The organism is Streptomyces mesophilus (assembly GCF_011044995.1).
GTDB lineage: Bacteria > Actinomycetota > Actinomycetes > Streptomycetales > Streptomycetaceae > Streptomyces > Streptomyces mesophilus.
Map to the genome: position 1 here is coordinate 115,344 of NZ_JAAKZW010000003.1, position 57,671 is coordinate 173,014.

At 71.2% G+C, this 57,671-nt stretch carries 30 protein-coding genes and 1 pseudogene (2 of these 31 cut by a window edge); 16 read left to right on the forward strand and 15 right to left on the reverse strand.

The features are described 5' to 3' along the window. A protein-coding gene (locus tag G6045_RS02100; protein WP_165329998.1) for a phytanoyl-CoA dioxygenase family protein crosses the window boundary here: on the forward strand, positions 1–154 show its end. Its footprint begins 776 nt before the window's first position; the window shows 154 of its 930 coding nt (coding positions 777–930); its start codon lies off the left edge, out of view; its stop codon occupies positions 152–154. A 72-nt stretch (positions 155–226) separates the two neighbouring features. Here G6045_RS02100 and G6045_RS02105 read toward each other — a convergent pair whose 3' ends face one another. Continuing rightward, positions 227–1,063: a putative nonproteinogenic amino acid hydroxylase gene (locus G6045_RS02105; protein WP_165329999.1), complete on the reverse strand. Its 837-nt coding sequence runs from the start codon at positions 1,061–1,063 to the stop codon at positions 227–229. 304 nt (positions 1,064–1,367) lie between these two features. On the opposite strand from G6045_RS02105, the gene G6045_RS02110 reads away from it, so the two are divergent. The 8 genes and pseudogenes from G6045_RS02110 (at position 1,368) to G6045_RS02145 (ending at position 25,619) form a co-directional block, all read left to right on the forward strand. Next, positions 1,368–1,631 carry an acyl carrier protein gene (locus tag G6045_RS02110; RefSeq protein WP_165330000.1) on the forward strand — a complete coding sequence of 88 codons (264 nt, stop codon included), beginning with the start codon at positions 1,368–1,370 and terminating at the stop codon, positions 1,629–1,631. Further along, the gene (locus tag G6045_RS02115) at positions 1,628–2,878 is read left to right on the forward strand and encodes a cytochrome P450 (RefSeq protein ID WP_165330001.1); all 1,251 of its coding nucleotides are present in this window, start codon (positions 1,628–1,630) and stop codon (positions 2,876–2,878) included. Before G6045_RS02110 ends, G6045_RS02115 begins: the two co-directional genes overlap by 4 nt. Then, positions 2,875–3,609 carry a thioesterase II family protein gene (locus G6045_RS02120; protein WP_165330002.1) on the forward strand — a complete coding sequence of 245 codons (735 nt, stop codon included), beginning with the start codon at positions 2,875–2,877 and terminating at the stop codon, positions 3,607–3,609. Before G6045_RS02115 ends, G6045_RS02120 begins: the two co-directional genes overlap by 4 nt. Positions 3,610–3,728: 119 nt before the next feature. Beyond that, positions 3,729–6,866, forward strand: coding sequence for a type I polyketide synthase (locus G6045_RS02125; protein ID WP_165330003.1), 3,138 nt, complete (start codon positions 3,729–3,731; stop codon positions 6,864–6,866). Between the two features lie 54 nt (positions 6,867–6,920). After that, a pseudogene (locus G6045_RS02130) lies at positions 6,921–12,464 on the forward strand (type I polyketide synthase); the annotation flags it as partial. 68 nt (positions 12,465–12,532) lie between these two features. Then, positions 12,533–19,087 (forward strand): type I polyketide synthase, encoded by a 6,555-nt coding sequence (locus G6045_RS02135; protein ID WP_456243466.1) that lies wholly within the window; start codon positions 12,533–12,535, stop codon positions 19,085–19,087. Between the two features lie 8 nt (positions 19,088–19,095). Next, complete coding sequence (locus G6045_RS02140; RefSeq protein ID WP_408056289.1) at positions 19,096–22,224, forward strand: type I polyketide synthase; 3,129 nt, start codon at positions 19,096–19,098, stop codon at positions 22,222–22,224. Positions 22,225–22,352: 128 nt separating this feature from the next. Next, positions 22,353–25,619 carry a non-ribosomal peptide synthetase gene (locus tag G6045_RS02145; protein WP_165330039.1) on the forward strand — a complete coding sequence of 1,089 codons (3,267 nt, stop codon included), beginning with the start codon at positions 22,353–22,355 and terminating at the stop codon, positions 25,617–25,619. A 134-nt stretch (positions 25,620–25,753) separates the two neighbouring features. On the opposite strand, the gene G6045_RS02150 is transcribed toward G6045_RS02145, so the two are convergent. The 3 genes from G6045_RS02150 to G6045_RS02160 all read right to left on the reverse strand — a co-directional run bounded on the left by G6045_RS02150 (position 25,754) and on the right by G6045_RS02160 (position 28,666). Next, complete coding sequence (locus G6045_RS02150; RefSeq protein ID WP_165330006.1) at positions 25,754–26,515, reverse strand: thioesterase II family protein; 762 nt, start codon at positions 26,513–26,515, stop codon at positions 25,754–25,756. Positions 26,516–26,583: 68 nt separating this feature from the next. Next, entirely contained in the window at positions 26,584–28,086 is a 1,503-nt protein-coding gene (locus G6045_RS02155) for an FAD-dependent monooxygenase (protein ID WP_165330007.1), read from the reverse strand. A gap of 172 nt (positions 28,087–28,258) precedes the next feature. Then, complete coding sequence (locus tag G6045_RS02160) at positions 28,259–28,666, reverse strand: hypothetical protein (protein WP_165330008.1); 408 nt, start codon at positions 28,664–28,666, stop codon at positions 28,259–28,261. A 313-nt stretch (positions 28,667–28,979) separates the two neighbouring features. On the opposite strand from G6045_RS02160, the gene G6045_RS02165 reads away from it, so the two are divergent. The 4 genes from G6045_RS02165 (at position 28,980) to G6045_RS02180 (ending at position 34,052) form a co-directional block, all read left to right on the forward strand. Beyond that, positions 28,980–30,557, forward strand: a complete 1,578-nt coding sequence (locus G6045_RS02165; protein WP_165330009.1) for an acyl-CoA carboxylase subunit beta — start codon at positions 28,980–28,982, stop codon at positions 30,555–30,557. Between the two features lie 20 nt (positions 30,558–30,577). Further along, positions 30,578–32,521 (forward strand): 2-oxoacid:acceptor oxidoreductase subunit alpha, encoded by a 1,944-nt coding sequence (locus G6045_RS02170; RefSeq protein WP_235967434.1) that lies wholly within the window; start codon positions 30,578–30,580, stop codon positions 32,519–32,521. Beyond that, positions 32,511–33,563 carry a 2-oxoacid:ferredoxin oxidoreductase subunit beta gene (locus tag G6045_RS02175; protein ID WP_165330010.1) on the forward strand — a complete coding sequence of 351 codons (1,053 nt, stop codon included), beginning with the start codon at positions 32,511–32,513 and terminating at the stop codon, positions 33,561–33,563. Before G6045_RS02170 ends, G6045_RS02175 begins: the two co-directional genes overlap by 11 nt. 303 nt (positions 33,564–33,866) lie before the next feature. Continuing rightward, a complete protein-coding gene (locus G6045_RS02180; protein ID WP_165330011.1) occupies positions 33,867–34,052 on the forward strand; it encodes a hypothetical protein in 186 nt (61 codons plus the stop codon). A 62-nt stretch (positions 34,053–34,114) separates the two neighbouring features. On the opposite strand, the gene G6045_RS02185 is transcribed toward G6045_RS02180, so the two are convergent. Then, positions 34,115–35,383: an aminotransferase-like domain-containing protein gene (locus G6045_RS02185; RefSeq protein ID WP_328707626.1), complete on the reverse strand. Its 1,269-nt coding sequence runs from the start codon at positions 35,381–35,383 to the stop codon at positions 34,115–34,117. A gap of 497 nt (positions 35,384–35,880) precedes the next feature. Between G6045_RS02185 and G6045_RS02190 the strand changes: the two genes are divergently transcribed. After that, positions 35,881–36,645, forward strand: coding sequence for a MarR family transcriptional regulator (locus G6045_RS02190; protein ID WP_165330012.1), 765 nt, complete (start codon positions 35,881–35,883; stop codon positions 36,643–36,645). Positions 36,646–36,674: 29 nt separating this feature from the next. Here the strand turns inward: G6045_RS02190 and G6045_RS02195 are convergent, their stop codons facing one another. From G6045_RS02195 to G6045_RS02240, 10 genes are all read right to left on the reverse strand, one after another. Continuing rightward, positions 36,675–37,754: a class I SAM-dependent methyltransferase gene (locus G6045_RS02195; protein ID WP_165330013.1), complete on the reverse strand. Its 1,080-nt coding sequence runs from the start codon at positions 37,752–37,754 to the stop codon at positions 36,675–36,677. Positions 37,755–37,780: 26 nt separating this feature from the next. Further along, on the reverse strand, positions 37,781–38,527 hold the full coding sequence (locus G6045_RS02200) for a hypothetical protein (RefSeq protein WP_165330014.1): 747 nt from the start codon (positions 38,525–38,527) through the stop codon (positions 37,781–37,783). Further along, entirely contained in the window at positions 38,524–39,819 is a 1,296-nt protein-coding gene (locus tag G6045_RS02205) for an MFS transporter (RefSeq protein ID WP_165330015.1), read from the reverse strand. The genes G6045_RS02200 and G6045_RS02205 overlap by 4 nt, the downstream gene beginning before the upstream one ends. Continuing rightward, positions 39,816–41,087, reverse strand: coding sequence for a cupin domain-containing protein (locus G6045_RS02210; protein ID WP_165330016.1), 1,272 nt, complete (start codon positions 41,085–41,087; stop codon positions 39,816–39,818). Before G6045_RS02210 ends, G6045_RS02205 begins: the two co-directional genes overlap by 4 nt. Before the next feature lie 15 nt (positions 41,088–41,102). Further along, positions 41,103–43,433 (reverse strand): B12-binding domain-containing radical SAM protein, encoded by a 2,331-nt coding sequence (locus G6045_RS02215; RefSeq protein ID WP_165330017.1) that lies wholly within the window; start codon positions 43,431–43,433, stop codon positions 41,103–41,105. 102 nt (positions 43,434–43,535) lie between these two features. After that, on the reverse strand, positions 43,536–43,688 hold the full coding sequence (locus G6045_RS02220) for a hypothetical protein (RefSeq protein WP_165330018.1): 153 nt from the start codon (positions 43,686–43,688) through the stop codon (positions 43,536–43,538). Positions 43,689–43,926: 238 nt separating this feature from the next. Further along, positions 43,927–44,865 (reverse strand): EamA family transporter, encoded by a 939-nt coding sequence (locus G6045_RS02225; RefSeq protein ID WP_206343174.1) that lies wholly within the window; start codon positions 44,863–44,865, stop codon positions 43,927–43,929. Positions 44,866–44,877: 12 nt separating this feature from the next. Further along, positions 44,878–46,209 (reverse strand): hypothetical protein, encoded by a 1,332-nt coding sequence (locus tag G6045_RS02230; RefSeq protein WP_165330020.1) that lies wholly within the window; start codon positions 46,207–46,209, stop codon positions 44,878–44,880. A gap of 4 nt (positions 46,210–46,213) precedes the next feature. Beyond that, positions 46,214–47,188 carry a hypothetical protein gene (locus tag G6045_RS02235; RefSeq protein ID WP_165330021.1) on the reverse strand — a complete coding sequence of 325 codons (975 nt, stop codon included), beginning with the start codon at positions 47,186–47,188 and terminating at the stop codon, positions 46,214–46,216. A gap of 120 nt (positions 47,189–47,308) precedes the next feature. Next, complete coding sequence (locus tag G6045_RS02240; protein ID WP_165330022.1) at positions 47,309–48,358, reverse strand: zinc-dependent alcohol dehydrogenase; 1,050 nt, start codon at positions 48,356–48,358, stop codon at positions 47,309–47,311. Between the two features lie 771 nt (positions 48,359–49,129). Here G6045_RS02240 and G6045_RS02245 point away from each other — a divergent pair. Continuing rightward, complete coding sequence (locus G6045_RS02245) at positions 49,130–56,842, forward strand: non-ribosomal peptide synthetase (protein ID WP_206343175.1); 7,713 nt, start codon at positions 49,130–49,132, stop codon at positions 56,840–56,842. 3 nt (positions 56,843–56,845) lie between these two features. After that, positions 56,846–57,671: the 5' portion of a non-ribosomal peptide synthetase gene (locus tag G6045_RS02250; protein WP_165330023.1), read on the forward strand. Its footprint extends 3,038 nt past the window's final position; the window shows 826 of its 3,864 coding nt (coding positions 1–826); its start codon is at positions 56,846–56,848; its stop codon lies beyond the right edge, outside the window.

A 57,671-nucleotide genomic window follows, 5' to 3' on the forward strand; every position in this document is an offset into this window, starting at 1 on the left:
GATCCCGTTCGCCGGCCAGGACGAGTGGGACGACCGTGTCACCCAGCTGAACGCGGCCCTGCCGTCGAGCGCTACGGCAGCGCCCGCCGAGAGCCCGATCGAGAGCACCCGGCACATGATGGACCGGCTGCGCGAAGGCACCACGACCCGCTGACACCACGCACACCGCCGAGGGGCGGCGCACCTCAGGTGCGCCGCCCCTCGGCGGTCTTCGCGGCAGACGGTGCTACCAGACGAAGGCCTCGTCCTCGGCCCGCTTCTCGATGCAGTACGTACGGAACGCCTGCGCCTTGGCGACCAGGTCCTCGTCCCCGGAGCGCCGCGCGGCCTGGATGTACCAGTCGAACGCCGCGGTGGCGTGCGCCTTGCGCTCGAAGTGAAGCTCGGCGAAGGGGCGGAAGCGCGCGTGCAGATTCTGCGCCGTGAACGTCTCACCGGAGGCGATGAGCTCCTCCAGCTCCGCGTCGCTGGGCGCCGGCGGCTCCACGACGCGCACCTGACGGGTCGCGGGAATCGTGCCGCTGATCTCCAGCGGCACGTCCTCGTCGGTGAAGTCGAGGCACAGGGACAGGCGCGCCTGTGTGCTGGTGCTGCGCGCCGAGTGCGGATCGGTCGAGTGGATCTTCCACACCTCGCCGCGGCGGATGTGGTACAGCGTGTCGTTCTCCGAGTGCAGGGACTCCTCGCTGGTGCGCAGCGGCACCTGCACCCGCAGACCGGGCTTCGCCCACTCCAGGAAGTCCACGTGCGGGGCGATGATCCCTTCGCGCAGCGCGAAGATACGCACCCACTGCAGCCGCTCCAGGGGGAAGTGCGTGGTCACCAGGGTCATGATGTTCGGCAGCTGCTCGCCCAGTTCGGTGAGCGCCAGCGTGCCCTCGTGCGGGCGGAACGTGACGTCGGACTCGGCGCCGCTGGCGTTGGCCAGCACGTGCGACGACCATGAGCCGAAGGTGAAGACGTCGTACTGGCCGCCGTATTCGTGGCGGTCCACGAGGGCCAGCTCCTCGTCCAGGTCGTACGAGTCGATGGGCAGTACCGCAAGTCGCTGAGACTTGAGCATGGAATTCCCCTCCACCACAGGATCTTCTGACACACCGAAAACCGCTGGGAGTTACTCCCGGCCGGCCGCCCCGACCGTACCGTCGCAGGCGCCAAAGGCTGTCCCGTCGGCGGGACAAAGGCTGTCCGGCAGGGGGTGCGTGACGTCTTTGCTTGCCCGGCCTTTTCCGTGGCATCTACGTTGGCGTCGCGACGGCCCCGAGCCTCGATTCCATCAGTACCCCGGGTCAATTCACGGATATGTCCCGCCGACGGGACGGCATGTGCGGAATTTCCCGTCAGGCAGAGGAAGGGAAAGGCTGAAAATGGAACGACAGGTCACGGCATCGAGTGCGCAGGCATCGCTCGTCGACGAAGTGGCCCAGCTGTGGGCCGAGTTCTTCACCGGCCGCGAAGTGGGCCCCGAAGACGACTTCTTCGCGCTGGGCGGCAACTCAATGACCGGAATCAAGATCATCGACCGGGTGGCCGAGGACTACGGAGTCCAGCTGTCCGTGCGCGACTTCTACCTGGCCCAGACCCCGAGCCGGGTCGCCGAACTGATCGAGCAGGGGCGGTCGGCGACGTGAGGCTGACGCCGGGGCCCGCGGGCGATGTCGACCTCGACACGGTCAACCTCTTCGATCTGGACCTGTACACGTCGGGTGATCCGCACCGGATCTGGGACGTCATGCGGGACAAGGCGCCCGTGCACCACCAAGTGCTCCCCGACGGACGGGAGTTCTGGTCGGTGACCCGCTACGAGGACGTGTGCCGGGTGCTCGGCGACCACCGCGAGTTCACGTCGGAGCGCGGCACGGTCCCCACCCACCTCGGGACCGACGACGAGGCGGCCGGCGTGCTGATGACGTCCACCGACCCGCCGCGGCACACCGAGGTTCGCCGGCCGCTCGGCTCCAAGCTCACCGCTCGCGCGGTGCGGTCGTGGGAGGACTCGATCCGCGCGACGATCGTGCGCTTCCTCGAGCCGGCCCTCGACGGGGAGCCCTACGACCTCGCGGAGCGGGCCCTGCTGCTGCCCGCGATGGTCACCGGGCCGTTGCTCGGCATCCCGGCCAAGGACTGGGAGGAGCTCGTCCAGCTCACCGCGATGGTGACGGCCCCCACGGACCGGCACTTCCTGGTCGGCCACGAGGCGGCGACGCTGGCCATCTCCCACCACGAACTGGTCAACTACGTACGGGACTGGGCGAGATCGCGCCGGGCCACGGGCGGCGAGGACGACAGCCTGCTGCACCACCTCATGAGCGTGCGGCCAGGCGGCGAGCCGCTGACCGACGAGGAGATCGCCCTCGACGGCTACAGCATCCTGCTCGGCGCCAACGTGACGACCCCGCATACCGTTTCGGGCACCGTACAGGCGCTGATCGAGCGGCCCGAGCAGTTCGAAAAGGCCCAGGCCGACCACTCGCTGATACCGAACCTGGTCGAGGAAGGGCTGCGCTGGACGTCGGCCGCCTGCAATTTCATGCGGTACGCGGTGGACGACGTCGAGCTCGACGGGGGAGTGATCCCGGCCCGCGGCGCCGTCGTCGCATGGATCGGATCGGCCAACCGCGACGCCGCCCAGTTCGCCGATCCGCACACGTTCGACATCACCCGGCCCAACGCCAAACGCCAGGTGGCGTTCGGCTACGGACCGCACTTCTGCATCGGCGCGCCCCTGGCCCGGATGACCCTGCGGATCTTCTTCGAGGAACTGCTCCAGCGGTTCGGCTCGCTCGAACTGGCCGGTGATCCCGAGCACTTGCGCTCGTACTTCATCGCCGGGATGACCCATCTGCCCATCGTCGCCCAGGAACGGCGGACGCCATGACCACCGGTACCACCACCACGTCACCGTGGTTCGTGCGCCCACCGGGCACCGACCACCCGGCCCGCATGTTCTGCTTCCCCTTCTCCGGCGCGGGCGCCTCGGCGTTCAGCGCCTGGCCGGCCGACCTCGACGGGATCGAGATCTGCCCGGTGCAGTTCCCCGGCCGGGAGAACCGGCTCGGCCACCCGCATTACGGCACGTACGAGCATCTCGCCGACGCGCTCGTCGAACCGCTCACTCCGTGGCTGGACCGCCCCTACGCGTTCTTCGCGCACTGCGCGGGCGCGGTGCCCGCGTACGAGACCGTGCTCCGTCTCGCCGCACGGGGACTGCCGACGCCCGAGGTCCTGTTCGTGTCCGGGCAGCCCGCCCCGCACGACGCGGCCCGCGACCGGATGCTCTCCATGAGCGAGCCCGAACTGCGCGCCGAGGTCCGCTCCTTCGTGCGCAGCCGGGGCGTCGAACCGCGCCCCGACATGCTCGACCTGGGTGTCATGGTGCTGCTGCGCGACACCGCGGCCGCGAGCGCCTACCGGCGGACCGAACCCGCCACGGTGGACTGTCCCGTCGTCGTCCTGCACTGGCGCGAGGACACGGACGTGGACCTCGAGGACCTGTACGGGTGGCGCAGCTATGCGGACTCGGTCGAGTTCCGGGTCCTGAACGGCGGCCATTACGACTTCATGGACGCGCCCGGAGAGCTACGGGAGCTGATCACCGGCTGGCGTTGAGCTCGGCGCGGATCGCACCTCGAACCTTGCCTGTCACACCTGCTGCACCTGCCGCGTGGCGCGCCCGTCGCCCTTCGCCTGTACGAGCCGTGGACCGAAGAAGACCGGAAGGAAGAGCCATGAGTGGCGCAGCCGCCGATATTGCCGTGGTCGGGATGTCGTGCCGCTTTCCCGGTGTGCACGACCCGGACGGCTTCTGGCGTCTGCTGCGCGACGGGAAGTCGACCATCGGCACTTTCCCCGGGCAGCGGGCCGACGACGCCGACTCCCGGTACGCCGCGCATCCGGACGCGGCCACGCTCGGCTCGGGCTCGTTCTTCGACTCCGTCGACCTCTTCGACGAGGGGTTCTTCGGCATCGGTGCCGCGGAAGCGGCCGCCATGGACCCGGTGCAGCGGTTAGGACTCGAACTCGCCTGGGAGGCCGTCGAGAACGCACGCATCGCGGCGGGCGTCCTCGCGGGCCGCGAGGTCGACGTGGTGGTCGGCGCGGCCGCCTCCGGCTACGACCTGTTGCGCAAGCTGTCCGGCAGCGACCAGGACGACCACTACGCCGCGCTCGGCTCCAGCGGCGCGCTGATCGCGAACCGCATCTCGCACTTCCTCGACGTGCGCGGAATGAGCTTCAGCGCGGACTCGGGCCAGTCGTCCTCCCTCGTCTCATTGGCGCTGACCTGCGAGCGGATCCGGTCCGGCGCCGTCGACCTGGCGCTCGCCGGCGGTGTGCAACTGGTCGTCGACCCGGAGGCCGGGGCGGGTCTGGCGAATCTGGGCGCGCTGTCGCCCGACGGCCGCTGCTACCCGTTCGACGCACGGGCCAACGGCTTCACCCGGGGCGAGGGCGGGGCGTTCGTCCTGCTGAAGCGGGCCGATCTCGCGCTCGCCGACGGCGACCACATCCACGCGCTGATCCGCGGCTGGGGCGTGGCAAGCGCCGGCGCGAGCGCACGGATGCCGGACCCCAGCCCCACCGGACAGGCCGCCGCCGTACGGTCCGCCCTGCGCAGCGCCGGCATCGACTTCGACGAGGTCGACTACGTGGAGGCCCACGGCACCGGCACCCGGCTCGGCGACCCGGCCGAACTGTCGGGCCTGCGCCGGGTGTTCGGCCCCTCGGGCCGCACCCGCCCGCTGGCCGTCGGCTCGGTGAAGGCGAACGTCGGACATCTGGAGCCGGCCGCGGGCCTCGTCGGCTTCCTCAAGACCGTGCTCTGCGTGGAGCATGGCGAGCTCGTCCCCACCCCTGGCTTCACCACCGCCAACCCCGCCGTCGAGGACTTCCCGCGCGACTTCGAGGTCCTGCGCGCCACGCGCCCCTGGCCGGGCACCGCGCAGCGGCCGCGCCGGGCCGGGGTGTCGTCCATCGGCATGGGCGGCACCAATGCGCACGTCATCCTGGAACAGGCACCGACGCCGTACGAGACCCCGCACGACGCGGCTGATGACGCCACCGCCAGGCCGGACGCCCCCGTCGCATGGGTCCTGTCCGCGCGCTCGGAAGGCGCCCTGCGCGCACAGGCGTCGCGCCTGCGCGACCGGGTGGCCGCAGACGGATCCCTCTCGCAGGCCGACGTGGCGCATTCGCTGGTCACTACACGAACGGCCTTCGAGCACCGCGCCGTTGTCGTCGCCGACGACCGCGAAGAAGCCCTCGCGGGCCTGACGGACCTGGCCGCCGGCGACACCGGGACCCGCGTGCTCCGCGGCACGGCCACCGCACCCGCGGGCCCGGTCGTCCTCGTCTTCCCCGGCCAGGGCTCGCAGTGGGCCGGCATGGGCCGGCAGCTGTACGCGCAGTCGGAGGTCTTCGCCCGCTCGATCGACGCGTGCTCGCGCGCTCTCGAACCCTGGCAGGACTGGTCGCTCGTGGACCTGGTGACCGGCGCCGCATCGGCCCCGACGCTGGAGGACGGCGACAACGTCGTCCAGCCCGCGCTGTTCTCGATGATGGTGTCCCTGGCGCACCTGTGGCGCTCGCTCGGTGTGGTGCCCGACGCGGTGGTGGGCCACTCGCAGGGCGAGATCGCCGCGGCCTGCGTGGCCGGTGCGCTGAGCCTCGAGGACGCCGCACGTGTCGTCGCACTGCGCAGTCAGGCCCTGGCGCCGCTGGTCGGCGAGGGTGGGATGAGCGCCGTGGGCGCGTCGCAGCAGTGGGTCGAGGAGCGCCTGGTGCGCTGGGCGGGCCGGCTCTCGGTGGCGGTGGCCAACGGACCCGCCTCCGTGGTGATCTCCGGAGACCCGGGGGCCCTCGACGAGTTCGAGGCCGCGGCGCACGGCGAGGGGATCCGCGCGCGCCGCCTGAAGGTCGACTACGCGTCCCACTCCCACCACGTGGAACGCGTCCGCGACCAGGTGCTGCGGGCCGCCGAAGGGATCGCGCCCCGGTCGGCCGAGGTGGAGTTCCACTCCACGGTCACCGCAGCCCTGTTGGACACCCGCGCTCTCGACGCCTCCTACTGGTACTCCAATCTGCGCTCGACCGTTCGCTTCGGCGAGGTCATCGAACACCTCATGCGCGAACGCGGCGGCGTGTACGTCGAGGTGAGCCCGCACCCCATCCTCCAGATCGGCATGGAGGAGGCCGCCGACGCGCTGACCACCCCGCCCGCCGTCGTCTCCACCCTCAACCGGCAGGACGGGGGACTGGGGACGGTCCTGAGGTCGCTCGGCTCACTGCACGTACACGGGGTGCCGGTGGACTGGCACGCAGCGAACACCGCGACGGCCCCGAACACCGCGACGGCCCCGAACACCGAGCGGCGGCGCCGGATCGCCCTGCCGACCTACCCGTTCCAGCGCCGGCGCCACTGGCTCAAGGCGTCCGCGAGCTCCGGCGCCGCGCACGACGCGGCCGGGCAGCCCGGCACGGCCGGTGTCCGCGCCGCGGACCTCGACTCGGCGCAGGCGGTGCGCGCGCTGGTCTGCGCCGAGACGGCGGCACTCCTCGCGACCAGGGGCGCCGCGCTGAGCGGTGCGCAGATCCAGGCCCGGGCCGCGGAGACCTTCAAGTCCCTCGGCTTCGACTCCTCGATGGCCATCGACCTGCGCAACCGGCTGGGCGAGGCGGCCGCCCAACGCCTGCCCGCCACCGTCGCGTTCACCTACCCCACGCCGCAGCAGCTCGCCGACCACCTGTGGTCGCGGCTCGAGCCGGACCGGCCCGAGGCCGTCCCGGCCTTCGCGGACCCGGCCGGCCCGGTGCCGGCGGACAGCAGTGACGACGACCTGTACGCCCTGATCGACGGCGGATACGTATAGCCGCTCTTTCTTCCAAGCAACTGTTGAGGGAGGCCCCTGGTGGAGGAAGTGGACAAGCTCCGGTCCTACTTGCGGCGTGCGGTCGGCGACGCGCGGGAACTGCGCGAGCGGGTACGCGAGCTGGAGGAAGGTGCGCGCGAGCCGATCGCCGTCGTGGGCGTGGGGTGCCGCTTTCCCGGCGGGGTCTCCTCTCCCGAGGAGCTGTGGTCGCTCGTGTCCGGGGAGGTGGACGCGATGGGCGACTTCCCCACCGACCGCGGCTGGGACCTCGACGCCCTGTACGACCCGGACCCGGGGGCCCGCGGAAAGACGTACACGCGCACCGGTGGCTTCCTGCACGAACTGCCGGACTTCGACGCGGAGTTCTTCGGCATCAGCCCGCGCGAGGCGCTCGCCATGGATCCGCAGCAGCGGCTGATGCTCGAGACCACCTGGGAGGCGCTGGAGCGCGCGGGCATCGACCCGGCCACGCTGCGCGGCTCGCAGACGGGGGTGTTCACCGGCCTGTACGGCGTCGACTACGGGCCCCGGATGGGCGGCGGAGCAGCCGGTGAGACCGAGGGCTTCGGCATGACCGGCACCTACCTCAGCGTGGCCTCGGGCCGCGTGGCCTACTCCCTGGGTCTGCACGGACCGGCCGTCTCCACCGACACCGCGTGCTCGTCCTCGCTCGTCGCCATCCACCAGGCCGTACGGTCCCTGCGCTCGGGGGAGTCCACGCTGGCGCTCGCCGGCGGCGTGGCCACACTGCCCACCCCGGGGATGCTCGTCGAGATGTCCCGCCAGCGGGGCCTGTCCGAGGACGGCCGGTGCAAGGCGTTCGCGAACGCGGCCGACGGCACCGGGTTCTCCGAGGGCGCGGGCGTCCTGGTCCTGGAACGGCTCTCCGATGCGCGGCGCAACGGCCACCGGATCTGGGCGGTCATCCGCGGCTCGGCGATCAACCAGGACGGCGCCTCCAACGGCCTGTCCGCGCCGAACGAGCTGGCACAGCAGCGCGTCATCCGCGCGGCCCTTGCCGACGCCGGCCTCGCGGTCACCGACGTGGACGCCGTCGAGGCGCACGGGACCGGCACCCGGCTCGGCGACCCGCTGGAGGCGGAGGCGCTGCTCGCCACCTACGGGCAGGGCCGCGAAGGCCGGAGCCCGCTGTATCTGGGCTCGCTGAAGTCCAACATCGGTCACGCCCAGGCGGCCGCGGGCGTGGCCGGCACCATCAAAATGATCATGGCGATACGGAACGGCGTACTGCCGAGGACCCTGCACGTCGATCGGCCCTCCGAGCATGTCGACTGGTCGACCGGAGCGGTGGAGTTGCTCACCGCGGCCCGTCCGTGGGCCACACCCGAGGACCGGCCCCGGCGCGCGGGCATCTCCGCCTTCGGCATCAGCGGCACCAACGCGCACCTGATCCTGGAGGAGGCCCCCCAGGAGCCCGAGCCCGAGCCCGGCGACGCGCTTGACGACGGCCAACTCCCGTCCCGTACCAGCGCGGTGGTGCCCTGGGTCCTGTCCGCGCGCTCGAAAGGCGCGCTGCGGGCCCAGGCGCAGAAGCTGTACGACACCCTCGCGCACCACGGCGCGGCGGAGCTCGACCCCGCGGCCGTGGGCCGGGCGCTGGTGACCCGGCGGTCCCTGTTCGAGCACCGTCAGGTGGTCATCGGCGCCGACCGCGCCGCACTCCTGGAGCGGCTCGCCGCCGTCGCGGCCGGCGACGAACAGGCCACGGGCGGAGTCGTCCGCGGCCAGGCGGCACCGGTCGGCAAGACGGTGTTCGTCTTCCCCGGCCAGGGCGCCCAGTGGGTCGCGATGGGCCGCGAACTGTGGGAGACCTCCCCGGTCTTCGCCGAGCAGCTGCGAGCCTGCGAGGCCGCGCTCGCACCTCATGTCAGCTGGTCGCTGATCGACACCGTGTGCGGCGGGCCCGAAGCCGCCGACCTGGGGGACGTGGACGTCGTCCAGCCCGTCCTGTGGGCCGTGATGGTGTCCCTGGCACAGGTGTGGCGCTCCCTGGGCGTCACCCCGGACGCGGTCATCGGCCACTCCCAGGGCGAGATAGCCGCCGCCTACGTGGCCGGCGCTCTCACCTTGGAGGACGCCGCGAAGATCGTGGCCCTGCGCTCCCGTATTGCGATCGAGGTCGCCGGCAAGGGCACCATGGCGGGCATCCTGCTGCCCGAGGACCGCGTCCGCGAACGGCTCGCCCAGTGGCAGGGCCGGATCGGCATCGCCGCCCTGAACGGCCCCAACTCCACGACCGTCTCCGGGGAGACCGAGGCCGTCGAGGAGCTCGTCGAGATCCTCCAGGCCGAAGGCGTCCGGGCCCGTCTGATCAAGGTCAGCGTGCCCGCGCACTCCCCGCTGATGGACCGCTTCGACGGCCGCCTCCAGGCCGAGCTCGGCACCATCACACCGAAGCCCTCACCGGTGACGATCGTCTCCACGGTGACCGGCACCACGATCGACCCGCTGACGCTCGACACCGCGTACTGGTACCGCAATCTGCGTGAGCCCGTGCAGTTCGCGACCGCCATGCAGGGCCTGATCGAACAGCAGCCCGACAGCGCCGTGATCGAGATCAGCCCGCACCCGCTGCTCGTGATGACCATCCAGGAGATGTTCGACGCCACCGAGGGCGCCACCGGCTTCGCGGTCGGCTCGCTGCGCCGCGACGAGGGCGGCTTCGCGCGGCTGTACGAGTCGGCGGCCGAAGCCTTCACGGCAGGCGCCGACGTCGCCTGGCAGAAGGCGTTCGAGGGCGTGGACGACGCAGGCGTCGACCTGCCGACGTACGCCTTCCAACGCCGCCGGTACTGGCTGAACACCCCTGACGAGACCACCGCCGCGACCACCTCCGACCACCCGCTGCTGGACAGCGTCATCGACCTGCCCGACGACGCCGGGCGCACCAGCGTCGTGGGCAGCGCACGCCTGAGCCCGGAGCGTCACCCGTGGCTCGCCCAGCAGGTGGTGCACGGTGCCGTCCTGGTTCCGGCCGCGGTCCTCGCCGAGCTCGCGGCGTGGGCGGCGCACAAGACCGGCCGCGCCGCCGTCGGCGAACTCACCCTGCTCACGCCCCTCGTGCTCAGCCGCAGCGGCGAGCGCGAACTGCGCGTCGTGGCCGACGGTGAGGGCACGCTCGGTGTGTACTCGCGCGGCGACGGCGAGAGCGGGTGGACGCGCAACGCCGCCGGCGTCCTCACCGACGAGGCACCGGCACCGGGCGGCCTCGCCGTCTGGCCGCCCACGGACGCGACGGAAGTACCCGTGGCGGACGAATACGCCCGGCTCGCGCGCCTCGGCTTCGACCACGGCCCGCTCCTGCGCGGCCTCAAGGCCGCCTGGCGACAAGGCGACACCGTGTACGCCGAGGTGGAGCTCCCCGAGGACGGCGCGGCCCAGGGCGCCTTCGCCCTGCACCCGGCGCTGCTGCACGCCACGGTGCTTGCGGCGGGCCTCGGCACGTCCACCGGCGATGACGTGTCCCAGGGGCTGCTGCCCCAGCAGTACGAGGGCCTCACCCTGAACGTCGAACGGCCCCTGACCGCACTGCGCGTCCGGCTCGCCCCGGCGGGCGAGGAGGCGCTGTCCGTGACACTCGCGGACTCCGACGGCGCCGTCGTCGGCGCCGTCGACCGCCTCGTACTGCGGCCCGCGGACATCGCGCAGCTGACCGAGCTGAGCTTCGAGAGCCGGGACTCGCTGTTCCAGCTGGACTGGGAGCCCGTCACGACGGGCGCCGACGACAACACGTACGCGGTCGTGGGAGGAACCGATCCGGTCACCTCCGTCCTGGGCGCCGACCGGGCCGTCTACCCCGACCTCGGTGAACTCGCCGTCCTGAACGGGGACATACCCCGCTCCGTCCTCATCGCCGTCGCCCCCACCGACCCCGCCGACCTCACCGCCGCCACCGAACAGGCGGTACGCCAGGTGCTGCACTGGACGCAGACCTGGGTCGCGGACGAGCGCTTCGCCGACTCCCGTCTCGTCGTGGTGACCCGCAACGCCTTCCCCGACGAGCAGGGGGCGGGGCCCGACCCGGCGGCCGCCGCGGTGTGGGGCTTCGTGCGCAGCGCACAGACCGAGAACCCCGGCCGGTTCGTCCTCGTCGACATCGACGACGAGGACGCCTCCCTCGCCCAGGTCACGGCCGCGGCCACCACCGGCGAGGCCCAGCTCAAGATCCGGGCCGGCCGGCTCAGCACACCCCGACTGGCCTCGGTGGGAACCGACCCCGGCCTGCCGGTACCCGCCGAAGGCGCACCACTCGGCACGGGCACCGTCCTGATCACCGGCGGCACCGGAGGTCTGGGCGCATTGCTTGCCCACCACCTTGTCGCCCAGCACGGCGTACGCCGCCTGCTGCTGACCGGTAGGCGCGGCGGGAACGCCCCGGGCGTGGACGCCCTGCGTGCGGAACTGACCGAGGCCGGCGCCCATGTCGACTTCGCTGCCTGCGATGTGACGAGCCGTGAGTCGGTGGCCGCGCTGCTCGCCGCGGTGAGCACGGAGCATCCGCTGAGCGCGGTCGTGCACTGTGCGGGCATCCTGGACGACGGCGTCCTCGCGGCGCTGACCGAGGAGCGCGTGGACGCGGTGCTCGCACCCAAGGTCCGCGGCGCCTGGTATCTGCACGAGCTGACCCGGGACTTGGACCTGTCCGCGTTCGTCCTGTTCTCGTCGGTCGCGAGCGTGCTCGGCCTCGCGGGGCAGGCCAACTACGCGGCCGCCAATGCCTTCCTCAACGGCCTCGCCCAGGCCCGCCGGGCCGAAGGCCTGGCCGGACAGGCGCTGTGCTGGGGCTTTTGGGCCGAGCGCAGTGAGATGAGCGCCGGCCTCGGCGACAAGGACCTCGAGCGCATGCTGCGCCAGGGCGTGTCGCCGATGGCCTCGCAGGAGGGCCTCGCCCTGTTCGACGCGGCGCTCGCCTGCGGTGAGCCGGAGCTCGTTCCCGTACGCCTGAACCTGTCCTCGCTCGGCGAGTTGAGCTCGCCGCTGCTTCGCACCCTGTCCGGTGCCGGCGCGGACACCGGCGACGCGGCCCGGGAGCAAGGCGCTGACGCGGGACTGGCCGAACAGCTGAAGGAGCTGGACCGCGGTGAGGCCGAGGCAGCGCTCCTTCAGGCCGTACGGACGCAGACCGCGCTCGTGCTCGGGCACGCCGACGCCGCGCGGATCTCGCCCGGCGAGTCCTTCAAGAAACTCGGCATCGACTCGCTCACGGCGCTGGAACTGCGCAACAAACTCACGGCGGTCACCGGCCTGAAACTGCCCGCGACCCTCGTGTTCGACCACCCCACCCCGGCCGCCATCGCCCAGTTCCTGAGTGCGGCGATCGGCCCGCAGGAGGCGCCGCAGCCGGTGTCACCGCTCGCCCACCTGGCCAAGGAGATCGAGGGACTCGGTGGCCGCCTCGAGGAGGCCTTCCGCTCGCTCGACCAGGACGAGCAGGCAACCGTCTCCACGCTGCTGGGCGAACTGCAGGGCCGGGTGCGTTCGTTGACGGGCGCCGGGGCGCCGCAAGGGGTCGCCGACCAGATCAGTTCGGCCTCAGCGGGAGACCTGCTCGCGCTGCTCGACAAAGAGCTCGGCTAGGGGAGACCGGAAGAGCCATGACCAACGACAACAACGCCGAAGTTCTCGACTACCTCAAGCGGACCTCGATCGAGCTGCTCGAGACGCGCAAGCGTCTGCAGGAACTGACCGACGCCGCCGCCGAGCCGATCGCGGTCGTGGGCGTCGCCTGCCGCTTCCCGGGCGGTGTCACCTCGCCCGAGGAGCTGTGGGAGCTGGTGCACCAGGGCGCGGACGTCATGTCGGACTTCCCCGACGACCGCGGCTGGGACCTCGAGGCCCTGTTCGACCCGAACCGACCCGGTTCCTGTTCCACGCGCAAGGGCGGATTCCTGTACGACGCCGGGGAGTTCGACGCCGAGTTCTTCGGGATCAGCCCGCGTGAGGCCGCCGCCGCGGACCCTCAGCAGCGCCTGCTCCTGGAGACGTCGTGGGAGTCCCTTGAGCGTGCCGGCATCGACCCCGACTCCCTGCGCGGCAGTGACACCGGGGTGTTCGCGGGCCTGGCCTACTTCGGCTACGGCAACCACTTCGAGACCCCCGAGTCCATCGCGGGCTACGCGCAGATCGGCTCGCTCCTGAGCGTGGCCTCCGGCCGGGTCTCGTACGCCCTCGGCCTGGAGGGTCCCTCGCTGTCCACGGACACCGCGTGCTCGTCCTCACTGGTGGCGGTGCACCAGGCGGTGCAGTCGCTGCGCCAGAACGAGTGCTCCCTCGCGCTCGCCGGCGGCGTCACCGTCGTCGGCATGCCGCAGGTGTTCCGGGAGATGTCCAAGCTGCGCGGCCTGTCCGACGACGGCCGGTGCAAGGCGTTCGCGGACGCGGCCGACGGCACCGGATTCTCCGAGGGCGTCGGCGTGCTCGTGCTCGAGCGGCTCTCCGAGGCGCGCCGCAACGGCCGCCGCATCTGGGCGGTCATCCGCGGCTCGGCCATCAACCAGGACGGCGCCTCCAACGGACTGACCGCGCCGAGCGGTCCCGCGCAGCAGCGCGTCATCAAGGCCGCCCTGGCCAACGCCCGGCTGCAGCCGGGCGATGTGGACGCGGTGGAGGCGCATGGCACCGGTACGAAGCTGGGCGACCCCATCGAGGCAGGTGCGCTCCTGGCCACCTACGGGCAGGGGCGCGAGGACAGCAGCCCGCTGTGGCTGGGCTCGCTCAAGTCGAACATCGGCCACACCCAGGCCGCGGCGGGCGTCGCCGGCCTGATCAAGATGATCATGGCGATGGAGCACGGCGTCCTGCCGAAGACGCTGCACGTGGACCGCCCCTCCAGCCACGTGGACTGGTCGGCCGGCGCGGTCGAACTGCTCACCGAGGCCCGCGAGTGGGGCACGCAGGACGGCCGGCCGCGCCGGGCCGGAGTGTCGGCCTTCGGCGTCAGCGGCACCAACGCGCACGTCGTCCTGGAGCAGGCACCCGAGCCGGAACCCGAGCCCGAGGAAGAGCTCGAACCCCCGTACTGCGGAACCGATGTGGCGCCCTGGACGCCGTGGGTGCTGTCCGCGCGGTCGGTGCCCGCCCTGCGCGCCCAGGCGGCCAAGCTCCACGATTTCGCCACCACCGCCGCCGACCAGGACCTGGACCTCGCCGACGTCGGCTGGTCGCTGGCGGCGGGCCGCAGCGCCCTCGAACACCGCGCGGCGGTCCTCGGCCGTGACCGCGAGGAACTCCTCAGCGGGCTGAGCGCTCTCGCGGACGGTACGAACACCCCCGTCGTGGTCACCGCCACGGCCGCGGAAACGGCTGGCACGGTCTTCCTGTTCCCCGGCCAGGGCTCGCCCTGGGCCGGTGCGGCCCGCGAGCTGTACGACACCTACCCGGTGTTCGCCCGCAGCGTCGACGAGATCTGCGCCCGCTTCGACTCCCATGTGCCCTTCGCGCTGCGCGACCTCCTGCTCACCGACGAGCCGGACGGACGCGAGCGCACCGACATCGCGCAGGCGGCCCTGTTCACCCTGCAGGTCAGCCTGTACCGGCTGCTCACAGCCGTCTGCCCGCCGCCCGCCCGGCTCGTGGGCCACTCGGTCGGCGAGATCGCCGCCGCCCACGTCTCCGGCATCCTGGACCTGGACACCGCGACCCGGCTCGTGGCCGCCCGCGGACGCACCATGCAGAGCGTCACGGAACCCGGCGCGATGCTCGCCGTACGCACCGGTGAGGCCGGCATCGCCCCGCTGCTCGCCGAGTTCGACCGGGTCGGGCTCGCGGCGGTCAACGGCCCCGAGTCCGTTGTGGTCTCGGGCCTGCGCGAGCAGGTCCATGCGATCCGTGACCGGCTCGTCGACGCGGGCACCTCCGCGAAGCTGCTCCCGGTCGAGCACGCCTTCCACTCCCCGCTCATGGACCCGATCCTGGACGAGTTCGCGGCGGCGCTCGGCACCCTGCCCCCGGGCGAGATGGCCGTGCCCATCGTCTCGACCAGGCTGGGCCGCGAGGTCACGGCGCAGGAGCTGTCCTTTGCCGCGTACTGGATCGGCCATGTCCGCGAACCGGTGCGCTACCACGACGCGGTGGAGTGCGCCCGCGCCCTGGGAGCGAACATCTTCGTCGAGGTGGGCCCGGGCGCCACCCTCACCGGCCTCACCAAGGACGCCTTCGCCGCACAGGACGTCACCGACGCCGTGGTCCTGCCCGCGGCCCGGCGCGACCGCCCGGCCGCGCAGGCCCTGCTCGGCGCCCTGGCCGAACTCCACGTACGGGGCGCCTCGGTGGACTTCGCCGCCGTGTTCGGCAAGCGGCGCCGAGTCGACCTGCCCACCTACGCCTTCCAGCACCAGCACTACTGGCTGGACTTCCTGGCCGAACAGGAGTCGGCGGACGTCGCCTCCGCGGGCCTCGCCGACCCCGCACACCCGATGCTCGGAGCGCTGGTCGAGCACCCCGGCACCGGCGAAGCCGTCCTCACCGGCCTGTGGTCGCTGCGCACCCACGGCTGGCTCGCCGACCACACCGTGTTCGGTGAGACCGTCGTCCCCGCCACCGCCCTGATGGACCTGGCGCTGTCAGCCGGCGCGCACGTCGCATGCACCGCCCTGGAGGAACTCACCCTCGAAGTCCCCTTGATCCTGCCCGAGTCGGGCGACGTCCAGGTCCGTGTCGTCGTCGGCGCCGCCGACGACCGGGCCCGCCGCAGCCTCGACGTCTATGCCCGCCCGGTCGGCACGGACGACGAACCGGGCAACTGGCTGCGTCACGCCATGGGCACCCTCGCCCCGGGCGACTCCGAGACCCGGGACGACTCCACGGCCTCGGCCGCGTGGCCGCCCGCCGGGGCCGAGCGGCTCGCCTTCGACACCCTCTACGACCACTTCGCCGACGCCGGCTTCGACTACGGCCCGGCCTTCCGCGGGCTGCGCGAGGTCTGGCGCCACGGTGACGACCTCTTCGCCCTCGCCACGCTTCCGCAGGACGCCGAGGCCCCGGCCGACGGGTTCGTGCTGCACCCGGCGCTCATGGACACCGTCCTGCACGCCTCGATCGTCGGCGGCTTCATCGAAGTGACCGGAGACCAGGGCCGGATGCCCTTCGCCTGGTCCGGAGTCGAACCTTCCGGGCGCGCGGCGGGCACCACCGTACGGGTGCGCCTGCGCCGCACCGGCGAGGACCGCATCTCCCTGGCCGTCGCCGACGAGCACGGCGCGCACCTAGCCACGGTCGCGGCCCTCACCTTCCGGCCGGCCGTCGCCGCACAGGTCCGCTCGGCCCGCGGCGGCCAGGCACTTCCGCTGTACGAGGTGCGGTGGCGGCCGTACGAGAGCGACGCGGCCTTCGACGGGAGCCTCGCCGTCCTCGGCACCGCTGCGGGCTCGGCCGCCCGGGTGCTCGCCGCAGGCGGCGACCGCGCCGCACTGCACGCCTCGCTGGACGCGGTGCCCACGACGAACGCGCCCAGTCACCTCGTTCTGTGCCTGGACGACTTGGTGCCCGCCGACGCCGACGTGCTCACCGCGGTCGCCGCAGCGGACACGTACGTGCTCGAACGTGTCCAGGAGTTCCTCACCGAACCCGCCTTCGACGCCACCACCTTGGTGGTCGTGACCCGCCTCGCCCAGGACACCGGCGGGGGCGAGCGCCTCGCCTCCCTGCCCGGCGCGTCCGTGTGGGGCCTGATCCGCAGCGCCCAGATCGAGCACCCTGGCCGCTTCCGGCTCGTCGACCTCGACGACGCCGAGAGCTCCTGGGCCCGGCTGCCCGACGCCCTCGCCGCCGACGAGCCCCAACTGGCCCTGCGCGAGGGCGAGGTGAGCGTGCCGCGCCTGGCCGTGGCCGCCCCCGACGAGCAGCGCATCGAGCCCCCCGCGTCCGGCGCCCACCGGCTCGGCATCCCCACCAGGGGCACCCTGGAGAACCTGACCTGGGTGGAGTGCCCCGAGGTCGAGGCGCCCCTGAGCGCCGGGCAGGTGCGGATCGCCGTACAGGCCGCGGGTCTCAACTTCCGCGATGTGACGATCGCGTTGGGCCTCATCGACGAGACCGCCATCGACGCCGGGCTCGGCAGCGAAGGCGCCGGCATCGTGCTCGATGTGGCCGACGACGTGACGGACCTGGCCCCGGGCGACCGGGTCACCGGCATCTTCTCCGGCGCGTTCGGCCGTACCGCGATCGCGGACCACCGCATGCTCGTGCCGGTACCCGACGGGTGGAGCTTCGCGCAGGCCGCGTCCATGCCGTGCACCTTCCTCACCGCGTACCACGGACTGCTGCGTGTGGCCGGTCTTGCGAAGGGCCAACGCGTCCTCATCCACGCGGCCGCCGGCGGCGTCGGCATGGCCGCCGTGCGGATCGCCCAGCACCTCGGAGCCGAGGTGTACGCCACCGCGAGCCCCGCCAAGTGGCCCGCGCTCAAGGCGCTCGGCATCGACGAGAGCCACCTCGCGTCCTCGCGCGACCTCGACTTCGCGGAGAAGTTCCGCGCCGCGACCGGCGGGCGCGGCATGGACGTCGTCCTCAACTCCCTTGCCCACAAGTTCGTCGACGCCTCCCTGACACTGCTGCCCGGCGGCGGGCACTTCGTCGAGATGGGCAAGACCGACATCCGCGACCCCGAGCAGGTGGCCGCGGACCACCCTGGCGTCCACTACGAGGCCTTCGACCTGTACGCGACCGGCCCGGACGCCCTCCAGGACATGTTCCGGGCCGTCATGGAGCTGTTCGCCGACGGCCACATCGAGCTCAACCCGCTCACGGTGTCCGACATCCGCGACGCCCGCCGCACCTTCCGCGAGATGAGCCAGGGCCGGCACGTCGGCAAGCTGGTCCTGGAGATCGGCGGCGGCTTCGGTGGCGGCACCGTACTGGTGACCGGCGCCACCGGGGGAGTGGGCTCGATCGTCGCCCGGCACCTGGTCGCCGAACATGGCGTACGCAGCCTGTTGCTGGCCAGTCGTTCCGGTCCCGACGCCGAGGGCGCGGACCGGCTCGCCGCCGATCTGCGGGCCGCGGGAGCACAGGTGCGGGTTGTGGCCTGCGACGTCGCCGACCGCGACGCCGTGGCCCGGCTGCTCGCCTGTGTGCCCGGCGACCATCCGCTCACCGCGGTGGTGCACGCGGCCGGCGTCCTGGCCGACGGCACACTCGAGACGCTGACCTCGCACAGCATCGGCCAAGCGCTCGCGGCCAAGGCGGGCGGCGCCCTGCACCTGCACGAACTGACGCGCGGGCACGCCCTGTCGGCGTTCATCCAGTTCTCCGCATACGCGGGCCAGATCGGCAATGGCGGCCAGGCCGCCTACACCGCCGCCAACACCTTCCTGGACGCCCTGGCCGTCCAGCGCCGCGCCGACGGGCTGCCCGCCCGCTCGCTGGCCTGGGGATGGTGGTCCGAGAGCGGAGGCATGGCCGACGAGCTCGCGGCGGCCGACCTGTCGCGGCTGCGCCGCCTCGGCATCGCCCCGATGACGAACGCCGACGCACTGGCGCTGTTCGACGCGGCGTACGCGCACGGCAGTCCCGCGCTGGTCCCGGCCCGCGTCGACCTCACGCCCCTGCGGAACAGGCCCGCGGAGGAACTGCCGTCACTGCTACGGGACTTGGCCGCATCGGCCCGCCCCCGGCGCGCCAAGGCGACCACGTCCAAGGACTCCGCGCCGGCGGGCCTCGCCGAACGGCTGGCGGCCCTGCCGGCCGACGAGGCGGGCCAGGTGCTCCTGGAGTGGATGAGCGAGCAGGTCGCCGTCGTACTCGGCCACGCATCCGGTGCGGGCATCGACGTCGACCAGCAGTTCACCCAGCTCGGCTTCGACTCGCTGACCGCCGTCGAACTCTGCAACCTGCTGGCCGCGTCGACCGGCCTGCGCCTGGCCTCCACCCTCGTCTTCAGCTATCCGACACCGCGCGAACTCGCCGAGCACCTGTCGGGTCTGCTGCGCCCGGCGACCGAACCGGCCGCCGCGGACGAGGCGGCGGGCGAGGCCGACGAGGCGCACCTGCGCGAGCTGCTGAGCACGGTGTCGGTCGAAAGCCTGCGCGGCGCGGGCCTGTTGGAGCAGGTCCTCGCACTGGCAGGACCGGACGGAACCGGCGACCGGGCCGCACCGCACGGATCCGCCGCCCTGACCGCACCGGCCGAGGCGGCCCTCGCGGACGAACTGTCGGACCTGGACCTGGATTCCCTGGTCGAGCTGGCTCTGGAGGACAACTGATGGGCGATGTGACCGGCCCGGCCGGACGTACGGCGGGCGGGAGCGACGACCGGATCCAGCGGGCCCTGCGCACCCTGCTCGAGGAGCGTGACCGTCTGCGGCAGGAGAACGAGCAGCTGACGGCCCGCCGCCACGAGCCGATCGCCGTGGTCTCCATGGCCTGCCGCTACCCCGGCGGCGTGAGCTCGCCCGAGGACCTGTGGAAGCTGGTGCGCGAAGGCCGCGACGTCATGGGCGACTTCCCGACGGACCGCGGCTGGCGCGACGTGTACGACGCCGACCCGGACACCCGGGGCACCGCGTACACCCGCCAGGGCGGCTTCCTGGACGATGTCGCGGGCTTCGACGCGGAGTTCTTCCACCTCAGCCCGCGCGAGGCGCTGGCTGTCGACCCGCACCACCGGCTGCTCCTCGAGACGTCCTGGGAGGTCTTCGAGCGCGCCGGCATCGTCCCGGCGAAGGTGCGCGGCGAGGAGATCGGCGTCTTCACCGGGGTGAGCTCGACCGAGTACGGCTGGCGCTTCCTGGAGGGCGGCGACAAGGACCTCGAGGGCTACCTCCTGTACGGCAGCTCCCTGAGCGTGGCCTCCGGCCGGGTCGCGTACGAACTCGGCCTGACCGGGCCCGCGGTGTCGGTGGACACGGCGTGCTCCTCCTCGCTCGTGGCCCTGCACCAAGCCGTACAGGCGCTGCGCTCGGGGGAGTGCTCGATGGCGCTGGCCGGCGGTGCGCTGGTGATGGCGACGCCCGCGATGTTCGTGGAGTTCTCCCGCCAGCGCGCCCTGTCGCCCGACGGGCGCTGCAAGGCGTTCGCGGACGGGGCCGACGGGACCGGCTGGGCGGAGGGAGTGGGCGTCCTGCTCCTGGAGCGGCTCTCGGACGCGCGGCGCAACGGCCACCCGGTCCTCGCCGTCGTCCGCGGATCGGCCGTCAACCAGGACGGCGCCAGCAACGGACTGACCGCACCCAACGGCCGCGCCCAGGAGAAGGTGATCCGCAAGGCGCTCGCCGACGCAGGGCTCACGCCGGCCGACGTGGACCTGGTCGAGGCGCACGGGACCGGCACCAAGCTGGGCGACCCCATCGAGGCGACCGCGCTCCTTGCGACGTACGGGCAGGGCCGCGCCGAGGACAGCCCCGTATGGCTGGGATCCTTGAAGTCCAACCTCGGCCACACCATGGCCGCGGCCGGCGTCGGCGGCGTCATCAAGACCGTCATGGCGATGCGCCACGGCCATCTGCCGAAAACGCTGCACGTGGGCGAGGTCTCGCGGCACGTCGACTGGTCCTCGGGCGCCGTCGAGGTCCTCGCCGAAGGCCGCGAGTGGCCCCGCGGACAGGGCCCGCGCAGGGCCGCTGTCTCCTCGTTCGGCGTCAGCGGCACCAATGCGCACGTCGTCCTCGAGGAAGCCCCGCGAGAGGAAGCCCCGCACCAGGGGCGGCCCGACACCGAACCCACCGCCGCCGCGGGCGGGGTGGTGCCCTGGGTGCTGTCCGCCAAGAGCGCCAAGGCCGTCCAGGAACAGGCGGCGAGGCTGGCGGAGTTCGTCGCCGCCGACCCCGGCCTGGACGTCGCCGACGTGGGCCACTCGCTGGTGACGAGCCGCTCCACGTTCGAGCACCGCGCGGTGGTCCTCGGCCGCGGGCGCGAGGAGTTGACCGCCGGGCTCCAAGCGCTCGGCCTCGGTACGGAGTCCGCCTCGGTGGTGCGGGGCGCGGCCGGCAAGCTCGGCCCCGTGGCCTTCGTATTCCCGGGCCAGGGCTCGCAGTGGGCCGGAATGGGGCGTGAACTGTACGACGCCTTCCCGGTGTTCGCGCAGAGCCTCGACGCGTGCGCGGCCGCCCTGTCCGAGTGGGTGGACTGGTCCCTGCTCGACGTGATCCGTGGGGTACCGGGCGCACCGGGCCTCGACCGGGTCGACGTCGTACAGCCCGCGCTGTTCTCGGTGATGGTGGCCACGGCCGCCCTGTGGCGTTCCTTCGGTGTCGAACCGTCCGCGGTGGTGGGCCACAGTCAGGGCGAGATCGCGGCCGCCCACGTCTGCGGCGCGCTGTCGCTGCGGGAGGCCGCCAAGGTCGTGGCGCGGCGCAGCCAGGCCCTGACGGGACTCATCGGCCACGGCTCGATGGCGTCGGTGGCCGAGCCACTGGACGTGGTCGAGGCGAAGCTGGCCCCGTTCGGCGACCGCATCAGTGTCGCCGTCGTCAACGGCCCCCGCTCCGTGGTGGTGTCCGGTGAGCCGGACGCCCTGGACGAGTTCGTGGCCGCGCTGAAGGCCGACGGCTCCCAGGCCTCGCGGATCAAGGTCGAGTACGCCTCGCACTCGCAGCACGTCGACCGGGTACGCGACGACGTGCTCGCCGCGGTGGGCGACCTCGCCCCGGTCACCTCGCGCCTGCCGTTCTACTCGACCCTGCACGGCGCGCTCTTCGACACCGCGGGCCTGGACGGCGCCTACTGGTACACGAACCTGCGCGAGAGGGTCCGGTTCGAATCCTCAGTACGGCACATGGCCGAGGACGGCTACCGGGTGTTCATCGAGATGAGCCCGCACCCCGTGCTCACCATGCCGGTGCAGGACACCGTCGAGAGTGTCGTGGGGGACGCCGGGGGTTCGCTGGTGCTGTCCTCGACGCGGCGCGGCCGCGCCGAGACGGAAGCCCTGCTCGGTTCGCTGTCGGCGCTCCATGCCGCGGGCGGCTCCGTGGACTTCACGGCGCTGCTCGGCGAGCGACGGCGTGTGGACCTTCCCACGTACGCGTTCCAACGGCGCCGCTACTGGCTCAGCTCCGCGCAGGCGCCCGTACCGGAGGCGGAAGCAGCCGTTCCGCAGGTGCCCGTGCAGGAGGACGTCCCTCTGTCGCGGCGGATCGCCACGCTGACCGGCCAGGACGCGCGGGCCCTGGCGCTCGATCACGTCCTCACAAAGGTCGCCGTCGTCCTGGGCCACTCCAGCAGTGAATCGGTCGGCGCCGACCAGGAGTTCAAGGACCTCGGCTTCGACTCCTTGCTGTCCGTGGAGCTCAGCAAGCGCCTGGCCGCGTCGACCGGAATCAAGCTGAAGCCGAACGTGGTGCTGCGTCACCCGTCACCGCGGCTGATCGCCGAGCACATCGTGACCTGCTCGGCCACCTAGCTCCACGCCGCTCGCCGTCTCGCCGGCGGGACATCCCAAGGTCTCGCCGGCGGGACACCGCAAGCCCGCCGGCGCAGTGTCCCGCCGGACCTCAAGGTGTGTTGAACGGCCCCTCACCGCCCATGACCATGGGCGTGGGGCTCTGCTCATTTCGCCCGCAACCAGGCTTTCTTGTCGAGGGGTTGATTCGTGTGCGTTCGTTCGGCGCGTCGTCTGCGCATAAGGGCATGTGGCGGGCGCAGGAGATGGCTCCTGACACCCCGAACCACGCGCTGACCATGTGGGACGTGGACGGTGAGCTGAACATGGAGCTCATCCGGTCCGCGCTCCTGCGCGTGATGGGCGAGGCGGAGGTGCTGCGCGTCAACTTCGTCGAACGGGACGGCGCCTTGCGCCTGGTCCCTCGCGAACTCGGCGACTGGGGGCCCTTCTTCCTCGACCTCGGCTCCGAGCCCGACCCCGAGCAGGCGGCCCGCGACGCCATGGCCGACCTGGTCCGGGAGCCCTTCGACCTGACGAAGGACCTGCTGTTCCGCCTCGGCGTGGTCCGCCTGGGCGAGAGCCGCTCCCTGCTCGTCATCGCCTACCACCACCTGATCTCCGACGGCTTCGGCGCGGGCGGTCTGCTCTCCAAGCGACTCGCCGAGGTGTACACGGCGCTCGTCCGCGGCGAGGCCGTGCCCGAACTCGCGCACCCCTGGGACGCCGAGTCGTTCGCGAACGAAGCCACGCAGTACCTGGCCTCGGCGAAGTTCGCCGAGGACTCGGAGTTCTGGCGCGGCTATCTCAAGGACGCGCCGCCGCCCGCCCAGATCCCGCGGGTCGCCCTGTCCGACGCCCAGCGCGCCGAACTGTCCGAACCGCTCTCCAGCGCCGACCAGTGGTCGGAAGTGGCCGAGACGATCGGCATGGTGAGCCGCACGCTGACCGTGCCGCGCGCCGAGGCCGACACCTGGACGCAGACCGCCCAGTCCCTGGGCCTGTGGATGTCGCAGCTCCTGACCGCGGCCACCGCGGCCTACCTGCGCCACCGCTGCGAGCGCCCGGAGTTCCTGCTTTCGCTCGCCGTCGGCAACCGCGTCGGCGTGGCGAGCAGGACCCCCGGCCTCGCGGTGAACGTGGTGCCGGTGCGTGCCCGGATCGGCCTGGACGCGACGTTCGCCGACACCGCCGAGGCGCTGGTGGACGAGACGTACGAGATCTTCGACCACACCGCCTGCCACTACTCCGACATCCAGCGGGCGGCCGGCACCACGCTGAGCGGCCGCGGCAGTTACGGTGCCGTCGTCAACGTCGTGGAGTTCGTCGACCAGCTGCACTTCGGCGACAGCCCGGCGCGCTACGCGGGCGCCACGACCGGCACCTTCGAGGAACTGTCCATCGGCGTCTACACCGACGGCAGTCCCGACAGCGACCTGTTCATCCGGCTCGACGCCCCCTCCCGCCTCTACCACCGGGCCGAACTCCGTTTCATCGGGGAGGAGTTGATCGCCTGCATCCGCGCCGCGGTCGCCGAGCCCGGCCGGACGGTCGGCGCCTTCGACCTCTTGGGCGGCGCCGAGCGCGAGAAGGTTCTCGCGGTCTCGCGTGGCATTGAGGTACCGCCGGCGGGCCTGACCGCTCCGCAGTTGTTCGCCCGGCAGGTTGAGCAGCACCCCGATGCCGTCGCCCTGGTCGACGGGGACACCACCCTGACCTACCGCGAACTGGACGAGAAGGCCGGCCGGATAGCCGGGGCGCTGAGCGGCCGGGGCATCGGCCCCGACCGTGTCGTGGCGCTCGCCCTGCCCCGCTCGGCGGACCTCGCCGTCGCACTGCTCGGCGTCGTGAAGGCAGGCGCGGCGTATCTCCCCGTCGACGCGTCGGCCCCCGCGGAACGCATCGGCGCACAGCTCGGCGAGACCGCCGTGTCCGCCCTGCTCACCGACACGGCCACGGCGGCACGGCTGGGCGACGGCCTGGGGGACTCGGCGCTGCTCCTCACCGATCTCCTCGCACAGGACGCCGCGCCCAGCACCTCCCTCGCACCCCACCCGGACAGCCTGCTGGCCGTCCTGAACGACGCGACCGCCGCCACGGCGCAGCCCTTCGGCGTCACCCACCGCAACCTCGAACGCTTCCTCGCGGACGCCAACTGGCGCGAGGCCGCCGCCGGCACGGTGCTGTGGCACACCCCGCACACCTCCGACGCCCTCGCCTTCGAGTTCTGGGCGCCGCTGCTCAGCGGCGGCCGCGTGGTCCTGGCCCCCGCCGGCGAACTCGGCGGCGACGGCCTGGACCGAGCCCGCCAGGAGCACGGCATCACCGCGCTGTGGCTGCCCGCCGCCCAGTTCTCCACGATCGCCGCCGAGCGGCCCGCGTCCTTCGCCGGGCTGCGCGAGGTGTGGACCGGCGGCGACCGGGTGTCCGCGGCCGCGCTGCGCAGGGTCCGGGAAGCCTGCCCCGAACTGACCATCGTCCACGGCCACGGGCTGACCGCCGCCACCGTGTTCGCCGCCTGCCACCGGCTCGCGGCGGACGAACCGGTGCGGCACGCGGGCACGGTCGGCCGCCCGATGGACAACACGGCCCTGTACGTCCTCGGCCCCGGCCTGTCCCCGGTCCCCGTCGGGGTGACCGGCGAGCTGTACGTGGCCGGCCTCGGCGTGGTGCGCGGCCACCCCGGACGGCCCGGCGCCACCGCGCAGCGCTTCGTGGCCTGCCCGTTCGGCCCGGCCGGTTCGGTCATGTACCGCACCGGCGACCGGGTGCGCTGGGGCAGTGACGGACGCCTCGAGTACGTCGCGCGGGCCGACGCGCACGCCGATGTCCGTGGCGTACGCGTCGAACTCGGCGAGGTCGAGGAAGTGCTGAGCGAGCACAGCGGCATCGCCCAGTGCGCCGTCGTGGTCAAGGAGGACGGCCAGGGACAGCAGCGCCTGGTGGCGTACGTGGTGGCATCGGCCGGTACGTCGCTGTCGGCCGACGAACTGCGCAGGTTCGCCGCCGGCTGGCTGCCGGAGTCCATGGTGCCGTCGGTGTTCACGGTGCTCGACCGGCTGCCGGTGACCGCGGCGGGCCGCCTCGACCGGGCGGCGCTGCCGGCCCCGGCGCTCGACGACGACGCCTACCGTGCGCCGCGCAACGACCGGGAACGCAAGCTGGCCGAAGCCTTCGCCGACGTACTGGAGCTGGACCGGGTCGGTATCGACGACGACTTCTTCGACCTCGGCGGCAACTCGCTGCGCGCCATCCGGCTGGTCGGCCTGATCCGGTCGGAGCTGGGTCAGGAGGTCTCCATCCGGCGCCTGTTCGCGGCGCGCACCATCACCGGCCTGTCGGACATGTGGAAGGACCTCGGCCAGTCAAGCAGGCCGAGCCTGCGCCGCCGTACGAAGGAGGGCGCGGTCCTCTGACCGCGCCGGACGTGGGGTCACGGGCTTCGCGGAACCTGTGACCCCACGCAAGGTCGAAGCGCCCCTGCACAGCACAGAGCCCGGCGACAACTTCGGTCGCCGGGCTCACGTATGCCGGAGTACGTCGGGTGCTGTCAGCCCGCGGCCGCCCCCGCGAGCAGCCCGTCGGTGACCGCCGCGGCGACCTTCTCCAGGTGGTCGAAGAGGTAGAAGTGGCCGCCGGGAAAGACGCCGAGGGCGAAGTCGCCAGTCGTGTACCGCTGCCAGGTCCGGGCGTCCTCGACCGTCGTCATCGGGTCGCTGTCCCCGGTCAGGGCGGTCACCGGCACGCCGATCGGCTCGCCCCCGCCCCATTCGTACGCGCCGAGCAGCCGGTAGTCGGCCCGCAGCGCCGGCATCACCAGCTCCAGGAGATCGGGGTCCTCCAGCATGGCCTGGTCGGTTCCGCCGAGGCGGAGCACGTCATCGAGGACCGCCTTGTCGTCGAACTTCTCGTACGCGGCGTCACGGTGCTCTGGCCCGCCCCGGCCCGAGAGGAACAGCCGTTCAGGGGCGGGCAGCCGGCGTTCGGCGGTCAGGATCCGTGCGGTCTCGAACGCGACGAGCGCGCCCATGCTGTGACCGAAGAAGGCGTAGGGCCGGCCGGGGTCGGCCGCCAGTTCACGGGTCAACTCCGCGGCCAGGGCGGTCACGAGCGGGTCGAGAGCGGCGAACGGCTCCTCGCGGAAGCGGTCCTGGCGCCCCGGGTACTGCACCGCCAGCACGTCGAAGGCGCTCGGCAGGTGGTGCGCCAGTTCCTTGAACGCCGTGGCCGAGCCACCGGCATGCGGGAAGCACACGAGCCGCGGCCCGCCGCCCGTGGACTTGGTGAAGCGTCGAAACCACGTGCTGTTCACGTGCGATGTCCCTTCGTCGGTGGCCGTCGTCGCGCGCCTCGTACGCGCCCCTCGTCGCCTGATGCCGCTCAGCCCTGCAGGGCCGGCCCGCACCACGTCGTGAGCGCGCTGCGCAGTGCCGGCAGGTCGGGCGCGGCGTCCTCGGCGGTCGCCCAGGCGACATGGCCGTCGGGCCGTACGAGCAGCGCGGCCGGAGGGGGGATGTCGCCGACGGCCGGCACGTTCCACAAGTCCTGTCCGCTGCTCGCCTCGACGAAGTCGACGCGGTCGGACCAGCCCTTGGCGACCAGCGCCAGATCGGTGTCGTCCCGCAACGCGAGCAGCACGGGCCGCCCCGAGTGCAGCAGTTCGTAGACGCGCTCGGCGTCCTCGGTGTCGTCGAGCCAGGCGTCCGGGACGCGGCGGCCCACGAGCGGATGGTCACCGTCGATCGGGTACCGGATGTCGAGCGCCGTCAGAAGATGGCGCAGATACCGGTTGACGTCGTCGAACACGATCAGAGAGCCGAACACCTCACGCAGCGCGTCGGTCTGCGGCCCCGGCCGCACCAGCGCCGACTGCGCCCGGGTGTTGGCAAGGACGCGTTCCGCGACGGGATGGCGTTCCGCGTGGTAGCTGTCGAGGAGCGCCGGTGGTGCCTGGCCGCGCACCACCGCGGCCAGTTTCCAGCCGAGGTTGACCGCGTCCTGCACGCCCATGTTCAGGCCCTGCCCGCCGGCGGGGAAGTGGATGTGGGCCGCGTCGCCCGCGAGCAGCACCCGGCCGGCCACGTAACGGTCGGCCTGCCGTGCCGCGTCGTTGAAGCGGGAGACCCAACGGGGGTTGCGCATACCGAAGTCGGTGCCGGCGACCCGGATCATCGACTCCCGCAACTGCTCGAAGGTGACCTCCTCGTCGCGGTCCACGACCCGGTCGAACTCGGAGGTGATCACCCGGTGCCAGCCGGGCTGGAAGGCGATCGCCGAGTAGTCGCCGCCGGGCGTGCGGCGCACCCACACGTAGTCCTCGGGCAGCTCGGGCAGTTCGACGTCACCGATCAGCGCCGTCATCGTCGCCTCGGTGCCGGGGAAGCCGATACCGGCCAGCTTGCGCACGGCGCTCCGGCCGCCGTCGCAGCCCACCAGGTAGCGGGCCGTGAGCGTCGGACCCGTGGCTGCGGGACTGCGTGTCTCGACGGTCACGCTGTCCTCGTCCTGCGCGAGACCGCATATCTCGCTCGAGCGCAGCACTCGTACGCCGAGCTCGCCGGCCCACTCCTCCAGGATCCGCTCGATGTCGGACTGCAGGATCATCAGCGGGTACGGGTGGCGGGACTCCGACTCGTCGAAGTCGAGGTAGAGGCCCGCGAAGTGACCGACCGGCTGCAGATCGCCCTCGGCGAGGAACCGGTCCACGATGCCGCGCTGGTCGAGGATCTCCAGGGTGCGGGAGTGGATCCCGCCGGCCCGCGATTCGCCCGAGCGCTGCGGCAGCCGCTCCAGCACCACCACGTCGACGCCCGCGAGCCGCAGCTCGCAGGCGAGCATCAGGCCCGTGGGCCCGGCGCCCGCGACGATCACATCGGTGTCCATACCGGTGTCTCCCACGTCGTTGCCCTTCAGTCGCCTCGCCCTGTCACGTCGTCAGCTCACGTTCACGCACGGGTATCGGTCGTTCAAGGCACTCAGGTGCCCGGACAGCCCGGCGCACGCCGGGCTGTCCGCAGCCGCCGACGGACGTCATGTCCCGCCGGCGGGACGGCTGTCAGGCAGCGTCGAGCGCCTGGGTGATCTTCTGGCTCATCGCGGTGAGCGTGGGCTGCGGTTCGCCCTTGCCGGTACGGGCGGAGGCTTCGACCGCGACCAGGACGGTGCCGCGGAAGTTCTCGGCCTCCTCGGGGACCTGCTCCTTGAGCAGTTCCATCGACCGCGTCAGCGCGGGCAGGACGCGGTCGGCGATCTCGGCGGCCGACTTGCCGCTCAGGTCACCGACCTGGCTCTTCTCCGCCAGGACATGACCGACCAGACCGGTCGCGGACGTCAGGGCGATGCTGCCCTGCGTAGCCACTTTGTGGGGCGAGTCGGCGCCGGCGGCGGCCGCCATCAGCGTGACCGCTCCGTACGCGGCATTGCGCAGCACGAGCTTGTCCTGGTCGTCGAGCGTGGGCGACATGAGGGCTCCTTGTCTTGCCGGGCGCACAGGTGGGCGAGGAAGCCCAGCGGACGCCCGTGGGGGATGGCATGCGGCCGGCGGGCGGTCGAGGACTCGGTGAGGCTCATCACCGATCCCGCCGGAGCTCACGCGGGCGAGCCTGCCAGGGGCGTCTCGACGCACACTCGCGTACGGCTCGAGCGGCGGTCGAGGCATGAGCCGTTGTCGTCCAAAGCTCGAACCGCCTTCTAGCCGCATGGCAGAAGCTGGCCGCCGGATCATCACGAGACCCATGCGCCATGCGGTCTTCACGACGACCGGAAGGGACCCTCCCATGACCGCCCTGGACGACGCTCCGGTCGGGCAGCAGCGCGGCACGGTCGATGAACTCGAGGCTGTCCGTGCCGCCATGCGGCGCGGTCCGAGTGACCGGGCCACCCGGACGCAGCACGCCAAAGGCAAGCTCACCGCCCGCGAACGACTCCAACTCCTCTTCGACGACGGAAAGTTCACCGAGGTCGAGGGCCTGCGCAGACACCGGGCGAGCGGCTTCGGCCTGGAGGACCGGCGCCCGTACACCGACGGTGTGGTGACCGGCTGGGGCGAGGTGTTCGGCCGCCCCGTCTTCGCCTACGCCCATGACTTCAGGATCTTCGGCGGCTCCCTCGGCGAGGCGCACGCCGAGAAGATCCACAAGATCATGGACATGGCCTCCCGGGCCGGCGCACCGCTCGTGGGGCTGTGCGACGGCGCCGGCGCCCGCATCCAGGAAGGCGTGACCGCGCTGGCCGGCTACGGCGGGATCTTCCAGCGCAACGTCCGCAGCTCCGGGGTCATCCCGCAGATCAGCGTCATGCTGGGCCCCTGCGCGGGCGGCGCCGCCTACTCGCCCGCACTGACCGACTTCGTGTTCATGGTGCGGGGCACCGCCCAGATGTTCATCACCGGCCCCGATGTGGTGGAGGCCGTCACGGGTGAGCAGATCAGCCATGACGAACTGGGCGGAGCCCACGCCCACACCACGCTCTCCGGGGTCGCCGCGTTCGCCTACGACGACGAGGCGAGCTGCCTCGCGGACGTGCGCTATCTGCTCTCCTTCCTGCCCTCCAACAACCGCGAGCAGCCGCCCGCGGAGCCTTGCGCCGACCGGCCGGGCCGTCTCACCCCGGCGCTGCGCGAGCTGGTGCCGTCGGAACAGAAGCGTGCGTACGACATGCGCGCGGTCATCGCGGAGTGCGTCGACTCCGGTGCGTTCTTCGAGGTGCACGAGGCCTGGGCCCCGAACGTGGTGTGCGCCCTGGCCCGCCTCGACGGCCATGTCGTCGGCATCGTCGCCAACCAGCCCGTGGCCCTGGCCGGTGTCCTCGACATCAAGGGCAGCGAGAAGGCGGCCCGGTTCGTGCAGTTCTGCGACGCGTTCAACATCCCCCTGGTGACCCTGGTGGACGTACCGGGATTCCTGCCCGGCGTCGACCAGGAGCACGGAGGCATCATCCGGCACGGCGCGAAACTGCTCTACGCGTACTGCAACGCCACCGTTCCCCGCGTCTCGGTGATCCTGCGCAAGGCCTACGGCGGTGCGTACATCGTCATGGACTCGCGCTCCATAGGCTCGGACATCTCGCTGGCCTGGCCCGGCAACGAGATCGCGGTGATGGGCGCGGAGGGCGCCGCGGGTGTGGTCTTCCGGCGCGAGATCGCGGCCGCGGACGACCCCGAAGCCGCTCGCCGCCAGCACATCAAGGAGTACCGCGACCGGCTCATGCACCCCTACTACGCAGCCGAACGCGGCCTGGTGGACGACGTGATCGACCCTGCGGAGACCCGCGTCCGGCTCATCGACGCGCTCGCCGTGCTGCGCACCAAGTACGTGACGCAGCCTTCCCGCAAGCACGGGAACCAGCCCCAGTGACGACAGGAGCCGACACGCGCATGTCCGTGGAAACCCTTGCCTCCGCACCGACAGCGACAGAGCTGTCCGCCAAGACAGAGCAGCCCGTCAAGACAGAGCAGCCCGTCAAGGAAGTCCGTCGTCTGGACCGGGTGATCATCCGGTTCGCGGGCGACTCCGGCGACGGTATGCAGCTGACGGGTGACCGCTTCACCTCGGAGACGGCATCGTTCGGCAACGACCTTTCGACGCTGCCGAACTTCCCGGCCGAGATTCGTGCCCCTGCCGGCACGCTGCCGGGTGTGTCCAGCTTCCAGCTGCACTTCGCCGATCACGACATCCTCACCCCCGGTGATGCGCCGAGCGTGTTGGTGGCGATGAACCCGGCCGCGTTGAAGGCGAATATCGGTGATGTTCCGCGTGGTGCGGAGGTCATCGTGAACACCGATGAATTCACCAAGCGGGCGATGCAGAAGGTCGGTTACGACACCAACCCGCTGGACGACGGTTCGCTGGACGGCTATAGCGTGCATCCGGTGCCGCTGACGACGCTGACGGTCGAGGCGCTCAAGGAGTTCGACCTTTCGCGTAAGGACGCGGGCCGCAGTAAGAACATGTTCGCGCTCGGGCTGCTGTCGTGGATGTATCACCGTCCGACCGACGGCACCGAGACGTTTTTGAAGCAGAAGTTCGCCAAGAAGCCCGAGATCATGAAGGCGAATCTGGCGGCGTTCCGGGCGGGCTGGAACTTCGGTGAGACCACCGAGGACTTCGCGGTCTCCTATGAGGTGTTGCCGGCGGCGAAGGCGTTCCCGACGGGCACCTACCGCAATATTTCCGGGAACCTGGCGCTGTCCTACGGTCTGGTGGCGGCGGGCAAGCAGGCGGATCTGCCGCTGTACCTGGGCTCGTACCCGATCACGCCGGCCTCGGACATCCTGCACGAGCTGTCCAAGCACAAGAACTTCGGTGTGCGCACGTTCCAGGCCGAGGATGAGATCGCGGGTATCGGTGCGGCTTTGGGTGCGGCTTTCGGCGGCTCGCTGGCGGTGACCACCACGTCCGGTCCGGGTGTGGCGCTCAAGTCCGAGACCATCGGCCTGGCCGTCAGTCTCGAACTGCCGTTGTTGATCGTGGACATCCAGCGTGGTGGGCCGTCCACGGGGTTGCCGACGAAGACCGAGCAGGCCGATCTGCTGCAGGCGATGTACGGCCGTAACGGTGAGGCGCCGGTGCCGATCGTCGCGCCGCAGACCCCGGCCGACTGCTTCGACGCGGCGATCGAAGCGGCCCGGATCGCGCTGACCTACCGCACCCCCGTCTTCCTGCTGTCCGACGGTTATTTGGCGAACGGCTCGGAGCCGTGGCGGATCCCCGAGGTCGACGAACTCCCGGACCTGCGCACCCAGTTCGCCCAGGGCCCCAACCACACCCTGGACGACGGCACCGAAGTCTTCTGGCCCTACAAGCGCGACCCGGAGACCCTCGCCCGGCCGTGGGCGATCCCCGGCACCCCGGGTCTGGAGCACCGTATCGGCGGGATCGAGAAGCAGGACGGCACGGGCAACATCTCCTACGACCCGGCCAACCACGACTTCATGGTCCGCACCCGCCAAGCCAAGATCGACGGCATCCAAGTCCCCGACCTCGAAGTCGACGACCCCACCGGCGAAGCGAAACTGCTCGTGCTCGGCTGGGGCTCTACGTACGGCCCGATCACCGCTGCCGTACGGCGAGTGCGAGCCCAAGGCGGCCGAGTAGCCCAGGCGCACCTGCGCCATCTCAACCCCTTCCCACGCAACCTCGGCCGCGTACTGGGGGCGTATGACCGCGTGCTGATCCCGGAGATGAACCTCGGCCAGCTCGCGACCCTCATCCGCGCCCGGTACCTGACCGAGACCATGTCCTTCACCCAGGTCAACGGCATGCCCTTCAAAGCCGAGCAGCTCGCGACCGCCATCCAGGAGGCCGAGGATGCCCGCTGAGGCGCTGTCCCTGATACCCCGCTCCGAAGTACCGCTCGCCACCAAGGACTTCAAGTCCGATCAGGAAGTGCGCTGGTGCCCCGGCTGCGGTGACTACGCGGTGCTCGCCGCCGTGCAGGGCTTCATGCCCGAGCTCGGGCTCGCCAAGGAGAACATCGTCTTCGTCTCGGGCATCGGCTGCTCGAGCCGCTTCCCGTACTACATGAACACCTACGGGATGCACTCCATCCACGGACGCGCCCCCGCCATCGCCACCGGACTCGCCTCCTCCCGCCGGGACTTGAGCGTCTGGGTCGTCACCGGAGACGGCGACGCACTTTCCATCGGCGGCAACCACCTCATCCACGCCCTGCGCCGCAACGTGAACCTGAAGATCCTGCTGTTCAACAACCGGATCTACGGACTCACCAAGGGCCAGTACTCGCCCACCTCCGAAGTCGGCAAAATCACCAAGTCGACACCGATGGGCTCGCTCGACGCACCCTTCAACCCGGTGTCGCTTGCGATCGGCGCCGAGGCCAGCTTTGTCGCGCGGACGGTGGACTCCGACCGCAAGCACCTCACGTCGGTGCTGCGGGAGGCGGCCGCCCACCCGGGCACCGCGCTGGTGGAGATCTACCAGAACTGCAACATCTTCAACGACGGCGCCTTCGAGGTGTTGAAGGACAAGCAGCAGGCCGAAGAAGCCGTGATCCGCCTGGAACACGGCCAGCCGATCCGCTTCGGCGTCGACGGCGCCAAGGGCGTCGTACGGGACTCGCTGACCGGTGACCTCAAGGTCGTCGACGTCACCGAGGCCAACCAGTCGCAGATCCTGGTGCACGACGCGCACTCCGCGTCCCCCACCACCGCGTTCGCGCTCTCGCGCCTGGCCGACCCCGACACCCTGCACCACACCCCGATCGGCGTCTTCCGCTCCACCGACCGCCCGGTCTACGACACCCTCATGTCCGACCAACTCGACACCGCCATCGAGCAGTACGGCAAGGGCGACCTTGCCGTACTGCTCACGGGAAAGGACTCCTGGACCGTCGCCGGCTGAAGGCTGAGAAGCCCCTCCGCCGGTGCGGATGCCTTCTGCGGCCGACCCATGAGGCGCGCGCCGAGGGGTACGCGATGCCTGTCGCGCCGCAACGTCGGAGGGGGCGGCGGCCGCAGTGGGGTCGCCGGAGTCGATGACCGACAAGCGCGCCGAGCACCTGGACGAAGCGATGCTGCGGCGTCGACTCGCCGTGCGCTGCGCAGAGGGCACCCGCCCATGGAAGCGGCCCTGCGTCCCGCCGTTCTGGACATCGTGGAGCGCCAGTCCCTCGCGGTGGAGCAGGCGTAGTCCAGGCCGGTCCAGGTGTTGCGTGTCTCCGCGGTCGTGCTGGTGACCTGGCCCACCGTCGATCGGATCCTCAGTCAGGAGTATGGCCTCGGCGCCCTGTACCTGTGGATGATCCTGTCCACGATCTGGGCTGAACTGAGCATGCGCCGCCGGCGAAGGCGCCTCGGTGCGGTGCGCAGGAAGCTGGACGAGCATGTGTGACACGCCCGCGCGCGCCGGCCATCATGGCGCCCCCGCCGCTGCGCCCCCGCGGATGGGACGAGTCAGAGAGCAGACCGCAGCACCGCGGCGACCCGGCGCACGCCCTCGTGGATGCGTTCCGGGGTCGGGTAGCAGAACGAGAGCCGCATCTGGCGGGCGCCCGACCCGTCCGTGAAGAAGCCGCTGCCAGAGGCGTACGCCACCTGCGCGTCCAGTGCGCGGGGGAGCAGCGCCTTGGTGTCCACGCCCTCCGGCACCGTCACCCACACGAAGAAGCCGCCGTCCGGCACGGTCCATGTACAGCCGGGCGGCAGGTACTCCTCCAGGGCGGCCAGCATCGCGTCGCGGCGCCGGCGGTAGTTCTCCCGGAACACATCGATCTGGCCCTGCCAGTCATGCGAGGACAGATACCGGGAGACGATCAGCTGGTTCAGCGTGGGCGGGCACAGAATGGCCGACTCCATGGCCAGCGTCAGCTTCTCCCGTATCGCGGCGGGGGACAGGACCCAGCCGACCCGCAGACCGGGGGCGAACGTCTTCGAGAACGACCCGAGGTAGACGACGTTGTCCTGGTCGAGAGAGCGCAGCGCCGGGTAGGTCTGGCCGTCGAAGCCGAGCATGCCGTAGGGATTGTCCTCGACGACGAGCACGCCGTACGCCCGGCAGATCTCCACGATCTCGGCCCGCCGTTCGACGGCGAGCGTCACCCCGGACGGATTGTGGAAGTTCGGGATCGTGTACAGGAATTTGACGCGGCGCCCGGCCGCCTGCACCCGCCGAAGCGTCGTCCGCAGGCTCTCCGGCACCAAGCCGTGCTCGTCCATGGCCACGTGCGCGACCTGCGCCTGGTACGCGGCAAAGCACCCCAACGCGCCGACATACGACGGCCCTTCGGCCACCACCACGTCGCCCGGGTCGCAGAAGAGCCGGGTGATCAGGTCGAGACCCATCTGCGAGCCGACGCTCACCACGACGTCGTCGGGGTGAGCCGTGATGCCCTCCAGCTTCATCACGTCACAGATCTGTCCGCGCAGCTTCGGCAGGCCGTGCGCCGATGTGTACTGCAGCGCGCTCAGACCGTCCTGCGCGATGAGCCGGGCGGCCTCGGCGGCCAGCGCGTCGAGCGGCAGACCGGTGAGGTCCGGCAGACCGCCGGCCAGTGACACCACCTCCGGTCTGCTGACGACCGTGAACAGCGACCGGATTTCAGAACTTGTCAGACCCGCGGCGCGTACGGCGTACCGGTCCAGATAGGGATCCCATCCCGGCGGTGCGGGAGAGACCGGGGGACGGAGGTCGGGAGCGGGGGAACCGGTCACCGCGAGGGGCACGAGTACTCCTTCAGTCGCTTCAGTCGCTTCGGTCGCTGGAGGCGGACGGCGCGAAGCGCCGCAGCCCAAGGCGCAGGAGGAGTAGCCGATGCCGCGAGCGGCGCCGCACGAGCTGCACGATCGGGGCGTGGGACATGGCTCTCCAGCACGTTGCAGGCCGGGGTCTTGGCAGAGGATGGGAACGCCGGTGTACGAGCCACGATGGCCGACGGCGAACGAGAAATGCTTGAGATGGGACGGAGCATCGACGGACCGGAGGAACGGAAGTTTGGCGCCGTCCCGACGGTGAACCCCGTCCTGCGTCCCCACGACCACTGCGTTTCACTCAGCGGAAAAGCTACGTTGCGTTCGCCGCCTCGGTGTCGACTGAATCCAGCCAACTCTGCGGTCTGTATGTGGAGTTGCGTGTCGGTATCGATCTCTTCTGTTGCAATGAGATCGCGCGGCAGTTAGGTTACGGGCGCCCAGAACCCCACAGTCCGCCAAAGGAGTCCGTGATGCCGGGAGGCAGGCTGACCGGGCAGGAACGCGAGCAGATCGCACAGGGGCTGGCTGACGGCATCGCCTTCGCCGAGATCGGCCGCCGCCTCGGCCGCCCCACCTCGACCGTCACCCGTGAGGTCATGCGCAACGGCGGCGCCGCCGCCTACCGCGCGGACCTCGCCCACTGGGCGACCGAGCAGCGCGCCCGCCGTGGAAGGCAGGCCGTTTCGAGGGGAGCGACGACGGACGCGCCGCTGCCGCACGGGCGCGATCCCGGCGCGGTGCGCGCGTACGAGGATGTGTTCGCCACGGTCTTCATGGCGTCGGGCCTGCCCAGGATGACGGCCCGCGTGCTCGTCTGTCTTTACACCTCCGACGAGGGGGGCCTCAGTGCCGCCGAACTCGTCAGGCGTCTCGAGGTCGGTCGATCGTCCGTCTCCAAGGCGATCGCGTTCCTGGAGAGTCAGGGGCTCGTCCGACGTGAGCGCGGTGAACGCCGCCGCGAGCGCTACACCGTTGACAATGACGTCATGTACCAGTCCACGGTGGCCGGGGCCCACGCCACCGCCCGCTTGGCCGAGACCGCGCGTCAGGGAGTGGCCGTCTTCGGGCCCGGCACCCCGGCTGCCGCTCGTCTGGAGAACGTCGCCCGCTTCGTCGACTTCATCTCCGCAAGCATCATCCGCGCCGCGGAGCAGGGACGCGAACTCCTCCACGCGCCCCCGGCCGACAGCCCGCCGCCGACGCCGGGACGGACACCGGCGGCGCGGGGCACCTGACCATCGCGCGGGCCGGCCGGCGAGGGCACCTACGACCGTGCGCCCACGGGCGCCACGTCCCGCCAAGCGCCGTCGGCGACAGACCAGCGGCCGCTCTCGTACGTGACCAGCCCTGCCTCCTCCAGCACGGCGAGGGCGTCGGCGCACCGGATGTCCGGTGTCCCGAGGCGTTCCTCGACCGCCCCGACGGTGCCGGCCCCGAGGACGACCGCGCTGTAGACGGCGAGCCGGCCATCGTCCGCAAGGGCCGCGCCCCTCCGCTCCGCGGCCCGCGTGTCCGTGACCGGCGCAGATGCGGGCGCCGCGCCCAGTTGCACCACCTCGCGCGGCGGTGTCTCGCCCAGGGCCGTCAACTCCTCGCCGAAGGGCACCTTCCGGTCGCGCTCCCACCCCGCGCGCTTGCGCAGCAGCAGCAATCCGGTCTGACGGTGCTTGTGAGGTTCGCTCAACGCCAGCACGTCGAACTCCCCGTCCGGCACCGCGCTTTGGCGGCGCAGCTCCTGCAGCAGCGGAGTGGGGACGACACGGCAGGCGGACCGGCCGGAGCGGGCCCGCACCGTCGTCGCCAGATACGGCTCGTGCAGGACGACCATGCCGCCCGGCGCCACCCGCGGCCACAGCGCGGCGAGGAACCCGCAGTCGTCCGCCTGCGTACCGGCATCGAGCCACACCAGGTCCAGCGGCCCCCAGGCGGCGAGCTCCTGGTCCGACAGGTCGAAGAAGTCGCGCTCGATGAAAGTGAGCATGTCGGCGAGGCCGAGCGAGTCGGCCGCGTCGGCCACCCGGTGCGCGGACGTACCGGGCACAGAGATGTCGTCGACGACGAGGAGCCGCGGCGCGTAGTCGCCGAGCGCCGCGTACGGATGCAGGACGGAGACCCGTTCGGGATGCACCGCTTCCCCGCCGAAGAGGTCACGGTCCGCGACGGCCTCCGCCCGGGCATCGCGCAACCCGAGCAGCAGCTGGAGCGTGGAGGAGCCCGCCCCCACCTCGACCGTGGTGCGGGGGCGCAACATCCTGGCCAGCGCCCGCAGTACCGGACCGGCGTTCTCCGTTCCCATTCCGGGGCTGGTCAGGGCGCTGAGCGCCTCGTCGGCCGGATCGTGCACTAGTGCTCCCCTCTCGGCGCGGCCCGTCAGGCCGCAGCCTCCGGTCGACCGACGGCCCGCAGCGCACCGGCCGACACCAACTGGTCGGCCAGCCGCCGCAGTTGCGTAGGTAGACGGTCGCGAACGAGCCCTTCTTCATGTCCGGCCGCCTGCCACACCTGGAAGGCGGCCGCGCCGGTCCTGACGAAGTTTCCTGTCGGCGTGTGGGCGAGGACGTGGCCACCGTCCTTCTGCTCCACCGCCTCCACCCATGCCTCCTGGACCAGTGAACCGGCGTCCTGCGCCTGTTCGAGGTCCTCGGGCGACGGGCCACCGTGCAGCAGGCCGTAGCGCACCATGCCCACCAGGTGGTGATCGACCCTCGCCGGGTCCTGCCGCCACACCCGGCGTATCTCTGCCACCGTGCAGCCGCGCGCCAAGGTGTCACCGACATGCCCGGGCACCTCGACGAAGACGGCGGGGTCCGTGGAGAAGAGCACCGCGACCGGCCCGCCATCGGTCAGGAACGGCACGGGCGTGTGCCGCAGTCGGGCCGTGGAACGCAGACCCAGCCGGGTGTCGGGCGCCAGCAGCCGGGGCCACACCGCACGGTCGAACACCCGGGGGTCCGGTGGCGGGGTCAGATGCAGCACGGCCTCGTCGTACGGGGGTGACCAGGCGAACTCCCAGGCGAGCGGCAATGTGGCGCCCGTCTGGGCGCAGAACCTCGGGATGACCGGGTCGAGAGCGACACCGCCCCCGGACGTCGCCTTCTGCTGCCCGCCGCCCGTCATCGCAGTTCTCCCGACGCCGATGTCCCCGCGGGCACGGCCACAGCCCGAACCGAAGCCGCGTCGCCGGTCGACACCTGGGTGTGCAGCCATCCGGCCAGCCCGGCCAGGAAACCGATCGTCCCGCCGACGAGGATGCCCCAGCGGGCCCAGCCCGCCGGCGCGAAAGCGGCCAGAGCGAACCCGGCCGCCACCGCGGTCTGCAGCGTCGCCCCGTACGCGGCGCCCACCCGCCCCCGCACCTCCGGCGGGCAGTCGGCCATCACATGAGTGCGCAGCGCAACGTTCTGCACGGCGTTGGCCATGCCGCCGCACAGGAAGGCCGTCAGCATGACCGGCACGACGGGGAAGGCGCCCACCACCGCATGGGCCAGGCCGATCAGCCCGGCTGCCGCGACAGCGATCGTCGCGGTGCGGCACCGGCTCAGGCCGCTGCGCAGCAGAAGCGGTCCGACCACAAGACCGACGCTCCAGGTGGCCAGCAGCGTTCCGTAGAAGGCCGGACCGCCGGAGACGTCCCGGGTGAAGAACGGCAGCAGGACGTTGGTGACCGAGGTCGCCGCGACAGTGATCATGATCGTGGTGAGCATCATCCGGCGTGCCGTCCCCGCCCACAGCAGGGAGAGCCCAAGACGCAGCCCGCCGCGGGGCGGGGGCCCGGCTTCCTCGGTGCCGGTCCCCTTCACACCCGAGGGACGGGTACCGCCGGCGCGGGCGGCCACTGCCAGCCAGCCGCCGATCACCGGGACGGCCAGCAGGGCGAACGCGAAGGTGCCCGCGTCGACCACCAGCGCGAGGCCGGTGCCACCGTGCGCGGTCAACAGGCTCACCAGCAGCGGTCCTACGATGTATCCCGCGTTGCGTACCGACTCCATGAGGCCGTTCACCCGCAGCTGCGCGTCGGAGCCCGGGAACAGCAGGGGCACGAGCGCCATCACGCAGGTCTGGGCGACGGCCCCCAGCACACCGAGCACCAGCATCATGCTGATCAGCAGCACCGGAGTGTTCGCGAACACCGCGGCCGCCAGCGCCGTTGCGCACTCCAGGGCCAGCGTGACCCCGAGCACGACATCCAGTCGATAGCGGTCGCAGACGCGTCCGATGACGCCACCCAGAACAATGCCGGGCACGAGACCGGCGAGCATCTGAGCCGACACCACCGAGGTCAGACCGGTCTCCTCGGCGCCGCGCAACGCCAGCGCCACCAGCGCGACCTCGTCACCCACGGTGCTCACCAGCAAGGCGACGATCACCAGGAGCACCGCGGCCCGGCTCTGCCGTACGGGTGCGGTCACGGGGCCGGCTCCGCCTCGATGCCGATGGCACGCCATGACGCCAGCCTGAGCAGCACCGCATGCAGGAGAGGCACGGCCGCGGGATCCGCGGCGCTCTCCCAGTCGGCGAGTGCGAGGACACCGCCGTCGCCGAGCGTGGCCACGGCGTCCGCCACCTGAGGATGGTCGGTCACCTTCAGGGTGTGCCCCTGGGTCGCGACCGCGCGGCGGCCGTCGGCGAGCAGACGCTGGCGCACCTGGACATCGGCATGCTTACGGACCGTGGCCCGGCGCGGCACGGCGGCGAGCGGGCCCGCCGGCCGGCCGACCCCCAGGCCCGCAGACGTCACGGCACACATGTGGTGCTCCCACACGACGTCCGCGATCGCGTCCGACGACAACCCCGACAGCCTTGCCAAAGCGACTCGGGCCGCAGTGGGAAGACGGTCCGTCACGGCCCGCGCGGAGTCGTCCGTCGCCGGCGCACCGGTGCCCGCCTCCTCGCCCTCGGCCCGTGCGAGCAGCTCCCCGACCGCCTCCACGACAAGGGCGGCCGGATCGCTGCGGGTGAAGAACGCGATGTTGACGCTGACCGCCACACCGTCAGGGGCTTCGCCCACATGCAGCTGCTCGGGGGGGAAGTACGTCAGTGCCCCCGGCACACCCACCAGAACGTCGGCCAGTTCACGGGCCGCGCCGTAGTCCGCGGTGTGCTGGGGAACCTGCTCGGCACGCTCCGGCGGCCAGGTCAGCAGAGTCTTGCGGCCGCGCAGCGTGAAGCCGAAGTTGCCGGCGTGGTCCACGTGCACCCCCACGTTGGTGGAGGCGTAGCGGCCGATGAAGGTGTCGATGTCGACACGCCCCGCGAGCGGGCTCCCTGTGTACCGGTACACGTCGTCGGCCAGCCGTTTGGCCCGGTCCCACAGTTCGGCGTCGACCGCGTGCAGCCCGGAGACGGCGACGCTCCAGTCGTGATCCCGCATGCGCCGGTCCACCCGGGCGAGGTAGCCGTCCAAAGTCCGGTCCTCGGGCAGCGGAAGGAAGGGCCGTGTGTCGATCGGCTGGGTACGCCCGTCCACGCTCACCAGGATCCGGGGCAGGCCCGAACCCTTCGGCCGGGCGGCCGGATCGGCCGCCGTGGTCAGCGCCCGCATCAACTCCTCGTCACCGAGCTCCAGTTGGACGGGGGAAGAGGTCAGCGAGAGCGGCTGCCGCTCCCAGGTGCGGGAGGCGAACTCCTTCCAGAACCCGTCCAGTTCTGCCTCTGTCGCGGAGACCTGGTGGGACACGGCGAACTCCTGTGGTCAGGCCGCGACGCGCGGCAGTTCGAGAAGCCCTGGGGCCAGGGAGGCAGCTGCGATCACCCGGTGTCCTGCCAGGTTCTCCAGCAGCAGACGCCGCTGCGCGGCGGGCAGACGCGACCGGTCCGCCAGTTCGGCTTCGCTCGCACCGTCGGCTGTGAGCAGCCACAGCAGCCGGCCCGCCGCGGAGACCCTGACGCGCTGCCCGGTCTCCGCGGATACGAGCAGACAACTGCCGTCGGGTCGGGCGTCCAGCACGTCGTGGGGCTGGGCGGCGTACCACGGCGTGTGCTCCTGCTCGCCGAAGGCGCCCGCCTCGAACGTCACGGCCCCATGCGCGGCGAGCCGCGCCAGTGTGGCCGCGGCGGTGCGCGGTGACTCGAACGCACGCCACAGGTCGGCCGCGCCGTGTGCCCGGCCGTCGAGCAGCGGACTCCACTGCGACGGCACATCGAGGAGGGCGTCGCACGAGGGCACGTGCAGCAGGAGCCCCGTGCCGTCGGCCGACACCCTGCCCTGCACGCCGGGCGCCAGGCGCACCACACCGGTGGTGTCCATCAGCAGGCGCGGGGCGGCGGGCGCGGTGAGCCGCCGCGCCGGCAGCTCCGACTCGGCCAGCGCCCACAGGAACGACCACTCCTCGGCGTCCCCGATCCAGGTGCCCCGGTGGAACGCGGCTCCCGCGCTGCCGCCCGGGCCACCGGAGGTCAGCTCGGCGGCGTCCTGCTGAGTCAGCCCTTCGGCCACCGTGTAGTCGAGATCGAACGCCAGGTCCTCGCCCTCGCCGGGCGGAATCAGTTCGACCCCGAAGAGGTCGGGACGCTCCCCGACCGGGGAGAGCACGTCCAGGATGAAGGGGCCGTTGGCGGCGGTCGAATACGGGACGTCGAATTCCTCCACCGAGCGCTGCAGCGCCTGGTCGGCGAACTCCTGGGTGCGCAGGGCCTCTTCGCGGGTCTCGCCGGGAAATCCCGTCATGCAAAAGAGGTGCACCGGAACCTTGTTGCCAAGCAGGGCCTGCAGCGACGGCTCGATGTCCGCGACCTTTGTGCCCTTGCGCATCAGGTCGAGGACGCGCTGGTTGTACGACTCGAGGCCGAGGTCGAGGCGACGGCAGCCGGAGCGGCGCAGCGCGGAGGCCAGTTCGTCGTCGAGCCCCTTGCTGAACCGGGTCTCCCCGTACCAGAAGAGGTCGTGTCCGCCGTCGTTCAGTTCGCGCGACACCCCGCGCAACGAGGTCAGCGTCATGATCTCGTCCACGAACATGAAGCTGTCGGAGCCGTGCTTGGCCGCGAGCGTGGCCATGTCGTGCACCACCTGCTCGGGCTTGCGGATACGGAACTTGTTGCTGGCGAAGGGGATCGAGCAGAAGGCGCAGTCCCAGGCGCAACTGCGGGAAGCCTGAAGAGGCAGGACGGGGCCGGGCGCGAAGTACCGGTCGAGCGGCAGCCCGTCGAAGTCCGGGGTGGGCAGATCGGACACGTCGACCATGGCCGCCGGGTTCCGCAGCAGCCCGCCGCGGCCGTCGCGCTCCAAGAGCCCGGGGATGGTCCGGTCGTCGGCGCCAGTGATCCGGTCGCACAGCGCGGGCAGCGCGTCCTCGCCCTCGTAGGAGACGAAGGAGTCCACATAGGCGAAGAAGGGGTGCTCCTCCGTCCAACGGCTCACCATGCGGGTCGTGAGATTGCCCCCCATGACCACATGGACGTCCGGCCTGCGGAGCTTGATGTGACGGGCGGTGGTGAGTGCCGCGATCAGCTGTGTGTCGGCGGAGACCGAGATGCCGACCACGGCGAGGTCGGCATCGTCGAGTCCCGGGATCGGACGGCGCTCCAGCGCCCAGCCGTACACATTGCGATCGGCCGAACCGGCCGCCTCCAGAACGGAGTCGGAACGCCGGTGGGAAAAGCACGAGAAGTTTCCCCGGAGGTCGAACTTCAAGCCGGGGAACGACGCCGAAACACAGGAGAGACCGTTGCGTACAACGGTGGCCGCCTCCGTGAAAGCGTCCGGGGCGGCCAGAATGTCACGCGATTTGAGTGCGGCCCTGGCAGCGTCCATGCGCTGCACGGTGTCGCCGAATACCGCAAGAATCTCCTCGTGCGCCCTGCGCTCCTGTGCGGGAATTTCGCCGAGCCGGCGCTCTGCCTTCGGAAGCAGTTCCGCAAGGCCTTCGGAGGAAAGCAGCCAGTCCGTCTGCTCGATGCTCAGATCGAGTGACGACACCTGCCAGCCGTGCCGGCGCATGACCGCGGCCAGCAGGGGGACGGCGAGGTGCGGCGCGTAGACGTTCCAGATGGGCGGGTTGATGAGGAGTATTCGGGGCTGATGCATGTGTGCCCTCGTAAGGATCCGCTGCCGGATGGGGAGTCGAGCGTGGCCGTTACTGTGCGGACAGAACGTGCATGGGCCGGCGGGGCCGACCAAAAACACGGATCAGTTGTCGGCGCCGTCCTGCAGCAGCGCGTACTTGCTGTTGGCGCGCTTCGGGGTGACCGGCTCGACAGCGGTCGACTCGTCCGTCTCGGCGAGAGCGGCGAGCTTGTCGGCGTCCAGCTCCTGCGCGGATTCCTCGTGGTTGAGGTTCATATGGATCTCCCATTCTCGGTGGCTCGATGGATGGTGCCCGACGAGATGACATGTGCGACGGTCGCGCCCGACTCCCCGGGCGTCCTGTACACGCACAGCCAAACAGGAGCCGCTGGACCTTCACTCAGGAGGCGCTTGAGAACCCGTCCAGAACCCTCGCCCCGCCCGCACCTGGCGCCCGCCGCAGCCCGCGCCCCGACCTCAGCCCCAGCTCCCGCCCTCATCCCAGCTCCCCACCTCAGCCCGAGCTCCCCACCTCGGCTTCGCACCGCCCGCCCGAAGCGGCACTCGATGGCCGCTTGCCCCCGGCGTCCGGGCCGCGTACCCGCGGCGTCGCCTCGCGCGGCGTGCTCAGCACCGTGCCGATACCGGCGAAGGTGACCAGGACGACTCCCAACACCTGCGGCCAGGAGGGCTGTTGGGACAACACCACGGAGCCGACGACGACACCGACAGCGGGCTCCAGGCTCATCAGAGTGCCGAAGACAGCCGTGGGCAGATCCCGCAGAGCGACCATCTCGGCGGCGTACGGCAGGATCGGCAGCAGCAGTGCCGCCAGGCCCGACAGCGCGAACGAGGACAGGTCCATCTGCCCGGCGACGCGGGCGACATCGGCGAACGGCAGCGTCACCACCGACGCCGCCGCCATGGAAACGGCCAGCCCTCCGAGGCCCGTGAACTGGTCGCCCACCCGCTTGGTCAGCAGGATGTACCCGGCCCAGCCCACGGCCGCGCCGAGCGCGAATCCGACCCCCGCCAGGTCGACGGCGCCACTCCACGGCCGCGTCAGGGCGAGCACCCCGACCGTGGCGGCCAGCGGCCACAGCGCGTCGACCCGGCGCCGCAACCCGGCCACGGCCACCGCCAGTGGGCCGAGGAACTCCAGCGCCGTCGCGGTGCCCAGCGGGATACGGACCACCGCCTCGAAGTAGAGCAGGGTGAGCAGTCCGCTGACCGCGCCGAGCAGCAGCGCGGTGCCCAGCTCGCGCCGGTCACGGCCGCGGATGCGGGGCCGGGCGATCAGCCACAGCACCGCCGCCGCCCAGGTCAGCCGCAGCCAGGCGGTGCCGGGGACGCCGAAGCGGTCGAAGAGCCAGCTGGACGTACCGGCACCGGTCTGCACACTGATCATGGCCACCACGGCGAGCGCGCTGCCTCGCAGGCGGGGGACGGGCATGGGCATCGCCGCTCACGCTCCGACGACGAGTTCGGCGACCGGGGGTGCCACAGCACCACAGGCGACGGCATCGGCCCCCGGATGCCCCACGGCGCAGGGCCCGGTCAGGGGATGCTCCACAGCGCACGGCCCGCCCGACCAGCGCCCCTCCGCGAGCGAGAGGAGCCACTGACCCGTCCCGGCGTCCCGGTCCACACCCAGGAGGTCCGCGTCACGGTCCACCCGCCCCGGCGCGCGGACCGCCTGCAGAGCGAGGTAGAGCTGCGCCCGGTCGGCATCGACGACGGGCAGCGCGGGCAGTCGGCCGGCGGCGAAGTCGAACCAGCCCGCGTCCCCGTTCTCCAGCGCGTCACCAAGCAGCTTCCCGGCATCCTGGGCGCGCAGCCGCGCACCGCCCCGCTCGCACGCCAGGCGTACCAGGGCACGGTCACCGGACGACACTCCCACCGTGTACGCGGTGCGGGCCTCCCGGGCAAGCAGGGCCGTGTCCTCGCAGTGCTCGAAGGCGAAGCGGACGGCGGGCGCGGAGCCCGAGGCAACCAGCCGCTGCCACATGCCGACGTCCAGGACCTCCCAGTCGGCGTCCGCGAACACCCGGAACAGGGCAGGCAGTTCGGCCATCCGTTCCTCGGCGGCCAGCCGCCGGAACACCTCGGCGAAGCCCTCGACACGGGGCGAGGGCCGCACGCGGTCCAAAGCCCCGGCAAGTTCGGGCAGGGTGCCGTCGACGACGGCTTCCTCGACAGCCCGTCGGACCTCCTCCTCGTCGAGGCGGACCTCGACGTCCGTGAGTGTGGCCAGCTTGCGCAGCGCCCCGTACCGGCCGCTCGCCAGGAGTGTGCGCATTCCGGTGGCGACGGCGTCCGGCCTGAACCGGACAGGTACGCGCGTGAGTTGACGCATGTAGTCGACGGCGCCGAGCCGTCCGGCCGCCACCAGCACGTCGTACGCCCGCAGGGCCGTCGCCTCGTCGAGTTCCGGGCGTACACCGGTCGCCGCGATGATCTGTTCGATGCCTCCGGCGTTTCCGCGGCGGGCGAGACGAGTGCAGGCACGGCCGATGAGGCCGGCTCCGGGCCGCTGAGCGGGCGGCAGATGCTTGGCGAGGAAACAGAAGTCGTCCACCACTGCACGTTCCAGAGCCCGCTCGGCGGCCCGCGCCACCACGTCCTGCGGCAGCGAGGCCATCACGGGGACATGCTTGTGGAGCTGCTCCAGGACGTAGATCTCGTCCTGGTCCACCAGCCGGCGCGCCTGCGCCGTGACGAACTCCGCGGGCAGTCGGCCGAGCGTGCCGGGGGCGTCCTCGCTCAGGTGCTTGAGGAGATTGCGGTACGCGCGCATGGCCCTATCCCGCCAGTGCCAGCGGACGGTTCACGAACGGCAGCAGGTGCGCGACATCCTGGTCGCGGTTGAAGCGCACCATCGCCATGCGGAGCTCGGGATCGTATCCCTCACGTCCGCGGAAGTCGGTGCTCTCGTCGGCGAGTTCCTCGCTCCAGAGCCCCGTGTAGACCGGCAGACCCATGCCGTGCCCGGCGAGCACCACCTCGAAGACCGACTGAATGGTCGGCGGGGTCCAGTCGCCCGGCTCGGTCGTCTGCTGAAGGGAGGAGCCTTCGGCGATGTAGGTGGGCGTGAGGTAGATCGTCAGCTCCGTGCCGTACCGGTCGCAGATTTCCTTCAGATACTCCATCGTGGCGACGGCCTCGCGCACCCCGTGCTCGTCGGACATCCGCGGCGCCGGCTTGACGAGGACGTAGCTGGTGAGCTTGACACCCAGGGCGCCGAGCAGCGCGACCCGGTCCTCCATGACCCGGCGCGAGATCTTCTTCTTGAGCACCGTCTGCCGGATGAAGTCGTCCTGCGTCTCGAAGCCGACCGTCACATCCAGCCGGGGCGCGTGGGTGGTCTTGGCGATGTGCTCCAGGTAGTCGCGCTTGACGTACTCGGGACGCGTCTCGATGGAGAGGATCTCGAGGTTCTCCATGTCCCGCGCCCGGTGCAGCAGATGGTCGACGGACTCGCGGTGGAAGCGGCGCGGGTCGAGCGCGGATCCCTCGTTGCCGAAGGAGAGCTGACGGTACCGGCCGAGCTGGTCGGCCTTCTCGGTGAACACATGGTCGATCTGCCGGTTGATCTGCTCGGCGGTCACCTCGAAGGTCGCCGAGCGGGTCGGCAGGGCGCAGTAGGTGCACTGGAACTGGCACTTGGTCGTGTAGAAGGACAGCACGAGGTCGCGCCGGGTGAGGAAGGTGCGGGTGCCGATGTAGAGCGGCAGGTTCGGGTCGTGGTTCTCGGGACCGTCGAGGTTTTCGGACATGGGTGGCCCACCTTTCGAGCTGCGGGGAAGTGAGGAGGGAGGCGAAGCGAGGGGGACGAGAGGCCCGGTGAACGGCCTTCAAGTCGGTGTCAGGGCAGGGGCGTTCCTGCTTCGGTCCCGTCAGGGCCACGGATGCAGAACGACTTTTCCGCACTCCTTGGTGAGCTGGGTCTTCCATGCCTGCTCGATGTCGTCGAGCGGGAACGTGTGCGTGATGAACCGGTCGATGAGCGCGCCGCTGCGGGCGATCACGTCGAGCATTCCGGGAGCGTGCTGCAGATACAGATCGAGGCTGCCGTGGAGGGTGACGCCTTTTTGGATCAGGTCCCGGTCCACGTGGATCTCCAGCTCACCCGACTCTCCGAGAAATGTGACCTGCCCGCCGCGGCCCACCGCGTCGAGCCCGAACCGCTGGTAGGCGGCCTGCGCGGAACAGTCGATGACGCGGTCGACCCCGCTGCCACCGGTGAACTCCCGTACGGCGCTCAGGGCTTCGGGGTCGGTCATGTCCACGACCAGGTCCGCGCCCAGCTCCCGCGCCAGCTCCCGCCGGTAGGGGCTGCGGCCGGCGCAGATCATCCGCGCACCCCGGGCCCGCCCGTTGATCACGGCGCCGAGGCCCACCTGCCCGAGCCCGGTGACCAGGACCGTCTGTCCCTCGGCGACCTCCATGTTCTCCATCGCCGTGTAGGTCGCGCCCATCCCGCAACAGGCCATCGCGGCATGCTCGTACGACATCCCCTCGGGGATCGGGATCAGCAGATGCTCCCGCTTGATCATGTACTGGGCGAAGCCGCACTCTCCTGACTCGCCGCCGCTCACCGTCAGGGGGTCCTCGGTGTCCTCGCAGTGGGCGTAGCGCCCCGAGGTGCACAGCGCACAGCGCCCGCACGGGTATCCGCTGAGCACGACCACCCGGTCCCCGGGCCGGAAGGCACTGCCGCTACCGGCATCGACCACCTCGCCGGCGGCCTCGTGCCCCAGCGAGTCCCAGCGGTTGCGGTCACGGAAGTCCCAGTGCTCGTACGCCAGATGTTCGTTGCACATCGGCGCGGCGAGCACCTTCACCAGGACGTAGTCCTCCGCGATCAGCGGCAGCGGCTTCTCGATGATCCGGCTGACACCGGGCCCGTCCAATGCGGCGACTTTCATGAGGGCCTCTGCGGCCATGATCGCTCCAGGAGGTCGAGGAAGGAGGCCTTCCTGCTTGGCAACTTCTTGCCTGAAGGTTGGCAATCCATCCTCGAAGCGGAATATCGACAGGCTTGACCGGTGGTGGAAGCGCAGGTGGGGGTGGTCAACTTTTGCCAGAGGCAGGCATGGGCCTTGCCAAGTCAACGGTCCAATGCGCTGTCGGATCAGGTGAGTTGTCGCGCTCACGTTCCGGGCCGCCTCGCTGGGGTCAACGCCAAGGTCACGCCATCGCGTGCCGGGCGGCAGCTGTGGCAGGTGTGGCTGAAAAGCCCTCATGGAGGGCCTGTGAGAAGGGCGGCTCCGCGGCCCTGTCCGGCGGTGGCCAACCTTCCAACTTCGCACAGGGAGTCAGGCCAGGGCCAGAGCATCTCGCCGACGGGACGGTGGGGGAGAACGCAGGGCAGAGCGGACGAACTGCCGCCTTGTAGTGGCCGAAACGCCGGCCCTACGGTTCCGCCACCGACGCCGGGCGTCCTGCCGACCGGACAGGCGTCGGTCTGCGAAGGTGCCGCGGTCCCCACGCCCGGCCCGCGTCCCTCCAAAGCCGCCTCGAGACGCGCGAGGACGGTGTGCATCGGCCTCGCCCGAAGGGCGGGCCGGTCGAACGCCCAAGACACTCACCGGGGAGCGAGCGCTGTGACGGGATCGGATTTCGAGAGCGCGGTACCAGTGCGGGATCAGGACCCAGTCGCGTCGGGCGCCACGACCGAGGCGGCTGCCCGGGACGGGAGGGCCGGGGCGATCCCGTTGTCCTTCGCTCAGCGGCGCCTGTGGTTCCTGGACCGCTTGGAGGGGCCGTCGGCGACGTACAACATTCCGTTCGCGCTGCGTCTCGAAGGGCCGCTGGACACCGGGGCGCTGGCCGCGGCGGTGAGGGACGTCGTCACCCGGCACGAGAGCCTGCGCACGCTGTTGGTGGAGAGTCAGGACGGAACGCCTGAGCAGCGAGTGGTGCCGGCAGCCGAGGCGGACATCCCCTTCAGTGTGGTGGACATTGAGCCGGACGCTGTCAACGCGTCGGCCAGTGAGTCCGCAGCGTGGGCGTTCGAACTCGACAAGGACCTGCCGATCCGGACCACGGTGCTCCGGCTCTCCTCGCGGGAGCACGTGGTGGTGTTCGTGTTCCATCACACGGCGGCCGACGGTGCGTCGATGGCACCGTTCCTCACCGATCTGATCACGGCATACGAGGCGCGCCGTCAGGGTGACATCCCTGATTACGTGCCGTTGGCGGTGCAGTACAAGGACTATTCGGTGTGGCAGCGCGACATGCTCGGTGACGAGGACGACCCGGACAGTGTGGCCGCCGAACAACTGGCGTATTGGCGTGAAGAGTTGGCCGAGGTTCCGCAGCCGGTGCAGTTGCCGCTGGACCGGCCGCGCCCCACCTCGTCCAGCCGCCGTGGCGGGTATGTCGACTTGGATCTCGCACCGGAACTCGTCGCCGGTATCGGCAAGCTCGCCACCGGTCACGGCGCGACGGCGCCGATGGTCGCGCAGGGCGTGCTCGCGGTGCTGCTGCACCACCTGGGGGCCGGCAACGATCTGGCGATCGGCAGTCCGATCGAGGGTCGTGCGGATGAGCAGTTGGAGGAGCTTGTCGGCTTCTTCGCCAATACGTGGGTCCTGCGCGTCGATCTGTCGAAGAACCCGACGTTCGACGAGCTCCTGGACCAGGTACGCGAGCGGGCACTGGGCGCGTACGACAACCAGGACGTGCCCTTCGAGCACCTGGTGGAGCTGCTGAGTCCGGATCGGACGACGGCGTACAACCCGTTGTTCCAGGTGATGTTGGCGTGGCAGTTCGGCTGGTCGCCGATCGAACTGCCAGGTCTCACGGTCACGCCGCTGCCGTTGGGCACCGATACGGCGAAGTTCGATCTGTTCTTCAACATCGTTCCGGACGCGTCGGGTTGTGCGTACGGGCGCCTCGAATACGCGACGGAGCTGTTCGACCACTCCACGGCCGAGGCGCTGGTGGACCGGTTCGTCCGTGTACTGAGCCAGGTGGTCGCCGATCCGGGCAAGCGGATCGGCGGCGTAGATGTACTCAGCGATGACGAGCGAAACCGGCTCGCGCTGCTCAACAACACGGCCGTGCCGTTGGAGGCGGCGACTGTGCCCGAGCTGGTGTCGGCGCAGGCGGCCCGCACCCCCGAGGCGACAGCCGTCATCTGCGGGCAGACCGTGCTGTCATATGGGGAGTTGGAGGCCCGCGCCGGTCGTCTCGCGGCGGTGTTGCGCGAGCACGGGGTCGGCCCGGACACCCTCGTCGCGGTGGCCCTGCCCCGCACAGCGGATCTCCCAGTCGCCGTGCTCGGCGTGCTCAAGGCGGGCGGCGCCTATCTGTCCGTCGACCCCGGCCACCCTGCTGAGCGCCTGGAGTTGCTCCTGAACACGGCGCGCCCCGCACTCCTGCTCACCGATGACGCGACACAGGCGGCCCTGCCGCAGTACCAGGCGCCCGTCCTGCACCTGAGCGACGCAGTCCTCGACGGCCCGCCCGCCGAGGTCTCCGGAAGTCCTGCCCGACCGGACCATCTGGCCTACGTGATGTTCACGTCCGGATCGACCGGGACGCCCAAGGGCGTCGCCCTCACCCACGCCGGCATCGTGAACGGCATCAAGGACCTGGCCACCCGCACCGGTGTCCAGGCGGGATCGAAGATGCTGGCAGCGACGTCGGTGAACTTCGACGTGTCCGTGTTCGAAATCTTCACCGCCCTGACCTCGGGCGCGAGCGTCGAGATCGTGCGTGACGTCCTCGAGCTCGCCGAACGCGCAAGCTGGTCGGGCACCACGATCAGTGCCGTTCCGGCGGTGTTCACCGCACTCCTGGACCAGCTTGCAGGTCAAGGCAGCCAACTCGACGTCGACACAGTGGTCTTCGCCGGCGAGGCACTGTCGTCGGACCTGGTCCGGCGGGTGCACAAGGAACTGCCCGGCACTCGCGTCATGAACGCGTACGGGCAGACCGAAAGCTTCTACGCCTCCACCTTCACCGCCCCGGGGGAGTGGACCGGCAGCACAGCAGTACCAGTGGGGTCACCGCTGGCGAACATGCGGGCTTATGTCCTCGGCCCGGAGCTGGCGCCGCTGCCGCCGGGCGTGGTCGGCGAGCTGTACGTGGGCGGTCTGGTGGCCCGCGGCTACTACGGCAACAGCGCGGCGACGGCGGAACGGTTCGTGGCCTGTCCCTACGGTGAGCCGGGAGCGCGGATGTACCGCACCGGCGACCTGGCCCGCTGGAACACCGACGGACAGCTCGTCTACGAAGGCCGCGCCGACAACCAGGTCAAGGTCAACGGCATCCGGATCGAGCCGACCGAGATCGAGGCCGTACTCGCCCAGCACCCGGCGATCCGGCAGTCGGTGGTGACAGTGAGGACGGATCCCTCCGGCCGCAACTGCCTGGTGGGCTACGCAGTCTTGGCGGACGCCGCCGTCCAGGTTCCCGTCTCGGACCTGCGGCGGTTCGTGGCGAAGCGTGTGCCGGACTACATGGTGCCCGCCCAGCTGATCACCCTGGACCGGCTGCCGCTCTCACCGAACGGCAAGGTGGACCGGTCCGCCCTGCCCGAGCCGGAGTTCACCGCGGGCGAGTACCGCGCCCCGCGCAACGACACCGAGCGGATCCTCAGCGAGGTCTACGCGGACGTGCTCGGCGCCGGCGAGATAGGCATCGACGACGACTTCTTCACCAGCGGCGGCGACAGCATCCGCTCCATCCAGGTGGTGGCCCGCGCCAAGTCCCGCGGCGTCACCGTCACCACCCGCGAGATCTTCGAGCAGCGCACCGTGCTGCGCTTGGCGGAGTTGGTGGCTGAACGGGCCGACGAGGAACGGGTGGCCCTCGCCGAGCTGCCCGGTGGCGGAACGGGCTGGGCGCCGCTGCCGCCGACGGCCGCGCACGTTCTTCAACTCGGCGGCGGTATCGGCCGGTTCTGCATGTCCGCCCTGCTCACCCTGCCCGCAGACATCGACCGGCCCACCCTCACCGCCACCCTGCAGAGCGTCCTGGACCGTCACGACGGGCTGCGCGCCACCCTGGACCGGGTCAACCCAGGCCTGCGTATGCAGCCGCGAGGCACGGTCAAGGCCGACGGACTGCTTCGCGACGTCCCGTACGCGGCCGACGAGGTGCAGCGGGAACTGGACGCGGCCGCCGACCGGCTCGACCCCGACGCGGGGGTGATGGCCCAGTTCGTACGCTTCATCAGTGCCGGAGATGATCAGCCGGACAGGCTGTTGATCGTGCTGCACCATCTGGTCGTCGACGGTGTCTCCTGGCGCGTCCTGCTGCCGGACCTGGTCGACGCGTGGAAGCAGGCCGTACGCGGCACCGAGGCAGACGAGCCAGCCCTTACCGGCACGTCACTGCGCCGCTGGCTGCACGCGCTGGCCGAACAAGCAGCCACCGAACAGCGCGTGGCCGAGCTCCCGGTGTGGCAGGAAATCCTCGCAGGCGATGAACCTGTGCTGGGCACACGGGAGTTGGACCCCGCCCGAGACGTCACCGCGACCGTGGACACGGTCCGTATCCAGATCCCCGCAGAGGTCACCGGCCCGCTCCTGAACAAGGTCCCCGCCGTCTTCCGAGGCGGCGTCGACGACGGCCTGCTCGCCGGCCTGGCCCTCGCGCTCGCCCGTTGGCGCGCCGACCGCGGCACCGTCAGCGCCTCCGCCCTGGTTCGTCTGGAAGGCCACGGCCGAGAAGAACACTGGATCCCCGGCGCGGATCTGTCCTCCACCATCGGTTGGTTCACCGCCATGTACCCGGTGCGCCTGGACGTCACCGGCATCGACCTCACCGACGCCTTTGCCAGCGGTGCGGCCGCAGGCAAAGCGCTGAAGACGGTCAAGGAACAGCTGCGAGCTGTCCCCGACAACGGTCTCGGCTACGGCCTGCTGCGCCATCTCAACGAATCGACGGGCCGGCAGCTGGCCGGCCTGACCTCCCCGCAGATCGGCTTCAACTATCTGGGCAAGGCCTCAGCCGCCGACATCCCCGAGGAGCTGCGCGGCCTGGGCTGGGCGCCGGACACCACCCACCAGGACCTGATCGCCGCAGCCGACGCCGACATGCCGGCCCTGTCCGCGCTGGAGATCAACGCAGTCGCCACCGACACCGGTCAAGGGGAGGAACTGACCGCCTACTTCGGATTCCCCACCGGCGTCCTGACCCGTCAAGAGGTCACCGAACTCGCCGACTTGTGGGTCCAGGCGCTCACCGCCCTCGCCCGCCACGCCACCGGCCCCGACGCCGGCGGCCTCACCCCGAGCGACGCCCCGCTCGTCACCGTCACCCAAGCCGAGATCGACAGCTGGGAGGAACGCCACGGCACACTCGCCGAGATCTGGCCGACTACCCCGGTCCAGGCCGGGATGCTGTTCCACACGAAGTTCGCCGGTGCGGACTTCGACGCGTACCACGTCCAGCTGGCGTTCGAGATGTCCGGCGACATCGACCCCGACCGGATGGGCCGTGCCGCACAGGCACTTCTGGAACGGCACACCGTCCTGCGCGCGGCCTTCGCCGGCCGCACCGACGGCGATGTCGTCCAGGTGATCCCGGACTCGGTGACCCTGCCCTGGCAGTACCTCGACCTGACACAGCTCGACGAGCCGGAACGCACAGCCCGGTTCGAAAGCTTCCTGAAGGACGACCAGAAGACATACTTCGACACCGAACGGCCGCCGCTGATCCGCATGGCGCTGATCCGCCTCGAACCCGGCCGCGCCCATCTCGTCCTGACCGCTCATCATGTACTGATCGACGGCTGGTCCACGCCGCTGCTCATGCAGGACCTGCTGCTCCTCTACACGTCCGACGGCGATCCCACCGGTCTGCCCGCCCCTCGTGACTTCGGCGAGTTCCTGGCCTGGCGCGCCCGGCAGGACGAGAGCGAGACCGCGCGGGCTTGGGCGCAGGAGCTCGAAGGGGTCGAGGAGCCGACCCTGATCGCCCCGGGCAGCGCGGAAGGCAGGCAGAGCGCCGGTCAGCTGGACGTGCCGCTCGCACCCGGCGACGCGCGCGAACTGGTTGCCGTTGCGGCGGAGTTGGGCATCACCGTCAACACGCTCGTCCAAGGCGCCTGGGGACTCCTGCTCGGGCGGCTCACCGGCCGCCGGGACGTGGTGTTCGGCGCGACTGTCTCCGGTCGCCCGCCCGCCGTCGCGGACGTCGAGTCGATGGTCGGGATGTTCATCAACACCCTGCCCGTACGGGTCAGCTATGCGCCCGGCGACACTCTCCGCGAGATCCTCGGCCGGCTGCAGAAGCGGCAGGCGGCGCTGCTCGACCATCACCACCAAGGGCTTTCGCAGATCCAGCAGGCGGTGGGGCTGCCTTCGCTGTTCGACACGCTGGTCGTCTTCGAGTCCTATCCGGTCGACGAGGAGGGCCTCGGCGCCGCCGGCGACGGCATCACCTTCACGGGGCTGCGTGCGTCCACGGGCACCAACTATCCGCTGGCCCTGATGGCGGCCGTCGAACCGCACTTGAAGCTGATCCTCCAGTACGCCCCCGAAGTCTTCGATCCGCAAACCGCCCAGATCCTCGCGGACCGCCTCGCGCGCGTCCTGCGACACCTCGCGGGCCCGGCGGAGGTGACAGCCGCACAACTCGACGTACTGGAACCGGCCGAACGTGCCCAGCTGCTCTCCGAGTTCGACGACACAGCCGCAGCGACAGCAGGCACCACGGTCCACGCCCTCGTCGAGGCCACGGCCGCGCGCACCCCGGATGCCACCGCCGTGGTCGCCGGCGACACCTCGCTCACGTACGCCGAACTGAACACCCGCGCAAGCGCCTTGGCGCACGCACTTGCCGGCCAGGGAGTGGGAGCGGAGTCGTTGGTCGCCGTCTCCCTGCCCCGGTCGGCGGACCTGGTGATCGCGCTCCTCGCGGTGCTCAAGGCAGGCGCGGCGTATCTGCCGATCGACCCGAAGTACCCCAGCCACCGCCTGGAGGCCATCCTCGACGAGGCGCGACCCCACCTCGTCCTGACCGACTCGGCCACGGCCTCAGTGCTGCCACGGCACGCCGCACCGGACTTCCACCTGGACGCGCAGGACCTGACCGGCGACGAGGGGCAACCTCATCCGCCTGTCCACGCGCAGCAGTTGGCGTACGTGATGTACACCTCCGGCTCCACCGGCAAGCCCAAGGGCGTCGCCATCACCCATGCCACCGTCGTCAACGGCGTACTGCGGCTCGCCGAACGCGTCGGCATGGCGCCCGGCCGGCGGATGCTCGCCGGCACCTCGGTCAACTTCGACGTCTCCGTGTTCGAGATCTTCACCACCCTCGCTGCCGGCGGACTCATCGACATGGTCCGCGACGTCCTCGTCCTGGGCGAGAAAAAGGACGGCTGGAACGGCAGCGTGATCTCCACCGTCCCGTCCGCCTTCGACGAACTGATCGACGCCATCCGCGACCGCACCCACGTGGACACGGTCGTCTTCGCCGGAGAGGCACTGCCTCCCGCACTCGTCCAGCGGACCCGCCAGGCCTTCCCCGATGTGCGGATCCTCAACGCCTACGGCCAGAGCGAATCGTTCTACGCCACCACCTGCGCCCTCCCCGCCGACGCGGCCCCCCTGCCCGGCAACGTGCCGATCGGCACCGCGCTCGGCGGCATGCGGACCTACCTCCTGGGACCCGACCTCGCCCTGGTCCCACCAGGAGTGACAGGGGAGCTGTACGTCGGCGGCCACGTCGCCCGCGGCTACTACCGCCGCGGCGCACTGACCGCCGAGCGCTTCGTCCCCGACCCCTACGGACCGCCCGGCGCCCGCATGTACCGCACCGGCGACCTCGCCCGCCGGCAGGATGACGGCCGGCTGGAATACCTGGGCCGCACCGACACACAGATCAAGATCCGTGGCTTTCGCGTCGAACCCGGCGAGGTCGAGGCGGCCCTGACCGCGCACCCGCACGTCGCCCAGGCCGCCGTCATCACCCGCCCCGGCCGCGGCCGCACCACCGGCAAGCAGCTGCTCGCCTACGTCGTACCGCACGGCAACTTGGACACGCGCGAACTGCACGAGTTCACGGCACAACGGCTGCCGGACTACATGGTGCCGTCCGCCTTCACGACCCTCGACCGGCTGCCGCTCACCCCGAACGGCAAGCTGGACCAGGCCGCGCTGCCCGAGCCGGAGTACACCGACGCCGCCTACCGGGCGCCGCGCACACCCCGCGAAGAGACTTTCGCCGCGCTGTTCGCCGAGGTGCTCGGCGTGGAGAAGGTCGGTATCGACGACGGCTTCTTCGCACTCGGCGGCCACTCCCTGCTCGCCGTGCGGCTCAGCCACCGCGCGCTCGCCGAGACGGGCACGGAGATCCCCGTCAGCAAGATCTTCGATCTTCCGACGGTCGCCGCGCTCGCCGCGTGGTCGGAGCAGTCCGCTCCACGCCGTCGCCCCAGCCTGCTTCAGATGTTCGCCAAGGAGTAAGCCATGACCCCGCTGTCGTTCGTGCAACGCCGCACCTGGTTTCTGCACCACCTGGAGGGTGCGGAAAACTGGAACATGTCAGCGGCTTTCCGGCTGACCGGCCCCCTGGACGAGAACGCCCTCGTCGCGGCGATACGTGACGTGGTCGACCGGCACGAGATCCTGCGGACCACGTATCCGTCGGACCCGTCCGGCATGCCCTACGGGCAGATCCTGCCGATGACTTCGGACCTCGTACCGGTGGCGGTGAGCGAGGTGACGCCCGAGGGCGAGGCCGAGGCGATCGCGACGGCCGTCTCGCACCGCTTCGACCTGGCGGCCGAGATCCCGCTGCGGGCCACCCTGCTGCGCCTGGCACCCCAGGAGCACGTCCTGGTCCTGGTCGTGCACCACATCGCCACCGACGGCAGCTCCGGCGCTCCGCTGGCGCGCGACCTCGCCGCGGCCTACGCCGCACGCCGCGAGGGCCGGGCCCCCGACTGGCAGCCGTTGCCCGTGCAGTACAAGGAGTACACCCTGTGGCAGCGCGAGGTGCTCGGTGATGTCGAGGACCCGCACAGTATCGCCGCGGAACAACTCGCCTACTGGCAGGCCGAGCTGGACGGCGTACCGCAGCCCCTGGGCCTGCCGCTGGACCGGCCGCGGACCGCGGAGGCGCGCACCGACGGCGACACGGTCGCCTTCACCGTGAGCGCGCGGACGGCCGCCGAGCTCCAGCAGGTGGCCGCCGCACGCAACACGAGCATGGGGATGCTCGTCCAGGCGGCCGTGGCGGTGCTCCTCGGCAGACTCGGCGGCGGCGAGGACGTGCCCCTCGGCACCCCGATCG

What these genes read in the sequence shown, in the direction of transcription:
- G6045_RS02105 (WP_165329999.1), bottom strand. Translation starts at nt 1,063, where the DNA reads ATGCTCAAGTCTCAGCGACTTGCGGTACTGCCCATCGACTCGTACGAC.
- G6045_RS02110 (WP_165330000.1), top strand. Translation starts at nt 1,368, where the DNA reads ATGGAACGACAGGTCACGGCATCGAGTGCGCAGGCATCGCTCGTCGAC.
- G6045_RS02120 (WP_165330002.1), top strand. Translation starts at nt 2,875, where the DNA reads ATGACCACCGGTACCACCACCACGTCACCGTGGTTCGTGCGCCCACCG.
- G6045_RS02125 (WP_165330003.1), top strand. Translation starts at nt 3,729, where the DNA reads ATGAGTGGCGCAGCCGCCGATATTGCCGTGGTCGGGATGTCGTGCCGC.
- G6045_RS02145 (WP_165330039.1), top strand. Translation starts at nt 22,353, where the DNA reads ATGGGCGTGGGGCTCTGCTCATTTCGCCCGCAACCAGGCTTTCTTGTC.
- G6045_RS02155 (WP_165330007.1), bottom strand. Translation starts at nt 28,086, where the DNA reads ATGGACACCGATGTGATCGTCGCGGGCGCCGGGCCCACGGGCCTGATG.
- G6045_RS02160 (WP_165330008.1), bottom strand. Translation starts at nt 28,666, where the DNA reads ATGTCGCCCACGCTCGACGACCAGGACAAGCTCGTGCTGCGCAATGCC.
- G6045_RS02165 (WP_165330009.1), top strand. Translation starts at nt 28,980, where the DNA reads ATGACCGCCCTGGACGACGCTCCGGTCGGGCAGCAGCGCGGCACGGTC.
- G6045_RS02170 (WP_235967434.1), top strand. Translation starts at nt 30,578, where the DNA reads ATGTCCGTGGAAACCCTTGCCTCCGCACCGACAGCGACAGAGCTGTCC.
- G6045_RS02175 (WP_165330010.1), top strand. Translation starts at nt 32,511, where the DNA reads ATGCCCGCTGAGGCGCTGTCCCTGATACCCCGCTCCGAAGTACCGCTC.
- G6045_RS02190 (WP_165330012.1), top strand. Translation starts at nt 35,881, where the DNA reads ATGCCGGGAGGCAGGCTGACCGGGCAGGAACGCGAGCAGATCGCACAG.
- G6045_RS02200 (WP_165330014.1), bottom strand. Translation starts at nt 38,527, where the DNA reads ATGACGGGCGGCGGGCAGCAGAAGGCGACGTCCGGGGGCGGTGTCGCT.
- G6045_RS02215 (WP_165330017.1), bottom strand. Translation starts at nt 43,433, where the DNA reads ATGCATCAGCCCCGAATACTCCTCATCAACCCGCCCATCTGGAACGTC.
- G6045_RS02220 (WP_165330018.1), bottom strand. Translation starts at nt 43,688, where the DNA reads ATGAACCTCAACCACGAGGAATCCGCGCAGGAGCTGGACGCCGACAAG.
- G6045_RS02225 (WP_206343174.1), bottom strand. Translation starts at nt 44,865, where the DNA reads ATGCCCGTCCCCCGCCTGCGAGGCAGCGCGCTCGCCGTGGTGGCCATG.
- G6045_RS02230 (WP_165330020.1), bottom strand. Translation starts at nt 46,209, where the DNA reads ATGCGCGCGTACCGCAATCTCCTCAAGCACCTGAGCGAGGACGCCCCC.
- G6045_RS02235 (WP_165330021.1), bottom strand. Translation starts at nt 47,188, where the DNA reads ATGTCCGAAAACCTCGACGGTCCCGAGAACCACGACCCGAACCTGCCG.
- G6045_RS02240 (WP_165330022.1), bottom strand. Translation starts at nt 48,358, where the DNA reads ATGGCCGCAGAGGCCCTCATGAAAGTCGCCGCATTGGACGGGCCCGGT.